Annotated in this window: 52 protein-coding genes and 1 tRNA gene (2 of these 53 running past the window's edge); 23 read left to right on the top strand and 30 right to left on the bottom strand. The window is 69.8% G+C overall.

Annotated elements, in window-relative coordinates:
- From AB0O44_RS08450 to AB0O44_RS08485, 8 genes are all read right to left on the bottom strand, one after another.
- Window positions 1-14 carry the beginning of a TetR family transcriptional regulator gene (locus tag AB0O44_RS08450; RefSeq protein WP_364136466.1) on the bottom strand. The gene continues 646 nt to the left of window position 1, outside the view, so the window shows 14 of its 660 coding nt (coding positions 1-14); its start codon is at window positions 12-14; its stop codon lies off the left edge, out of view.
- A 115-nt stretch (window positions 15-129) separates the two neighbouring features.
- On the bottom strand, window positions 130-1,092 hold the full coding sequence (locus tag AB0O44_RS08455; protein WP_364136468.1) for a type IV toxin-antitoxin system AbiEi family antitoxin domain-containing protein: 963 nt from the start codon (window positions 1,090-1,092) through the stop codon (window positions 130-132).
- Window positions 1,093-1,308: 216 nt separating this feature from the next.
- The gene (locus tag AB0O44_RS08460; protein ID WP_364136470.1) at window positions 1,309-2,058 is read right to left on the bottom strand and encodes a dienelactone hydrolase family protein; all 750 of its coding nucleotides are present in this window, start codon (window positions 2,056-2,058) and stop codon (window positions 1,309-1,311) included.
- Between the two features lie 22 nt (window positions 2,059-2,080).
- Window positions 2,081-3,379: a tRNA guanosine(34) transglycosylase Tgt gene (gene tgt / locus AB0O44_RS08465; protein ID WP_364136472.1), complete on the bottom strand. Its 1,299-nt coding sequence runs from the start codon at window positions 3,377-3,379 to the stop codon at window positions 2,081-2,083.
- Between the two features lie 117 nt (window positions 3,380-3,496).
- A complete protein-coding gene (locus tag AB0O44_RS08470; RefSeq protein ID WP_364136474.1) occupies window positions 3,497-4,222 on the bottom strand; it encodes an SRPBCC domain-containing protein in 726 nt (241 codons plus the stop codon).
- A gap of 63 nt (window positions 4,223-4,285) precedes the next feature.
- Window positions 4,286-5,317, bottom strand: coding sequence for a DUF6707 family protein (locus tag AB0O44_RS08475; RefSeq protein ID WP_364136476.1), 1,032 nt, complete (start codon window positions 5,315-5,317; stop codon window positions 4,286-4,288).
- Between the two features lie 98 nt (window positions 5,318-5,415).
- Window positions 5,416-5,955, bottom strand: coding sequence for an NUDIX hydrolase family protein (locus tag AB0O44_RS08480; RefSeq protein ID WP_290256702.1), 540 nt, complete (start codon window positions 5,953-5,955; stop codon window positions 5,416-5,418).
- A 46-nt stretch (window positions 5,956-6,001) separates the two neighbouring features.
- Entirely contained in the window at window positions 6,002-6,799 is a 798-nt protein-coding gene (locus AB0O44_RS08485) for a VOC family protein (RefSeq protein ID WP_364136478.1), read from the bottom strand.
- A gap of 43 nt (window positions 6,800-6,842) precedes the next feature.
- Here AB0O44_RS08485 and AB0O44_RS08490 point away from each other — a divergent pair, with 43 nt between their 5' ends.
- Complete coding sequence (locus AB0O44_RS08490; RefSeq protein ID WP_364136480.1) at window positions 6,843-7,499, top strand: YdeI/OmpD-associated family protein; 657 nt, start codon at window positions 6,843-6,845, stop codon at window positions 7,497-7,499.
- Between the two features lie 41 nt (window positions 7,500-7,540).
- Window positions 7,541-8,260 carry a phosphatase PAP2 family protein gene (locus AB0O44_RS08495; protein WP_364136482.1) on the top strand — a complete coding sequence of 240 codons (720 nt, stop codon included), beginning with the start codon at window positions 7,541-7,543 and terminating at the stop codon, window positions 8,258-8,260.
- Here the strand turns inward: AB0O44_RS08495 and AB0O44_RS08500 are convergent.
- From AB0O44_RS08500 to AB0O44_RS08520, 5 genes are all read right to left on the bottom strand, one after another.
- Window positions 8,257-10,131, bottom strand: coding sequence for a glycogen debranching N-terminal domain-containing protein (locus AB0O44_RS08500; protein ID WP_364136484.1), 1,875 nt, complete (start codon window positions 10,129-10,131; stop codon window positions 8,257-8,259). The two genes, AB0O44_RS08495 and AB0O44_RS08500, sit on opposite strands and share 4 nt — an antisense overlap.
- Window positions 10,132-10,167: 36 nt before the next feature.
- Window positions 10,168-11,343 (bottom strand): ABC transporter ATP-binding protein, encoded by a 1,176-nt coding sequence (locus tag AB0O44_RS08505; RefSeq protein ID WP_290256697.1) that lies wholly within the window; start codon window positions 11,341-11,343, stop codon window positions 10,168-10,170.
- A complete protein-coding gene (locus tag AB0O44_RS08510; RefSeq protein WP_364136486.1) occupies window positions 11,340-12,932 on the bottom strand; it encodes an iron ABC transporter permease in 1,593 nt (530 codons plus the stop codon). Before AB0O44_RS08510 ends, AB0O44_RS08505 begins: the two co-directional genes overlap by 4 nt.
- A gap of 4 nt (window positions 12,933-12,936) precedes the next feature.
- Window positions 12,937-13,989 (bottom strand): iron ABC transporter substrate-binding protein, encoded by a 1,053-nt coding sequence (locus tag AB0O44_RS08515; protein ID WP_364136488.1) that lies wholly within the window; start codon window positions 13,987-13,989, stop codon window positions 12,937-12,939.
- Window positions 13,990-14,152: 163 nt separating this feature from the next.
- Window positions 14,153-15,493 carry a glycoside hydrolase family 76 protein gene (locus AB0O44_RS08520; protein WP_364136490.1) on the bottom strand — a complete coding sequence of 447 codons (1,341 nt, stop codon included), beginning with the start codon at window positions 15,491-15,493 and terminating at the stop codon, window positions 14,153-14,155.
- Window positions 15,494-15,653: 160 nt separating this feature from the next.
- Between AB0O44_RS08520 and AB0O44_RS08525 the strand changes: the two genes are divergently transcribed.
- On the top strand, window positions 15,654-16,451 hold the full coding sequence (locus tag AB0O44_RS08525; protein WP_364136492.1) for an SDR family NAD(P)-dependent oxidoreductase: 798 nt from the start codon (window positions 15,654-15,656) through the stop codon (window positions 16,449-16,451).
- Window positions 16,448-17,710, top strand: a complete 1,263-nt coding sequence (locus tag AB0O44_RS08530; protein WP_364136494.1) for an acyl-CoA dehydrogenase family protein — start codon at window positions 16,448-16,450, stop codon at window positions 17,708-17,710. Before AB0O44_RS08525 ends, AB0O44_RS08530 begins: the two co-directional genes overlap by 4 nt.
- Window positions 17,711-17,749: 39 nt before the next feature.
- Here the strand turns inward: AB0O44_RS08530 and AB0O44_RS08535 are convergent, their stop codons facing one another.
- Both AB0O44_RS08535 and AB0O44_RS08540 read right to left on the bottom strand, forming a co-directional pair.
- The gene (locus AB0O44_RS08535; RefSeq protein ID WP_364136496.1) at window positions 17,750-18,634 is read right to left on the bottom strand and encodes a DUF1684 domain-containing protein; all 885 of its coding nucleotides are present in this window, start codon (window positions 18,632-18,634) and stop codon (window positions 17,750-17,752) included.
- 130 nt (window positions 18,635-18,764) lie between these two features.
- On the bottom strand, window positions 18,765-19,385 hold the full coding sequence (locus AB0O44_RS08540; protein WP_364136498.1) for a TetR/AcrR family transcriptional regulator: 621 nt from the start codon (window positions 19,383-19,385) through the stop codon (window positions 18,765-18,767).
- A gap of 123 nt (window positions 19,386-19,508) precedes the next feature.
- On the opposite strand from AB0O44_RS08540, the gene AB0O44_RS08545 reads away from it, so the two are divergent.
- The 4 genes from AB0O44_RS08545 to AB0O44_RS08560 all read left to right on the top strand — a co-directional run bounded on the left by AB0O44_RS08545 (window position 19,509) and on the right by AB0O44_RS08560 (window position 24,795).
- Window positions 19,509-20,189, top strand: a complete 681-nt coding sequence (locus AB0O44_RS08545; RefSeq protein WP_364136500.1) for an NAD(P)-binding domain-containing protein — start codon at window positions 19,509-19,511, stop codon at window positions 20,187-20,189.
- Between the two features lie 180 nt (window positions 20,190-20,369).
- Window positions 20,370-21,224: a Rieske (2Fe-2S) protein gene (locus AB0O44_RS08550; RefSeq protein ID WP_364136502.1), complete on the top strand. Its 855-nt coding sequence runs from the start codon at window positions 20,370-20,372 to the stop codon at window positions 21,222-21,224.
- Window positions 21,225-21,352: 128 nt separating this feature from the next.
- A complete protein-coding gene (gene ppc, locus AB0O44_RS08555) occupies window positions 21,353-24,190 on the top strand; it encodes a phosphoenolpyruvate carboxylase (protein WP_290256687.1) in 2,838 nt (945 codons plus the stop codon).
- Between the two features lie 299 nt (window positions 24,191-24,489).
- Window positions 24,490-24,795, top strand: coding sequence for a hypothetical protein (locus tag AB0O44_RS08560; protein WP_290256686.1), 306 nt, complete (start codon window positions 24,490-24,492; stop codon window positions 24,793-24,795).
- 2 nt (window positions 24,796-24,797) lie between these two features.
- Here the strand turns inward: AB0O44_RS08560 and AB0O44_RS08565 are convergent, their stop codons facing one another.
- A complete protein-coding gene (locus tag AB0O44_RS08565; protein WP_364136504.1) occupies window positions 24,798-25,481 on the bottom strand; it encodes a VTT domain-containing protein in 684 nt (227 codons plus the stop codon).
- Window positions 25,482-25,490: 9 nt separating this feature from the next.
- Complete coding sequence (locus AB0O44_RS08570; protein WP_364136691.1) at window positions 25,491-26,480, bottom strand: RluA family pseudouridine synthase; 990 nt, start codon at window positions 26,478-26,480, stop codon at window positions 25,491-25,493.
- A gap of 192 nt (window positions 26,481-26,672) precedes the next feature.
- On the opposite strand from AB0O44_RS08570, the gene AB0O44_RS08575 reads away from it, so the two are divergent.
- Window positions 26,673-27,302, top strand: coding sequence for a helix-turn-helix domain-containing protein (locus AB0O44_RS08575; RefSeq protein ID WP_364136506.1), 630 nt, complete (start codon window positions 26,673-26,675; stop codon window positions 27,300-27,302).
- 4 nt (window positions 27,303-27,306) lie between these two features.
- Entirely contained in the window at window positions 27,307-27,999 is a 693-nt protein-coding gene (locus AB0O44_RS08580; protein ID WP_364136508.1) for an SRPBCC domain-containing protein, read from the top strand.
- A gap of 128 nt (window positions 28,000-28,127) precedes the next feature.
- On the opposite strand, the gene AB0O44_RS08585 is transcribed toward AB0O44_RS08580, so the two are convergent.
- A complete protein-coding gene (locus AB0O44_RS08585; protein ID WP_364136510.1) occupies window positions 28,128-29,678 on the bottom strand; it encodes a PLP-dependent aminotransferase family protein in 1,551 nt (516 codons plus the stop codon).
- Window positions 29,679-29,738: 60 nt separating this feature from the next.
- On the opposite strand from AB0O44_RS08585, the gene AB0O44_RS08590 reads away from it, so the two are divergent.
- A complete protein-coding gene (locus tag AB0O44_RS08590; protein ID WP_364136512.1) occupies window positions 29,739-30,404 on the top strand; it encodes a hypothetical protein in 666 nt (221 codons plus the stop codon).
- A gap of 25 nt (window positions 30,405-30,429) precedes the next feature.
- Here AB0O44_RS08590 and AB0O44_RS08595 read toward each other — a convergent pair whose 3' ends face one another.
- The 6 genes from AB0O44_RS08595 to AB0O44_RS08620 all read right to left on the bottom strand — a co-directional run bounded on the left by AB0O44_RS08595 (window position 30,430) and on the right by AB0O44_RS08620 (window position 39,136).
- Window positions 30,430-31,269, bottom strand: a complete 840-nt coding sequence (locus tag AB0O44_RS08595) for a DNA-formamidopyrimidine glycosylase family protein (RefSeq protein WP_364136514.1) — start codon at window positions 31,267-31,269, stop codon at window positions 30,430-30,432.
- On the bottom strand, window positions 31,262-36,376 hold the full coding sequence (locus tag AB0O44_RS08600) for a DEAD/DEAH box helicase (RefSeq protein WP_364136518.1): 5,115 nt from the start codon (window positions 36,374-36,376) through the stop codon (window positions 31,262-31,264). The genes AB0O44_RS08595 and AB0O44_RS08600 overlap by 8 nt, the downstream gene beginning before the upstream one ends.
- 54 nt (window positions 36,377-36,430) lie before the next feature.
- Complete coding sequence (locus AB0O44_RS08605) at window positions 36,431-37,084, bottom strand: DUF4232 domain-containing protein (RefSeq protein WP_364136520.1); 654 nt, start codon at window positions 37,082-37,084, stop codon at window positions 36,431-36,433.
- Window positions 37,085-37,202: 118 nt separating this feature from the next.
- Window positions 37,203-37,973, bottom strand: coding sequence for a YcnI family protein (locus AB0O44_RS08610; protein WP_364136522.1), 771 nt, complete (start codon window positions 37,971-37,973; stop codon window positions 37,203-37,205).
- Between the two features lie 130 nt (window positions 37,974-38,103).
- Window positions 38,104-38,724, bottom strand: coding sequence for a hypothetical protein (locus AB0O44_RS08615; protein WP_364136524.1), 621 nt, complete (start codon window positions 38,722-38,724; stop codon window positions 38,104-38,106).
- Window positions 38,725-38,815: 91 nt separating this feature from the next.
- Window positions 38,816-39,136, bottom strand: a complete 321-nt coding sequence (locus tag AB0O44_RS08620; RefSeq protein ID WP_364136693.1) for a DUF1905 domain-containing protein — start codon at window positions 39,134-39,136, stop codon at window positions 38,816-38,818.
- A 272-nt stretch (window positions 39,137-39,408) separates the two neighbouring features.
- Between AB0O44_RS08620 and AB0O44_RS08625 the strand changes: the two genes are divergently transcribed.
- Entirely contained in the window at window positions 39,409-39,753 is a 345-nt protein-coding gene (locus AB0O44_RS08625) for a hypothetical protein (protein ID WP_364136526.1), read from the top strand.
- Window positions 39,754-39,770: 17 nt separating this feature from the next.
- Here the strand turns inward: AB0O44_RS08625 and AB0O44_RS08630 are convergent, their stop codons facing one another.
- A complete protein-coding gene (locus AB0O44_RS08630) occupies window positions 39,771-40,526 on the bottom strand; it encodes a GAF and ANTAR domain-containing protein (RefSeq protein WP_364136528.1) in 756 nt (251 codons plus the stop codon).
- A gap of 885 nt (window positions 40,527-41,411) precedes the next feature.
- On the opposite strand from AB0O44_RS08630, the gene AB0O44_RS08635 reads away from it, so the two are divergent.
- Window positions 41,412-42,071 (top strand): PAS and ANTAR domain-containing protein, encoded by a 660-nt coding sequence (locus AB0O44_RS08635; RefSeq protein WP_364136530.1) that lies wholly within the window; start codon window positions 41,412-41,414, stop codon window positions 42,069-42,071.
- Between the two features lie 17 nt (window positions 42,072-42,088).
- On the opposite strand, the gene AB0O44_RS08640 is transcribed toward AB0O44_RS08635, so the two are convergent.
- Together AB0O44_RS08640 and AB0O44_RS08645 are read right to left on the bottom strand one after the other, a co-directional pair.
- On the bottom strand, window positions 42,089-42,514 hold the full coding sequence (locus AB0O44_RS08640; protein WP_290256671.1) for a low affinity iron permease family protein: 426 nt from the start codon (window positions 42,512-42,514) through the stop codon (window positions 42,089-42,091).
- A gap of 154 nt (window positions 42,515-42,668) precedes the next feature.
- Window positions 42,669-44,018, bottom strand: coding sequence for a sugar ABC transporter substrate-binding protein (locus tag AB0O44_RS08645; protein WP_364136532.1), 1,350 nt, complete (start codon window positions 44,016-44,018; stop codon window positions 42,669-42,671).
- A gap of 218 nt (window positions 44,019-44,236) precedes the next feature.
- Here AB0O44_RS08645 and AB0O44_RS08650 point away from each other — a divergent pair, with 218 nt between their 5' ends.
- The 3 genes from AB0O44_RS08650 to AB0O44_RS08660 all read left to right on the top strand — a co-directional run bounded on the left by AB0O44_RS08650 (window position 44,237) and on the right by AB0O44_RS08660 (window position 46,937).
- Complete coding sequence (locus AB0O44_RS08650) at window positions 44,237-45,205, top strand: sugar ABC transporter permease (protein WP_364136534.1); 969 nt, start codon at window positions 44,237-44,239, stop codon at window positions 45,203-45,205.
- A complete protein-coding gene (locus AB0O44_RS08655) occupies window positions 45,205-46,164 on the top strand; it encodes a carbohydrate ABC transporter permease (RefSeq protein ID WP_364136536.1) in 960 nt (319 codons plus the stop codon). Before AB0O44_RS08650 ends, AB0O44_RS08655 begins: the two co-directional genes overlap by 1 nt.
- 512 nt (window positions 46,165-46,676) lie before the next feature.
- Entirely contained in the window at window positions 46,677-46,937 is a 261-nt protein-coding gene (locus AB0O44_RS08660; RefSeq protein ID WP_364136695.1) for a rhodanese-like domain-containing protein, read from the top strand.
- Between the two features lie 106 nt (window positions 46,938-47,043).
- Here the strand turns inward: AB0O44_RS08660 and AB0O44_RS08665 are convergent, their stop codons facing one another.
- Window positions 47,044-47,271, bottom strand: coding sequence for a DUF2188 domain-containing protein (locus AB0O44_RS08665; RefSeq protein WP_364136538.1), 228 nt, complete (start codon window positions 47,269-47,271; stop codon window positions 47,044-47,046).
- A gap of 213 nt (window positions 47,272-47,484) precedes the next feature.
- The gene (locus AB0O44_RS08670) at window positions 47,485-48,426 is read right to left on the bottom strand and encodes an SRPBCC family protein (RefSeq protein ID WP_364136540.1); all 942 of its coding nucleotides are present in this window, start codon (window positions 48,424-48,426) and stop codon (window positions 47,485-47,487) included.
- Between the two features lie 211 nt (window positions 48,427-48,637).
- Between AB0O44_RS08670 and AB0O44_RS08675 the strand changes: the two genes are divergently transcribed.
- From AB0O44_RS08675 to AB0O44_RS08690, 4 genes are all read left to right on the top strand, one after another.
- Window positions 48,638-49,402, top strand: a complete 765-nt coding sequence (locus AB0O44_RS08675) for a histidine phosphatase family protein (RefSeq protein ID WP_364136542.1) — start codon at window positions 48,638-48,640, stop codon at window positions 49,400-49,402.
- Window positions 49,386-50,273: an NAD(P)H-hydrate dehydratase gene (locus tag AB0O44_RS08680; protein ID WP_364136544.1), complete on the top strand. Its 888-nt coding sequence runs from the start codon at window positions 49,386-49,388 to the stop codon at window positions 50,271-50,273. Before AB0O44_RS08675 ends, AB0O44_RS08680 begins: the two co-directional genes overlap by 17 nt.
- A 120-nt stretch (window positions 50,274-50,393) precedes the next feature.
- Complete coding sequence (locus AB0O44_RS08685; RefSeq protein ID WP_364136546.1) at window positions 50,394-52,898, top strand: molybdopterin-dependent oxidoreductase; 2,505 nt, start codon at window positions 50,394-50,396, stop codon at window positions 52,896-52,898.
- Window positions 52,895-53,356 (top strand): hypothetical protein, encoded by a 462-nt coding sequence (locus AB0O44_RS08690; RefSeq protein WP_290256657.1) that lies wholly within the window; start codon window positions 52,895-52,897, stop codon window positions 53,354-53,356. The genes AB0O44_RS08685 and AB0O44_RS08690 overlap by 4 nt, the downstream gene beginning before the upstream one ends.
- A 175-nt stretch (window positions 53,357-53,531) precedes the next feature.
- Here the strand turns inward: AB0O44_RS08690 and AB0O44_RS08695 are convergent.
- Window positions 53,532-53,621, bottom strand: a tRNA-Ser gene (locus tag AB0O44_RS08695).
- Window positions 53,622-53,748: 127 nt separating this feature from the next.
- On the opposite strand from AB0O44_RS08695, the gene AB0O44_RS08700 reads away from it, so the two are divergent.
- The 3 genes in view from AB0O44_RS08700 to AB0O44_RS08710 are tightly spaced (at most 7 nt apart) and all read left to right on the top strand, a layout consistent with a single transcriptional unit that may run on beyond the window.
- Window positions 53,749-54,774, top strand: coding sequence for a dehydrogenase (locus AB0O44_RS08700; RefSeq protein ID WP_364136548.1), 1,026 nt, complete (start codon window positions 53,749-53,751; stop codon window positions 54,772-54,774).
- Window positions 54,775-54,777: 3 nt separating this feature from the next.
- The gene (locus tag AB0O44_RS08705) at window positions 54,778-55,176 is read left to right on the top strand and encodes a 6-carboxytetrahydropterin synthase (RefSeq protein WP_290256553.1); all 399 of its coding nucleotides are present in this window, start codon (window positions 54,778-54,780) and stop codon (window positions 55,174-55,176) included.
- A gap of 7 nt (window positions 55,177-55,183) precedes the next feature.
- Window positions 55,184-55,778: the 5' portion of a glycosyltransferase gene (locus AB0O44_RS08710; protein WP_364136550.1), read on the top strand. Its footprint extends 527 nt past the window's final position; the window shows 595 of its 1,122 coding nt (coding positions 1-595); the start codon lies at window positions 55,184-55,186; the stop codon falls past the right edge of the window.

The raw sequence follows: 55,778 nt of genomic DNA on the forward strand, positions 1-55,778 counted from the left end.
CTCTTCGCCGCCATGATTCCCCATTTCTGAACGTGTTCAAAAAGTATCGCAGGTTATTTGAACATGTTCAATAAGCGCCGGCTGGTCCCCGTTTCGACGGTTAGCCGCCGGACCGATGGGCGGAAGCGTCTATCCGGCGCGGAACCGTCGAAGCGGGTTCGCGTCACCCTCCCTGGCCTTGCCGAGAGCGCGCAGGACCCGGTACTTGAATTCCACCTCGTTAAACAGGTCTTTCCACTCGATCCTTCGGAAGGTCCAGCCCTGCTCCATCAGGGCCTTCTCGCGCCGCCGCTCGGCAAAGACGGCGTCCGCCACCGGACCGTAGTCGAAGTACTTTGCCCGCCCGTCGAACTCCAGAGCCACCCGGAGCTCCGGCCAGGCAAAGTCCATCCGGTGCTCGCCCAGCGGCGTGCGCACTACATATTGCAGCTCGGGCGGCTCGATCCCTAACCGGTCCAGCAACTCCCGGGTCAGGCTTTCGCCGGCCGACTCGGCCCTCGGGTCAGCCAATTGCAGGGCGCGGCGCAGTGCCAGCACGCCGTTTCGCCCGGCGAGCCCTGCACATATGGATCGCAGAAGGTCCATGTCGGCGCCAAGCCGGGCGGCGTGGTCGACCAGGATGACGGACTGCTGCACGGAGAACATCCGGCAACAGTCCACCACCGTGCGTTCCAGCGACGTGCAGGGCAACCCCGCCACGAAACACAGATCACCGCTCGACAGGGCGCCGGTATGGGCGGCCACGTCCCGTCCATGGGAGACCGGGGACGGTGTGCCCGCCTGGGTGAGATGGACGCGCTGCTCGGCCTTCCACAGGTTCAGGCCGTGAAGGGCGGCAGCGGACAGGTGGCTGTAGGCGAAGGCGCCCGCCGACGTCGTCAGTGTCCCCAACGCGTGGGCGAAGACCAGTTGACGACGCCGGTCGGTGCCGGTGAGGCCCCGCCACCACTCGCCACGGGCATAGCAGCCGCGGCGCACCCGGACGAGCCTGCCATCCTGCACCAGCCGGGCGATGGTGCGGGACGTGAATCCGGCGGCAAGGAGTTGGTCCGTGCGCCACAGGTCCGGTGTCGGCGGAAGTGTTGGGGCCATGCCCCCAGCTTCGGGAAGGCATCCCGTGTCAGCTAGGGCTCACCGTGGCTATGTGGATACCCGCCGCTTCGACGGTTCCCCGCCGGGTAGACGTTCAGGAGCGTCTAGGTGGCAGGGAACCATCGAAATGGGCGGGCAGGGGAGGCCGGGGAAGGGAAGGGCAGGGAACGACGCCGGAGGGACCCGGGTTCCTAGCCGTGGACCCGGTCCTGCGGGCTAACCCTTGAGCGTGGAGTCCAGCAACTCGCGGAGTTCGCGGAAGTGCCGCTCGGTGGCCTCGGGGTGGAAGGCGGAGGTGTCCGCCATCGAGTAGCCGTGCGGGGCGCCCTCGTAGATTTTGTTGCTGGCGGTCAGGCCGGCGGCGTTCAGCGCCTCACCCAGCCGGGCGACGGCGTCGGTGTCCATGCTCCGGTCCTTGTCCGCGTGGCCGAAGACGAAGGTGGCCCGCGCGTGCTCCAGGCCCAGGTGCGGGCTGTCCGGCTCGTCCGTGGCGAGGCCGCCGCCGTGGAAACCGCCGCAGGCCGCGACCTGGTCCGGGTGGGCGGTGGCGGTGCGGACCGCGAGGCGTGCACCCATGCAGTAGCCGGTGACGCCAATCGGTCCCTCGGAGACGCCGTCGAGCTCGCGCAGATCCCGGACCCACGCGTCGATGTCCGGGACGGCCTTGTCGCTGGTGAGGCGGCCGACGCGCGGGAACGCGGCGGCGCCGGCGGCTTCCCGGCCCTCCGGGGTGCTCATGTCGCCGGCCGGTGCCAGCTCGGTGGCCGTGCCCTCGCGGTAGAAGACGTTCGGGGCCAGCACCACGTAGCCCCAGTCCGCGATCCGCTGCGCCATCTCCTGGATGCGCGGGCGGAGGCCGAAGGCGTCCATGTAGAAGATGACGCCGGGGAACGGGCCCTCACCGGTGGTGGGGCGGGCGACGATGGCCTCGGCGGTGCCGTCTGCGGCAGGAATCTCGATAAACATCGGGCCAGCCTACCCGACGGGCCTAGGAGTAATACCGGCGCAGGGTCTCGGCCTTGAACTCGAAGAAGCTGCCGGCCTCGATGGCGAGCCGGGCGTCGTCCACCATCTTCACCACGAAGCGCTCGTTGTGGATGGAGATCAGCGTGGCGGAGACCATCTCCTTGGCCTTGAACAGGTGGTGGATGTAGGCGCGGGAGTAGTTCAGGCAGGCGTAGCAGTCGCAGCCTTCCTGCAGCGGGCCAAAGTCGCGCTTGTACTTGGCGCCGGAGAGGTTGTAGCGGCCGGTGGGGTGGTAGAACGCCGAGTTGCGGGCCACCCGGGTGGGGGAGACGCAGTCGAAGGTGTCCGCGCCGTTCTCGATGGCGGTGAAGATGTCGTCCGGTTCGGAGATGCCCAGCAGGTGCCGCGGCTTGTTCTCCGGCAGCTCCTCGTTGCACCAGCGCACGATCGTGCCCAGGTTCTCCTTCTCCAGCGCGCCGCCGATGCCGAAGCCGTCAAAGTTCATCGCGCCGAGGTCGCGGCAGGCCTTGCGGCGCAGGTCCTCGTACTGGGCGCCCTGGATCACGCCGAACAGCGCCTGGTAGGGCTTGCCGGCGCGCTGTTCCGTGAGCCGGAAGTGCTCGGTGATGCAGCGTTCGGCCCAGCGGCGGGTGCGTTCCAGGGACTCCTCCTGGTAGCCGCGGGAGTTCTGCAGCGTGGTGAGCTCGTCGAAGGCGAACATGATGTCCGCGCCGATCTGGTGCTGGACGTTCATCGAAATCTCTGGGCTGAAGCGGTGCCGGTCGCCGTTGAGGTGGCTCTTGAACCACACGCCTTCCTCGTCCACGTGGGCCAGGCGTTCCTTGCCGGGGGCGACGGCGTCGTCGGGCCCCGAATGGTCCACCGACTTCATGTCGATGACCTTCTTGAACCCCGAGCCCAGGCTCATCACCTGGAATCCGCCGGAGTCGGTGAAAGTGGGCCCGCGCCAGTTCATGAACGCCCCGAGGCCGCCGGCCTCGTCCAGGATGTCCGCGCCCGGCTGCAGGTACAGGTGGTAGGCGTTGGCCAGCACGGCCTGGGCGCCGAGCTCGGCGATGGACTCCGGCAGCACCGATTTGACCGTGGCCTTGGTGCCGACGGCGATGAACGCCGGGGTCTGGATCTCGCCGTGCGGGGTGCTGATGGTGCCGGTCCGGCCCAGGAAGGCCCCGCCGTTCTCCGCCACCTGCTCCGGCGTCGGCGAGCAGGTCTCGCTCAGGCGCTTGCCCACCCGGAAGGAGAAGTCGGACTGCTTGGCGGGCAGGGCGGAGGAGCGGGTGGTTTCAGGATTCGCAGGCACCGTTCAAGTGTGCCAGTTGCCGCGCCGAAGCCCCACCTCAGGGAGGGTGGCCCCGGATGCGCTGGGTGCGCCGCCCCGGGTGCTCCGCCGCATGTGCTCCGCCGCAGGTGCTCCGCCTCAGGCGACGGGGTCGGTGGAGGGGTAGTTCGCCGCGCGCCAGGAATCCCATCCTGCGCGGATCTCCTCAAGCCGGTGCGCGCCGAGCCCGTAGGTGGACACGATCACCAGGGATCCGCCGTCAGGGCGGAGCTCGGGGATGGCGGGCTGGTCTGCGATGATCACGAGGCCCTCGCCGTGCTCGGCGTAGCTCTGGACCGTCAGCCCAACCTGGTGGTTGCTGCGGAACCAGACCTTGCCGGAAACCGCTTCCCCGGTAGCCAGGGTCAGGGAGTAGGGGCCGCCGGCGGCCGGGACATCGCCCACGCCGAGCTTGTCGATCACCGAGCCCGCGGTGCCCGGGACGGCGAAGAAGAGCGTCCTCCGGAGGCCGTTTGGATGGCGTTCGAGGGCGAAACGGAGCTGGTGCAGGAAGGTCAACCAGCCCTGGGTGATGTCCTCGTCCCAGGCGGCCCACTCGGAGTTGTGGTCCACGGCGGCGCGGGTGATGCTGACCTCGGTGCCGCCGGGGACGGGCTTGAGAGTGAAGATGTCAGCGCCGTCGACCACCAGGGAGGTGTGGTCCGCGCTTTCGATGACCTTGGGACCGAAGTAGATGGCGTTGATCTCCGCCGCCTGGTCCTCGGCCTCCCAGCCGTGCCACTGGGCCACCTTCGCGGGTTCCCGCAGCATGGTCCAGACCTGCTGCGCGTCGGCGTTGATCACCACGGACAGATTGTTCGTCATGGGCCCGAATGTACTCCGACCCCATCCCCACGGGTAGGGCCGGGCCGGACGGAGTGCCGGTGATCAGCCGCGGACGAAATCCAGTTCGTTGGTGATCCGGCGTTCCAGTTCGGCGCCCCCGATGGTCTGGGATCCGCCGTGGGCGCGCAGGAACAGCAGGGCCTCAAGCCGCAGCAGCCGCCATTCCCGCTCGGCGTCCCGGTTGGAGTTGTCGATCGCGCGGAAGATTTCCTTGTCGTACAGGTTCGGCTCGTTCAGCGACCGCTGCCGGACCTTGGCGTTGATCCGGGCCTTGAACGGGTCCGTTTCCATGGCGTCGGGGGCACGGAGGAACTTCTCGTACACGGCGGCGCGTTCGTCGTCGCCGCGCTGCCGGCAGATGTAGCTGGCCAGCGCCAGGGCGGCCTCCACGGAGGCCCAGCGGCCCGGGTTGCCGTCGAACGGCAGCACGGTGAGCAGGTCCGCGACGGCCAGGGCGTGCTCCGCGTCGCCGAGGACCACGAAGAGCTCGTGGGCCAGGTCGCTGAGGTCCTTGAGGCAGCTGCCGGACTTGGTGTTGATGCCCTTGGCCAGCCGGTCGCTGAGCAGAAGCACCCCGGCATCCTTGGGGTGCGCGTCGGCGGCGGCCTCCACGACGGATTCGGGCGTGCCCTCGGCGGTGGGGATGAGGGCCAGGTCCGCTTCGCTGGGGCCGACGACGGCCGGCGGCGAGGCAGGCGGCGGGGGTACGACGACGGCGGGCAGGGACGCGTCGGCGTCGGCCTGCGCGGGGGTGCCGTCGTCGGCCGCGGAGACGGACTCCGCCGCACCGGGAGCTGAAGGAATGTCGGCGGGGGAATCGCCGGCCGACGCGGTTGATCCTCCCGAGGATTCCGGTTCCTGGATCAGCACCGTGGACCCGGCCGCGATGCTGAGCACGCCGCCGCCGGTCAGGGTGGCCCGCACCAGGGCGGGGGTGCCGAAGTCGTCGTTATCGACGGCGACGCTGGCGATTTCGGCGGTGCGCGTCGCGTCGGGCAGGAGCAGCAGATCCCCGGTCCGCAGAGATCCCGCCTGCCGTTCTCCATAGTTCACGGAAGCTGTGGGGTGGGTCATCTGGAGTCCTCAAATTCTTTTCGGTCCGCCCACCAGTCTACAAAGACCGGCGCGCCGGATCGGGGACGCGGGACGACTGGGCCCCGGCGCCGCGGAAGCTAGTGGCCGACGCCGGCGAACGCCAGGGCCTGGCGGATCAGGGCGCCGCGGCCGCCGCTGAACTCTAGCTGGACGTCGGAGCGGAGCACCTCATCCGGGGTCATCCAGGTCAGTTCGAGCGCGTCCTGGCGCGGGGAGCACTCGCCGGTGACCGGGATGACGTAAGCCAGGGCGACGGCGTGCTGCCGGTCGTCCGTGTAGCCGGTGTGGGAGGGGGAGGGGAAGTATTCGGCCACGGTGAACGGCACGGGGCTGACCGGCAGCTGCGGGAACGCCAGCGGGCCGAGGTCCTTTTCCATGTGCCGCAGCAGTGCGGCGCGGATGGTTTCGCGGTACAGGACGCGGCCGGAGACCAGGGAGCGGACCATGGTGCCGTCCTCGTCGGCCTGCAACAGCGTGCCCACCTCGTTCACGAACCCGAGCGGGTCCAGCCGGACCGGGACGGCCTCGACGTAGACCATCGGCAACCGGCCCCTGGCCTCGAAGAGGTCGTCGTCGGAGAGCCAGCCGGGATTCGGGTCGGGGGTGCGCACGTTCATGCTTAAGTTCTACCCCATCCGGGCTGGACGGACGTGGTGGACGGGGTCAGTCCGCCGCCGGGGCCCGGGAGATCCAGAGCGGGTGGGCGTGCGCGGCGGCGGCCTCCGCGTCGGGGTTGGCCAGGTGCAGCAGCGGCACAGGGGACTCCTCCACCAGGGCCACATCCTCCCCGGCATCCTCGAGCCGGCGGCGCAGTTCGCCGAGGTCGCCGGCGTACTCGAACGCGAGCCTCGCCGCAGCCTGTCCCGCACCCGGTGCGCCCGTCCCGATCATCAAGATCCCGCCGTTCTTGGCGGTAAAGGACTCGGCTTCCTCCGCGCTGCCGGTGGCGGCCCCGGTGCCGGGGACAGGGCGCGGGCGGGCGCCGATGTCCCGCAGCGTGCGGGCGGCGATGGCGGGATCCGCGGCGAACCAGAGGCCGACGACGGCGAGGTCCGGGTCCGCGTCCGGCGCGCCGCCCCAGCCGCCGTCGGCCGCGCGGACCGCGGGATCGGCCAGGAAGCTGAACCCGTCGGCGGCGGTGATCTTGCAGGTGGAGCCGTGCTCGGCGTCGAGGACCTCCGCCCGGGTGCCCTGGCCGGAACGGTCGGAAGCCCCGGCGGTGCCGGCGGATTCCGCGGTGCGGCGGGCGAATTCGGCCAGGTCCCCGACCTCGACGCCGAAATCGGTGCTGCCGTCCTCCGCGGAGCCGGCCTCGGCGAAATGCAGCGCCAGGCGGCCGGACCCGGCGTCGAACTCGCGCCAGGTGGCGTCGTCCACCGTCTTGACCAGGCCAAGCGCGGTCAGCAGCCGCTCCCACTCGTCCATGCGGGAGGTGTAGTGGATGGGACGGACGCGCAGCATGGGGGTCTCCCTCGTGGGTGTGGGCCGGGAGCACAATAGTGCCATGGCTGTTGAGCTGATGGAACTGCTGGTGAAGGACGCCGCCGCATGGCGGGCATGGCTGCAGGACCACCACGGGACCAGCCCCGGCGTGTGGCTGGTGCTGCACAAGAAGGGCGGCTCGGTCACCGAGCTGGACTACGAGGCCGCCCTGCAGGAGGCACTCTGCTTCGGCTGGATCGACGGGCAGGGCCGGCGCCGGGACGAGGAGAGCTCGTTCCAGCGGATGACCCGCCGGGGTCCGAAGAGTGTGTGGTCGGCCCGGAACGTGGACCGGATCGCGCGGCTCGAGGCGGAGGGGCGGATGGCCCCCGCGGGACGCGCCGCCGTCGAGAGCGCCAAGGCGGACGGCCGCTGGGAGGCCGCCTACGAGAGTCAGGCAACCGCCGAGATGCCGGCGGACCTTGCCGCGGCGATCGCGGCGGACCCGCGGGCGCAGGCCATGTTCGAGGTCCTCACCTCCGTCAACCGGTACGCGCTGATCTACCGGACCAACGCCGTGAAGCAGGCCGCCACGCGGGAGCGGAAGATCGCCGGGTTCGTCGAGATGCTGGCCCGTCACGAGACCCCGCACCCGCAGGCGCGCAAACCCCGCGGCCCGGAGAATCAGCGCCCTGCGAGCCAAGACCCGGAGGATTCGGGCCCGGGGAGTTCCCGGTAACCGCACGGAGGGCGGACAGCCGGATGTGGCAAGGTGGACCAGTGCCTATTACCGAACGCCAGCGGCAGCGCGGAGCCCTCCGGACCCCGCCCTCGCAGCGAATGGTGTTCTTCTCCGCCGCGGCCCTGCTGGTGGCCGGGGAGGCCGTCTTCTGGCTGATGGTAGCCAGCATTCAGACCAACTCCGGGCTGGCCGTATTCGACGGCGGGATCCACGACGCCCTGGTGGACCACCGGTCCCCGCTTGCCACCGCCGTCCTCAGTGCGGTGAGCACCGTCACCGCGCCGGCCGTGCTCACGGTAGTCGGCGGCCTGCTGGCCCTCGGCTGGGCGCTGCTCCGGCGCGAACTCTGGCGCCCCGGACTGCTCCTGGCGGCGGTGCTGGCCGCGGCCGGTGCCACCACCCTGGTCAAGCAGATGGTCTCCCGCGCCCGGCCGTCCGCCTCTGACTTCCTGATGGGCCCGGACGACGCGCTGTCCTTCCCCTCCGGCCACACGCTCGGCGCTGGGGTGTTCCTGCTGGTCCTCGGGTACCTGCTGCTCGGCAGCGCGGCCGCCCGCCCGGCACGGCGTTCGACGGCGGCCCTGGCCTTGGCCGGTGCCGTGCTGGGAACGCTGGTGGTCGGCTTCAGCCGGCTCTACCTGGGCTACCACTGGCTGACCGACGTGGTGGCCTCGCTGGGCCTGGCGGTGGCGCTCGCCGGCGTCGCGGTCCTGGTCGACGGGCTCCGCAGCGCCCGGCGCACGTCGCCGGACGCCTAGAAGGCCACCCCGAGGGCCTGCGCCAGGACCACTGCCGAGGCCGAGGACCACGCCTGCGGGTGGCACGAGGCCGGATACGGCACCGCCGTGCGCGACTCCGCCGCACTCACGCCGGCGAAGAGCTCCGGGAGGCGGTGGCCGAAGGCCGCGGACGCCGCCAGCAGCCCCTCGGCCAGCACCCGCGCCTCCTCGGTGAATCCCTCGGCCAGGAGTCCGCGCACCGCAATGGCCGTGTCGTGGCTCCAGACCGATCCGCAGTGGTAGCTGAACGGCCAGAACCCGGTGGCCCGGCGGGAGAGGGTGTGCAGGCCGTAACCGGAGAACAGCTCCGGGCTCAGCAGCCGGTCCGCCACCAGCCGGGACTCGGCGGGGTCGAGGATCCCGGTGCCGAGCAGGTGGCCCATGTTCGAGCCGGGAACATCCAGCGGGGTGCCGTGGCCGTCCAGTGCCATGGCGGGGAACCGGCCGCCGTCGTCCTCCACCCAGAAGCGCTCGCGGAAGGCATCCCTGAGCCCCGCGGCGAAGTCCCGCAGCTCCGCGGCGCCCGGTTCGCCGTAGGCGTCGAAGAGGTCCGCGGCCTCCAGGGCGGCCTGGTAGGCGTACCCCTGGACCTCGGCGAGGGCGATCGGCCCGTCCGCCTGAAGCCCGTCGCGGAACTGCATGGCGTCGCGGGAGTCCTTCCAGCCCTGGTTGCTCAGCCCGTGGCCGGAGGTGTCCTGGTAGCTGAGGAACCCGCCGTTGCCGGCGTTGCGCCCCGCCGCCCCCGCCGCCAGCAGCCAGTCCGCGGCGCGCGCGGCGTTGGGCAGGAGGGAGCGGACCGCTGCGTCGTCGGTGCCGGCGCGGCCGAGCTCGCCCAGCAGGCACAGCCACAGCGGCGTGGAGTCCACGGCGCCGAAGTACACCGGCGGCAGCCGCAGCGCCTGGCTCTCGAGAATCAGTTCCTTGGCCCGCAACTCGTGCAGGATCTTGCCGGGCTCCTCCGCCGCGGCGGGGTCCGTCTTCGTGCCCTGGTAGGCGGCGAGGGCACGCAGGGTCCCCGCGGCGAGGGCCGCGTCCAAGGGCAGCAGCAGCCGCGCGGCCCAGAGCGAGTCCCGGCCGAACAGGGTGAAGTACCAGGGGGCGCCGGCGGCGAGGAACGGGGCGTCAGGGGCCGTGCGGGTGGCCAGCCGCAGCCCGTCCAGCTCGTCGAGGGAGTTATCCAGCAGGGCGCCCAGCGGCCCGGCCGGGCGGTCGCGGACGGACCGGGCCGCCGGGACGTGTGCGGGGACGACGGCGTCGCCGGTGTCGGTCAGGGTGGCCTGCCACTCGGCCTCCATCGGGCGCCCGGCGGACGCTGTGCCGCGCCAGACCAGGCAACCGTCCTCCACCCGGTCCGGCGCGGCGACGGTCAGGGTTTTGCCCTCCTCGGCCCACCGCAGCGAGGACCCATCCGCGGACACGGGCTCCAGCGGCTCGCGGAAGCGGCCCAGCCGGATGGCGGCCATGTCCGTGAAGTCGGCCGCCAGCCGGACCCGGACCTCGGCGTCCAGCTGCGGCAGCGAGGTGGCCAGCCGGAGCGAGACGCGGACGGCGCCGGGGGTCACGGTCCAGGTCTGGACGAGTTCGACGGCGGGATCCTCGGTGGGGCCCTCGATGCCGCGGACCAGGCCGCGCACGGTGAGCACCCCGCCGGGCGCCGGCTCCACCGTGGCCGGTTCGGGGGCGAAGCCGTTGACCGTGGTCTCGGCCCGGCTCAGCATCCGGGTGTCCCCGTGGAGCAGGCCGGTGAACCAGCCGCCACCGTCGGCCAGCCGGCCCTCGGCGTCCAGCCAGAGCTGGGTGGGGGCGGCCACGGAACAGTGCTGGCGGTGCAGGGCTGGTTGTACGCTCATCCGACCAGCCTAGGACCCGGAGGTCCCGGGAGGGTCCTAGGCCTGCGGGGTGTCCTCGACCGGGAAGGCCACGGCCTCGCCCACCACGCGCAGGCACAGCTCGGTACCGGGGCGGGCGATCGAGGCGTTCCAGTGCCGGATGGTGATGATTTCGCCGCCGCCGGGGTAGCGGTGGTCCGCCACGTCGCCCTCGGCCAGCTTCGCCGGGACGGGGAGCTGGAGCCGGACCGTGGTTTCGGGGCCGAAGTAGTCGGTGTCCACGACGGTGCCGCGGATGGGTCCGTCCTCGGCGATCCGGATCTGTTCGGGCCGCAGCATCAGCTGGACCCGTCCCTGCGCCGGCGGGCGGCGGACCGGGATGCCGCCGAGCGAGCAGGTGGCCAGGGACCCTTCCATCCAGGCGTCCAGGATCACGGCGTCGCCCAGGAACTCCGCCGTCGCCCGGTCCGCGGGGCGGGTGTAGACCACGAACGGGTTGCCGATCTGGGCGAGCTTGCCGCCGCGCATCACGGCCACCTGGTCTGCGAAGGAGAGCGCCTCGGCCTGGTCGTGGGTGACCAGGATGGTGGTGACCCCGGCGTCCTGGAGGACCTTGCCCACGGTGCGGCGGGTGGCCACCCGCAGGCCGGCGTCGAGGGCGGAGAACGGCTCGTCCAGGAGCATCAGCTCCGGTTCGCGGGCCAGGGCGCGGGCCAGCGCCACGCGCTGCTGCTGGCCGCCGGAGAGCTGGTGCGGCCGGCGCCTGGCCATGGCCGGGTCCAGCGCCACCATCTCCAGCAGCTCGGCCACCCGCGCCTTGACGCCGCGGTGCCCGCCCGGGAGCTTGCCGGCGTCGAGCCCGAACGCGACGTTCTGGCCCACGGTCAGGTGCGGGAAGAGCGCGCCGTCCTGCGCCACGTAGCCCACCTGCCGCTTGTGCGCGGGTACCCAGACGCCGTCGCCGGCCACTTTCTGCCCGCCCAGGGAGATGCTGCCGGTGTCCGGGTGCTCGAACCCGGCGATCAGCCGCAGCAGCGTGGTCTTGCCCGACCCCGACGGGCCCACGATCGCCGTCGTGCCGCCGCGGGCCACGGAGAGGTTGACGCCCTTCAGCACGGCCTGCGAACCGAAGTTCTTGGTCACGGCCGCGACCTCCAGGTGGCTGTTGGTGCTGGGGGCCACGGAGGCGGCGATCCGGGGCTCCGGAAGCCGGGAGGGGTGTTGTTCGGTCACTGTCCCGCTGCTTTCTTGGACTGCTGGAAGAGGAGGTAGGTCATCGGGGCGGAGAGCAGGATCATCAGCAGCGCATACGGTGCGGCGCCGGCGTAGTCGATCTCGCTGCTCTTGCTCCAGAATTCGGTGGCCAGGGTGCGCGTGCCATTCGGGGAGAGCAGCAGCGTGGCCGTCAATTCGTTCACGATCGCCAGGAACACCAGCGCGGCACCGCCGGCCGCCGCCGGGGCGGTCAGCCGCAGGGTGACGCGCAGGAACGCCAGCAGCGGCGGCTTGCCCAGGGCCTGGGCGGCCTCGTCCAGTTCCTTGGGTGCCTGGGCCAGCCCGGAGCGGAGGTTCACCAGCGCCCGGGGCAGGAACAACAGCACGTAGGCGGCGATCAGCAGCGTGGTGGTCTGGTACAGGTCCGGCGCCACCCGGATGCTGACGGTTACGAAGGCCAGGCCGACGACGATCCCGGGCATCGAGCTGGTGACGTAGTTCGAGAGCTCCAGGGCCTTGCTGAACCAGCTGGGCCGGCGCACCGCGAGGTAGGCCATCGGGAACGCGACGACGGTGGTGGCGGCGGCCCCGGCCAGCCCGTAGCCCAGGGTCTGTAGCAGCGCGGGCAGGAACTCATCGGCGGACCAGATGTCCGCGCCGCCGGCGACGATCCAGCGCACCACGAAGGTCAGCGGCAGGCCGAACGCCAGCGCGGTGACGGCCAGCAGGAACAGCTGGGCGGGTGCCTGGTAGAAGCGCAGCGGCAGCCGCAGGGCCCTCGCCTGGGCCCCGGAGCCCACCCGGGCGTAGCGGGCGGTGCCGCGGCCGCGGACCTCCACCAGCAGCAGGATCAGGCAGAAGAACACCAACACGCTGGCCAGCATGTTGCCGGCGGCCCCGTTGAAGGTGGACTGGTACTGGACCATGATCGCGGTGGTGAAGGTGTCGAAGCGGATCATCGCGAAGGCCCCGTATTCAGCCAGCAGGTGCAGCGCCACCAGCAGCGCCCCGCCGGTCATCGCGATCCGCAGTTGCGGCAGCACCACCCGGAAGAACGCCCGCCACGCGCCCAGCCCCAGGGACGCGGCGGACTGTTCGATCGCCGGGTCCAGCCGGCTGAGGGTGGCCGCGGCCGGAATGTAGACCAGCGGGAAGTAGGACAGCGTGGCGATCAGGACCCCGGACCACAGGCCGCCCAGTGACGGGACGGCGGAGACCCACGCGTAGCTGTTGACGAACGCCGGGATGGCCAGGGGAGCGGCCAGCAGCACGGCCCACCCCCGGCGGCCCTTGAGCGTGGTCCGTTCCACCAGCCACGCCCCGCCGACGCCGATCACCAGGCAGAGCGGGACGGTGAAGACCATCAGCAGCACGGTGTTCAGCAGCAGCTCACCCACCCGCGCCCGGAAGATCAGGCTGACGGCGGTGTCCCAGCCGGTGGCGACGGTCATCACCGCCACGTAGCCCAGGGGGAGGAGGGAGAACAGGGCGATCAGGACCGCCAGGATGGCCACCACGGACACGCCGAACGGCGGGCGGGGGCTCTTGCCCCGGCCCGCCGTCGTCGTGCTTCCGGTGGTCCCGGGAGCCGCCAGCGTCTTGGTCACTGGTTTAGAGCAGTCCTGCCTTGGTCATCAGATCGGTGACCTTGGCGGAGTTGAGCTTGGCCGGATCGACCTTGGGTGCCTGCAGGTCCTTGATCGGGACCAGCTTGTCATTCGACGGCACATCGGAGGCGATTGCATACTCGAAGGAGGTGCCCTTCTGCAGGATCTCCTGGCCCTTCTTCCCGGTGATGAACTTCAGGAAGGCCTGGGCCGCGCCGGCATTCTTCGAGGACTTCAGCACGCCGCCGCCGGAGACGGAGAGGAACGCGCCCGGGTCCTGGTTCTTGAAGAAGTACGGCGTGACCTTGTTCGAGTTCTCGCCGGTCTTCGCCTGGTCGCCGTAGTAGTAGTAGTGGTAGATCAGGGCGGCGTCCACCTCGCCGGCGTTGACGGCCTTCATGGCCGTGCTGTTGCCCTTGTAGGACTTGAAATTGTCCTTCATGCCCTTGAGCCAGGCCTCCGTGGCGGCCTCACCCTTGAGTTCGAGCAGCGCGGAGACGATCGCCTGGAAGTCGGCGCCCGACGGCGACGCGGCCCACTTGCCCTTCCACTCCGGGTTGGCCAGGTCCAGCATGGACTTGGGCAGCTTGTCTTCGCTGATCTTGGTCTTGTCGTAGACCAGGACGGTGGAGCGGGCGGCGATGCCGGTCCACTTGTTGGTGGACGGGCGGAACTCGGCGGGGACCTGGCCGACGGTGGCCGGGTCCACATCGGCGAAGAGGCCGGCGTTCTCCACCTGGGCCATGGCCGGGGAGTTCTCGGTCAGGAAGACGTCGGCGCGGGTGGCCTGGCCCTCCTGGATGATCTGGTTGGACATCTCGGTGTCCGAACCCTGGCGGAGCGTCACCTTCACGCCGGTCTCGGCGGTGAACTCGTCCACCCACTCCTTGGTGAGGGATTCGTGCTGGGCGTTGTAGACCGTGATCTCACCGGAGGGCTTGCCGTCGGCGCCGGCGCTGCTGCCGGAGGAGGACGAACCGGAGCCACAGGCTGCGAGGCCGAGCGCGGCGGTGGCGGCGAGGGCGACGCCTGCCAGCGCGTTCTTGCGGATCTTCATGGGGCTGCTTTCTGCAAGGAAAAGGTCGTAGGAACCCGCCTCCGTGAGCGGGAGGTTAGGGCATGCTCACTACAAAAAACTGTAGGTTAGCCAAACCTAAGCAACCAAGCCGAGAGCGCCTTAAGTGAGGGAGATCACACGAATTACGAAACTATTGCGTGACTTAATTGGTTTCGTGTTCCCGCGGGGCCGTGGCGTCGACGGCGGCCGACGCGGGATCGGCGGGCGTTTCCGGCTGCGCCGCTGCGCCCGTTTGTCCCTCGTCCGGCTGTCCTTCCGCCGGCTGCTCCGCGTCGGCGGCGTCGACGATCGCGGGCAGGCGGGGCGCGATCGAGGCCGCGGCTTCAAGGACCATCCAGGCCTGCAGCTGGGTGGAGAGTTCGACGTCGGCGCCTGCCGGGTAGGTGCGGCGCGCGGGGAGCTCGGGCCGGGCGGAGAAGACCAGCCGGGCGCCGTTGCGGGCCAGCGGCTCGTTCGCGCCGACCACGCGCCGGCCCTCCCAGAAGGCCTCCGCCGTGTCCGTGACCAGCCGCGCCGCCGTCGCCCGGGTCTCCTCCGGGAGCCGCTCGTCCACCGCGGCGAGTGCCAGGTAGCGCACCAGAATCCCGCTGAAGAGGCCGCCGTCGCCCGTTCCCTCGCCGCGGACCACTTCGCCGCGGCGGCCCAGCAGGGGTGCGTCCACGGTCAGGTGCTCGCGGACCGCGGTGATCAGTTCCTGCGCCCGTGCCAGGTTCCCCTCGCCGCCGAGCTCCAGCAGGGCCCCCAGCACCGGGCCCTGGTTGTAGGTGTAGACGGCCTCTTCGAGCCGGGGTTCCCCCTCCGGCACAATTCGCAGGCCGTCCCGGTAGAGGCCCTGCTCCGGATCCAGCAGCTTGGCGTCCAGCCAGTCCAGCAGCGACTGGGCCCGCGCCGCCTGGCCGGTCCGGGCGTAGTGCAGCGCCACCGGCCCGGTCGCCGGGGTGTTCTTGAAGTCCCGCTTCTTGCTCCAGAAGGTGCCCCCGCCCAGGTCGTCGGTGGAGGCGGCGTCGAACTGTGCCCCCAGCCGGGTGAGGACCCGGGCGTTGCGGCGGCGGCCGGCGCTCTTGCGGCCGTCCTGGGCCAGGAGTTCCAGCCGCCGGGTGGCCAGGGCCAGCCAGGCCATGTCGTCGTAGTAGCTGTTGACCACGGTGAAGAGGTTCCGCACCCGTATGCCGTTGAGCAGGCGGGAGGCCAGCTTGCCGGCGCTGGGCAGGTTCTTGCCGTCGAAGTGCGCCGGGGTGTGGCCCGCGACGCCGAGTTCCCGCCGCCCGGCGTCGACCAGGCAGTCCACGTAATGCGCCTGCCGCCAGTAGTGCCAAGGCCGGGAGAGGTTCTTCAGCCGGCTTGAGGGGCGGACGATGGCGCCGATGTGGGTGCCGGGGAGGAAGAAGAGGCGCTGGCCGAACAGCCGGGTCACCGAACGCGCGGCTTCGTCGGCGCGGAAGGACCAGTTCGGGGCAGGGGTATGGGCGGCGGCTGCGGTCATGGTCCCAGAGTAGTGGCGGGGGTGCCCGCGGCGCGGAATCTCCACGAATGGGTGCGCTCTGTGTCAATTCCAGTTAACGTGTACTAACTAACGTTTCCGGACGCCGCGGCCCGGCCGGCCTTGTGCGGCCGGGCAGGGGTTTCCACATCAAGGAGGATGTATGGACGTCTTGGGTACCGTCGCACTGATCACGGGCGGCGCGTCCGGGCTGGGCGCCGCCACCGCACGCAGGCTCTTCGACGCCGGGGCCTCGGTGGTCCTGGTGGACCTGCCCGGCGCCGCGGGGGAGAGCCTCGCCGCCGAACTGAACGGGATGGAGGGTGCCGCCGGGAACCGGGCCGTGTTCGTGCCCGCGGACGTCACCAACGAGGAGCAGGTGCAGGCCGCCGTCGACGCCGCCGCGGAGCTGGGCCCGCTGCGCATCGTGGTGAACTGCGCCGGGATCGGCACCCCGGGCAAGGTCCTGGGCCGCGACGGCGTCCTGCCGCTGGAGGCCTTCAACCGCGTCATCCAGGTCAATCTGGTGGGCACCTTCAACGTCATCCGGCTGGCCGCCGCCGCGATGGCCGCCACCGAGCCGGTGGCCACGGTGCTCGGCGGCCCCGAACGCGGCGTCATCATCAACACCGCCTCCGTCGCGGCCTTCGACGGCCAGATCGGCCAGCCCGCCTATGCGGCCTCCAAGGGCGCCGTCGCCGCCATGACGCTGCCGATCGCCCGCGAACTGGCGCGCTCGCTGATCCGCGTGGTGACCATCGCGCCGGGCATCTTTGAGACTCCCATGATGGCCGGGCTGCCGCAGGAGGCGCAGGATTCCCTGGGCCACCAGGTGCCGCACCCGTCCCGGCTGGGTCGGCCCGCGGAGTACGCCAACCTCGCCGCGCACATCGTGGACAACGCCATGCTCAACGGCGAGACCATCCGGCTGGACGGCGCCATCCGGATGGGCCCGAAGTGACGCTCGCGATGGACCGGGTGCAAGGAGAGCAGGCGCAGGCGGGCCGGGCGCAGGAGGCTGCTGTTTCCGAGGCCGCCGGCGGGCTTCCGGACCTGCCCGGCGCGGATTTCTTCGGCTACGAGGCGCTGCTCAGCGACGTCGAACGCGCCAAGCTGGCCGAACTGCGCGGCTTCCTGGCCCGCGAGGTGGCGCCCTACGCGGAGGACTGGTGGAACCGCGCCGAATTCCCCGCGCACATCCTGCCCAAGCTCGCCGCCCTGGAGCTCAGCACGCCGGTCCAGCGCGGCTACAGCAACCTCTTCGCCGGGATCGTCATCGCCGAGATCACCCGGGTGGACACCTCCCTGGCCACCTTCTTCCTGGTGCACCACGACCTGTTCGTCGAGTCGCTCTACGAGTTCGGTTCCGAGGACCAGCGTTCCCGGCTGCTGGCGGACGCGGCCAGCCTGCGCACCACCGGCGCCTTCGCCCTGACCGAGCCGAACCACGGCTCCGACGTCGCCGGCGGCATGGAAACCAGCGCCCGGCGCGTCTCCGGCGGGGACAAGGGCGATTACTGGGTGCTCAACGGCGCCAAGCGCTGGATCGGCAACGGCACCTTCTGCGACTACATGCTGGTCTGGGCCCGCGACGAGGCCGACGGCGCCATCCGCGGCTTCATCGTCGACGCCACCCTCCCCGGGGTGAGCCGCAGCCGGATCGAGAACAAGATCGCGCTGCGGACCGTGCAGAACGCGGACATCGTCTTCACCGACGTGCGGGTGGCCGAAGCGGACCGCTTCGCCGGCATCAGCAGCTTCGAGGACACCAACGAGCTGCTGCGCGGCTCCCGGATCATGGTGGCGTGGCAGGCGGTGGGCCAGCAGCTGGCCGCGTTCGACGTCGCCCGGCAGTACGCCGTCGAACGCCGCCAGTTCGGCCGGCCGCTGGCGAAATTCCAACTGGTGCAGCAGCAGCTGGTGACCATGCTGGGCAATGCGGTGGCGAGCACCGGGATGATGGTGCGGATCGCCCAGCTGGAGGACGCCGGCGCCGCGGACATGCCGCAGGTGGCCCTTGCGAAGTCCTACGCCAGCGCCCGGATGCGGGAGACCGTGGCGATGGGGCGGTCACTGCTGGGCGGCAACGGAATAGTCACCGACTACCGGATGGCCAAGATCTTCGCCGACGCCGAGGCGATCTACACCTACGAGGGCTCCTTCGAGATCAACACCCTGATCGCCGGCCGGGCCGTCACCGGGGTCTCGGCGATCGTCTAAGGCACTCGACCTTGGGCGGGCCGCATCGCGCTGCGGCTGTCAGTTGCCGACGGCGTCCTCCGGGGCGCCGTCAGGCACCCGTTCCCCGGCCTCGATCCGGTAGTCCAGGCTATTGTTCTTCACCGGCATGGGGCAGGTGCCGTACGGGGTGAAAGCGCTGGGGTAGTTGATGGCCCGGTTGAAGTCCAGGACCACGGTTCCGTCCGGCCGCGGGCGGGCGGTGGAGACCTTGCGCCACTCATCGGTCGAGTCGCCGTTTGTCTCGTCGTGGAACGTCACCGTCAGGGCCCCGAGCTTATCCTCCTCGGCCTGCAGCCGGTACTCATGGTTGCTGCCGGGCAGTCGGAAGACGAGTTCGCCGACGCTGCGGTGCACCCCGTCCACCAGCGGGTTCGCGGTGCCGATCGGGACGTCCACCGGCTCCGGGTACGGCTCAAACCGCGCCTCAACCACCAGGTCCGGCCGATAGCCGAAGGTGGGGACGCCGCCGAAGTCCGTGAACACCGGAGACCGGGAGTCACGTGTCCGAATGGCGTACTTCCCGCCACGCATGGCCAGCTCCACCCGCACCTGGGTCCCGTCCGTGCCGCCGAACTGCACCCAGATCAGGGATTCCTCGTCGGCCAAACCCGCGCTGATGGTCCCGTCCACCGGCTCTCCGGTCTCCACCAGGGTCAGGCCGTCCACGGCCGCGGCGGTGAGGAACGCCGTCGTGCCGTCCGTCCACCAGAGGCCCGGAACCAGCTCAAGGGTGGACGCCTCATCCGCGAGCCACTGGAACGACGTCAGGGTCAGCCAGCCGAATTCGGTGGCCAGGGCGGCGTCGCGGTTGGTGCGGAACCGCCGCCAGCGGGCCAGCTGCGGGTCGGCTGGTTGTGCGTCGACGTGCTGGGATCCGGCGTCCTGTGCGTCAGCGGGGGTCATGGTCATCTCCGGGGGTTTCAGCCCAACTGACTGGCAGTAGAGGCCGTTATGAGGGCCCAAAACGGCTTCTGCTGCGAGCTAGTTGGGTGGGGCGGGCAGGGGGAGGGGCGGTTGCGTTGTGCGAGGCGGGTCAGCGGGGGACGGCGACGGCGGCTGCCACCAACTGCTCCGCGGTGGCCTTGGCGGCGGCCGCGGCGGCGGGGTCGGCGTCGAGCACCCCGCTGGCCAGGCCGCCGTCGAGGATCAGGGTCAGGCTGCGGGCGAGGGCCTCCGGATTCCCGGCGCCGGCCCGTTCGGCCAGCTGGGTGATCCAGGCAAGGATGGACTGCTTGTGTGCGACTGTCCGCTCGTGCACGCGGGTGCCGGAGGGGGACTCGGCGGCGGCGTTGATGAAGGCGCAGCCGCGGTAGCCATCGCGGCGGCAGGCCGTGGTGAGCGCGTCGAACAGTCCCACCAGCTCGCGGGCCGGCTCCGGTCCGGCGGCCTCGGCGGCGGCGTGCAGCTGCCCGGACCAGACCCCGTCCACGTGCTCCAGGTAGGCCAGGATCAGGTCGTCCTTGGCAGGAAAGTACTTGTAGAACGTGGCCTTGGCGACGCCGGATTCGGCGATGATCGTATCGATCCCCGCGGCCCGCAGGCCGTGGGCGTAGAACAACCGGAAGGCCGTGGCCAGGATCTTCTCCCGCGCCTGGCCGGCGGGCGTGCGGACCGCCTGCGGGGCGGCCGGTGCGGGTGCTGCTGCTGGACTCATACCTCCATGCTACAGACCGGTCTGTCTGCGCGCCCTTGTGCATAGACAGATCTGTCTGATAGCGTCCCGGAAAGAGGTAGACAAACCTGTCTGCCAAGAATTCCCGTCTCCAGTGAGGTCACCATGAATATCGCAGTCTTCGGCACCGGAACCGTCGGCCCCGCCGTCGCCGCCGCCCTCGTCGCGCTCGGCCACGACGTCGTCATCGGCACCCGCGACCCGGAAGCCACCCTGGCCCGTACCGAGGCCGGCCCCATGGGCGGCGTCCCCTTCGCCCAGTGGCACGCCGAGCACCCCGGCATCCGGCTGACCACCTTCGCCGACGCCGCCGCCGGGGCGGACCTGATCGTCAACGCCACCAACGGCTCCGGTTCCCTTCCCGCCCTCACCGCGGCCGGCGAGGAGAATCTGGCCGGCAAGGTCATCATGGACATCGCCAACCCGCTGGACTTCTCCCAGGGGTTCCCGCCGTCGCTGAACCCGGTGAACACGGACAGCCTCGGCGAGCAGCTGCAGCGCGCCTTCCCGGCGGCCCGGGTGGTCAAGACGCTGAACACCATGAACGCCTCCGTGATGGTGAACCCCGCCAGCGTGGCAGGCGGCGACCACTCCGTGTTCGTCTCAGGCAACGACGCCGAGGCCAAGGCCCAGGTGTCCGGCCTGCTCGCCGAGCTGGGCCACCGCGACATCATCGACCTCGGCGACATCACCACCGCCCGCGGCACCGAGATGCTGCTGCCGGTCTGGCTGCGGCTCTGGGGAGCGCTGGGCAACGCGGACTTCAACTTCAAGATCGCGCGCTAGGGTTCGGCCGGGGACCAGGGAGGTCCCCGCAGCGAGGCCCGGGGCCAAAGGTCCCGGGCCTTGAAGCGGCCCGGGTGGAACACTGGGTCCATCCGGCGGCCCGGCAGCGCCGGGCCGCCTCAGGCGACCGGCAGCCTCCCGTGCTGTGCGGTCGTTCCGCCCGCCACCCGAGGAGCCGTTATGAACCCGATGGATTCCGTCGTCGCCGCCATCGAACGCCTCGACGGGCTGGACGGTCCGGCGTCCGCCCTCGCCGGCCTGGTCGGCAAGGCTGTGCAGCCCCGCGCCGTCCGCAACCTGCTCAGCGGCACCGTCCTGGGCCACCCGCTGCACCCCCTGCTCACGGATATCCCGATCGGCGCGTGGACCATGGCCTCCCTCCTGGACGCCGTGGGTGGCAGGGAGATGGAACCGGCTGCGGACCTGCTGGTGACCGTGGGGATCGCCGCAGCCGTTCCGACGGCGGCGGCCGGCCTCAACGACTGGTCGGACACGGCCGGAAAACCGCGACGGGTTGGGCTGGTCCATGCCGCGGTGAACACCGTGGCCCTGGGTCTCTACGCCTGCTCCAGCGCCGCCCGCTTCCGGGGCAACCGCGGCGCGGGGACGGCCCTGGGCCTGGCGGGACTGGGCGTCCTGACCTTTGGCGGGTTCCTCGGCGGCCACCTGAGCTTCGCCAACGCGGTCAACGTCAACAGGACCGCGGACCGGAACGGCCCCTCGAAGTGGACGCCGGTGCTCGACGACGCCGAACTCCCCGAGGGCGGGTCGCGCAAGGTCGAGGCGGGCAAGGTCACCGTCCTCCTGTACCGGACCGGCATGGCGATACTCGCCGTCGACAGTGTGTGCAGCCACGCCGGCGGGCCGCTGGAGAAGGGCACGGTCGACAACGGTTGCGTGGTCTGCCCCTGGCACGGCAGCACATTCCGGCTGGCCGATGGAGAAGTGGTCCGGGGCCCGGCCACCCGGCCCCAGCCGGCCTATGACACCAGGATCACCGAGGGGCGGATCGAAATCAGGCGCCGGACGGCCTGATACCCCCGGCCCAATAGACGGAACCGATTCCCCACGCGGCGCGTGAGGCGGGTAACATCCCAGAGGTAACCCGGCTCACAGTATCCAGCGCAGTGTACGAGCCACCTCGAACCTCGAAAGATGCTTCCATGGCTGACACTGCACTGACCTCCGGCCTCGAGCTGGCCGACGACCTCGCCGCCGAACTGCGCGCCGACGTCCGCCGGGTGTCCACGCTCCTGGGCGAATCCCTGGTCCGCCAGCACGGCCCCGAGCTCCTCGACCTCGTGGAGCAGGTGCGGCTGCTGACCAAGGAATCGAAGGAAGCCGCCCGGGGCGGCGCGGACGCCACCGGCCCCTGGAGCTCGTACGACGTCGTCGCCCAGGTCCGCGAACTCCTCGGCTCCCTGCCGCTGGACCAGGCCACCGACCTGGTGCGCGCCTTCGCCTTCTATTTCCACCTGGTCAACGCCGCCGAGCAGGTCCACCGGGTCCGCGGGCTGCGCAACCGCCAGGAAAAGGACGGCTGGCTGGCCAAGACGATCGCCGAGATCGCCGAGAAGGCCGGCACCGGCGTGCTGCAGGACGTGGTCAACGCCCTCGACCTCCGGCCGATCTTCACCGCCCACCCCACCGAGGCCTCCCGCCGCTCGGTGCTGGACAAGGTCCGGCGGCTCTCGGACATCCTGGCCCAGCCCACCGCCGAGGGAACCCCCGCCCGCCGCCGCCAGGACCGGCAGCTGGCCGAGGTGATCGACCAGATGTGGCAGACCGACGAGCTCCGCCAGGTCCGGCCCACCCCGGTGGACGAGGCACGGAACGCGATCTACTACCTGACCGGGATCCTGACGGATGCGATGCCGGAACTGATGTCCGACTTCGCGGACCTGCTGGCCGAGCACGGCGTGACCCTGCCGGTGGGCACGGCGCCGGTCCGCTTCGGCTCCTGGATCGGCGGGGACCGGGACGGCAACCCCAATGTCACCGCCGCCGTCACCCGCGAGATCCTGCAGATCCAGAACCAGCACGCCGTCCGGATCTGCATCGAGCTGATCGACGGGCTGATCTCGATGCTCTCGAACTCCACCGCCCTGGCCGGCGCCGACCAGGCGCTGCTGGACTCGATCGACGTCGACCTCAAGAACCTGCCCGGCCTGGACCGCCGCGTGCTGGAGCTGAACGCCCAGGAGCCCTACCGGCTCAAGCTCACCTGCATCAAGGCCAAGCTGCTGAACACCCGCCGCCGCGTGGCCGCCGGGTCCACGCACGAACCCGGCCGCGACTACGCCGCCACCGCCGAACTGCTGGCCGAGCTCGAGCTGCTGGACACCTCGCTGCGCAACCACCAGGGCGCGCTGGCCGCCGACGGCGCCCTGGCCCGGGTCCGGCGCGCCGCGGCCTCCTTCGGCCTGCACCTGGCCACCCTCGACATCCGCGAACACGCCGACCACCACCACGACGCCGTCGGCCAGCTGATGGACCGGCTGGGTGGACCGGGCGTGCGCTACGCCGAGCTGAGCCGGGCCCAGCGGCTGGAGGTGCTCGGCGCCGAGCTGGCCTCCCGCCGGCCGCTCTCCGGCCACCCGATCAAGCTCGACGGCGCCGCGGACGGCACCTATGACGTCTTCCGCGAAATCCGCCGCGGGCTGCGCACCTTCGGCCCCGACGTCGTCGAAACCTACATCATCTCCATGACCCGCGGCGCCGACGACGTCCTCGCCGCGGCCGTCCTGGCCCGCGAGGCCGGCCTGGTGAGCCTCTTCGGCGAGGCGCCGTACGCCAAGCTGGGCTTCGCGCCGCTGTTGGAAACCGTCGAGGAACTCCGCGCCTCCGCCGAGATCGTGGACGCGCTGCTCTCCAACTCCTCCTACCGCGAGCTGGTCCGGCTCCGCGGCGACGTGCAGGAAATCATGCTCGGCTACTCGGACTCCAACAAGGAATCCGGCGTCATCACCAGCCAGTGGGAAATCCACAAGACCCAGAGCAAACTGCGCGACGTCGCCGCCAAGCACGGTGTCCGGGTGCGGCTCTTCCACGGCCGCGGCGGGTCCGTGGGCCGCGGCGGCGGTCCCACCTACGACGCGATCCTGGCGCAGCCGAACGGCGTGCTCGACGGCGAGATCAAGTTCACCGAGCAGGGTGAAGTCATCGCGGACAAGTACTCGCTGCCCGAGCTGGCCCGGGAGAACCTCGAACTCTCCCTCGCCGCCGTCCTGCAGGGGTCCGCGCTGCACCGGGCGCCGCGCACCACCAAGGACCAGCGCGAGCGCTACGGCCACGTCATGGACACCGTCTCCGACGCCGCGTTCGCCCGCTACCGCAGCCTGATCGACGACCCGGACCTGCCGGCCTACTTCGTGGCCTCCACCCCGGTGGAGCAGCTCGGCTCGCTGAACATCGGCTCGCGGCCGTCCAAGCGCCCCGATTCCGGCGCCGGGCTGGAGGGGCTTCGGGCCATCCCGTGGGTCTTCGGCTGGACCCAGTCGCGGCAGATCGTGCCCGGCTGGTTCGGCGTCGGCTCCGGTCTGAAGGCCGCCCGCGAGGCCGGCCACACCGAGCAGCTGGCCGTGATGATGGAACACTGGCATTTCTTCCGCTCCGTGCTCTCCAACGTGGAGATGACGCTGGCCAAGACGGACATGGACATCGCCGGCTACTACGTCTCCACCCTGGTCCCGGAGAAACTGCACCGGATCTTCCACGCCATCCGCGCCGAGTTCGACCTCACCGTGGCCGAGGTCCGGGCCCTCACCGGGGAGAACCTGCTGCTGGACGCCCAGCCAGGGCTCAAGCGCTCCCTGGAAATCCGGGACCAGTACCTGGACCCGATCAGCTACCTGCAGGTGGAGCTGCTGCGCCGCATCCGGGCGGCGGGCACCGGGTCCTCCGACGCCGAGATGACCGGCGGGGAGATCGACGAGCGGCTGCAGCGGGCCATGCTGATCACCGTCAACGGCGTCGCGGCGGGCCTGCGCAACACGGGATAGTCAAGGGCCTCTGCGGTGACGCTCCCTCAGGGGTGGCGGGTTTTTTGGGTGATGCTCCCTCAGGGGTGGCGGGTTTTTGGTGACGCTCCCTCAGGTGTGGCGGGTTTTTTGGTGACGCTCCCTCAGGTGTGGCGGGTTTTTTGGTGACGCTCCCTCAGGTGTGGCGGAAATTCACCGTCGGAAGTGCTGGATGTGATGGAGCGTCGTCCTGAGGGCGGCTGGATGTGAGGGAGCGTCGCCGCGGCGGCCGCTGGATGTGAGGGAGCGTCGGGGGCCGGTGGGGTGGTTAGGCTGGATCCATGCCCTCCTTCCAGACCAGACTGAAGATCACCGGACTTCGGCCGGGGAATCCGCCGGAGGCCGTCATGGACGCGGCGGTGGAGGCGTTGGGCACGCGCCACCACGTGGAGGCCCACCAGTTGGAGCTGGCCGGCGGCGTCCCGCAGCTGAACCTGCGTTTCCTGGTGGAGGCCACCGCCTACGCGGCGGAGAACAGCCAGGCGCTGGAGGCTGCCGCCATGATGCGCGACGCCGTCGAACGCGTGGCGCTCACCGGAAACCTCACGGTTTTGCGGCGCAACCGCGGCCGCTGGGCGCCGGTGTAGGCCTAGAAGTCCAGTTCGGCGTCGGGGTCCGTCTGCGCGTCCCCGTTGTTGCCCGAGCCGGCGCCGCGTTCCACCACGGGGGAGCGGCTGCCGCGGCGGCGCGTCACCACCAGCCCGACGACGGCGCCGATCACGATCCCCAGCGCCACGCCGATCAGTGAACTCGCCCAGAACGGCAGCCTGGTGGCCGAGCCGGTGGCGTAACCCAGGCCCACCGACCAGACCGCCCACAGCGTCCCGCCCAGGGCCGCGCAGAGGCTGAACCCGCGGGTAGAGACGTTCGCGATTCCCGCCGCGGCTGTGGTGGCGAGCCGGCCACCGGGGATGAAACGGAGGCCGATGATCCCGCCGTAGGTGGATGAGCGGCCAGCCTTGGCGATTGCCTGGTGGATGCCGCTGTGGAACGTCCGGCCCCAGCTCCAGCGGTCCAGGACGTGGCTGAGCCGGCGCTTGAAGAGCTGGAACACCAGCAGGTCGCCCAGCCAGGAGGCGGCCGCGGCCAGCAGGATGATCAAGAAAATGTTGGCCCGGCCGTCGGCGCAGAGGGCGCCGCCGGTGATGATCAGCATCTCGGAGGGGACCGGCGGGAAGATGGCGTCGCCGACCACCATGGGGACGATCCAGAAGTAGATCGCCGAACCCCAGGTATCAGCATTGGCCAGGTCCATGGCCACAACGTACCGCATCCGTGGCGGTTAGTTGGTGCGGGCCTCGGAGAGAGTCAGCCGGCTGCGGTATTCGACGGGTTTTCCGGAGACGGGGTCCACGAAGCGGATGCCGCGGGCCAGCAGCTGCAGCGGCTTGGAGTAGTCGTCCGGGGCCTTGTCCAGCAGGTCGGGGTAGAAGGCGTCGTTGACGATCCCGAGTCCCAGGGAGGCCATGTGCACGCGCAACTGATGGGTCTTGCCGGAGTGTGGCTCGAGCCGGTAGAGGGCACGGCGGGGGCTCGCGTCCCTCCCTGCACCAACGTCGTCGGTGCCCCCGTTGGAGTCGCCGACGTCGTGCGCCGCCGCGAAGGTGCGGATCCGCTCGATGCGGGTCTCCGTGTTCGGCTCACCCTCGATCACCTCGGCCAGCAGGTAGCTGCGCGACTTGGTCATCCGGTTGCGCACCACCACGGGGAAGTCGACGGCGGGGTGGCCGGGGGCGGGCTCCGCGGCGGAGACGCACTCGTATTCCTTCTGGACCTGGCGCTTCTCGAACAGGACCTGGTACTTCCCTCGGGTTTCCGGGTTGGTCGAGAGCAGCAGGATTCCGGCGGTCATCCGGTCCAGCCGGTGCATCGGGATCAGGTCCGGCAGCCGCAGCTGGTTCCGCAGCCGGACCAGGGCAGACTCCTGGATGTAGGTCCCGCCGGGGGTGGTGGGCAGGAAGTGCGGCTTATCCACCACCAGCAGGTGCTCGTCCTGGTGCAGGATGTTCAGCTCCACCGGCATCCGGGTCTCCGGCGGCAGGGTGCGGTAGTACCAGATGAACGTGTGGTGCCGCAGCGGGGTGGTGCGGTCCAGCGGGATCCCGCCCTCGCCGACGATCTCGCCGGCGTCGAACCGGTCCGCGATGCCCTGCGGGTCGATGTGGCCCCAGCGGTGCATCATGTAGTCCATCGCGGTTTCCCACGGACCTTCCTCCGGCAGTCGCAGGCGGGTCGCATTCACGCCGTCGCGCACGGGGAGGGGGGATTGCATCACCGGTCCATTCTACGCGGCGGGGTTTCGCGGGCCTCCGGCGTCGCCCGCCCCTCCCCGGCGTCTCGGCCACTTCGACGGTTCCCTGCCGGTTAGACGTTCTTGAGCGTCTTTTTGACAGGGAACTGTCGAGGCGGACCGACGGAAAAATATTCCTTGACAAATAAATCTGTCGGTGATGAGACTTGGAGCATGCAAGCCATTGAGGTGATCGAGGATCCGGCGGCCGCGGAAGCCACCCTGGATCCGATCCGTACCCGGATCCTGCGCGAGCTGACGGACCCGGGCTCCGCGACCCAGCTCGCCGCCCGGTTGGGGCTGCCCCGCCAGAAGGTGAACTACCACCTGCGGACCTTGGAGCAGCACGGCCTGGTGGAACTGGTGGAGGAGCGGCGGCGCGGTAACGTCACCGAGCGCATCCTGCGGGCGACGGCGTCGTCGTACCTGATCTCACCGGCCGCCCTGGCCTCCGTGGCCCCGGACCCGCGCCTGTTCTCGGACCGGTTTTCGGCCTTCTGGCTGCTGGCACTGGCCGGCCGTATGGTCCAGGAAGTGGGCCGGCTGATCGCCGGGGCAGCCGCCGCCCGGCAGGAACTGGCCACCTTCGCGATCGACGGCGAGATCACCTTTCGTTCCGCGGCGGACCGGGCAGCCTTCGCCGGGGAACTCGGCGAGGCGGTGACCCGGCTGGTCGACAAGTACCACGACGGCGGCACCGGGCACCCGGCGGGCTCCCGGCCCGCGGGGCGGAAGCACCGGCTCGTCGTCGCGCTCCACCCTGCACTGAAGAACCCATCCCCAACCCCCACAGCCAAGGACTAGGACCATGACCGACAACCGCGAATTCGAGATCGTCTACGACACCGACCTGCCGGGCACGCCCGAACGCGTCTGGGAGGCCGTCACCGCCGGCACGCCCGCCTGGATGTTCCCCACGGACCAGTGGCCGGCCGTGAAGACGGTGGAGGAGTATCCCTCGCATTTGGTGTCCCGCATGGAGGGCCCGGACGGCTGGTTCAACCAGCTGGAGCACGTGCTGGAGCCGCTCGAGGGCGGCCGCGCCCGGCTGCACTACGTCCACAGCGGGATCTTCGCGGACAACTGGGACCAGCAGTACGACGGAGCGAGCAAGCACACGGCGTTCTACCTCCACACCCTCGGCCAGTACCTGAAGCACTTCGACGGCAGGCCCGTCGTCTTCACGGACATCCAGGCGCCGGCAACCTCGCAGGCCCCGGACGGCTTCGACCGGCTCAAGGAAGCGCTCGGTGTCGCCGGCTCAACCGCGGGCGAACCGGTGGAGCGTGAGCTTGACGGCGTGGGGCGCCTCGCGGGCGAGGTGGACTTTGTGAACGAGAACTTCCTCGGGCTGCGCACCGCGGACGCGATGTACCGGTTCTTCGGCCGCAACGCCTTCGGCGCACCGGTCGGCATGACCGTGCACGACTTCAGCGGCCACGGCAATTCCGAGGAAACGGCCCGGGTCTGGGGCAGCTTCTTCGCGAAGGTCTACGCCTAGGAATCACCACGGGCCGCCACATCGAAGGTTCCCCGCCGGATAGACGTTGCTGAGCGTCGAATCCGCAGGGAACCGTCGAAACGGGCGGGGCGGACCTCGAAACGGGCGCGGACGTCGGAACGCGCGCGTCAGGCGATGGCGGCGGAGGGCCCGGGGGCCAGCGGCCGGCGCAGCTGCGGGGACCGGTCCAGCCGGTCCTGGGCTTCGCGCAGGGAGAGGACCGCGGTCTCCAGCTGCTCCGGCGGCAGGGTGAAGGGCAGGCGGAGGAACTGGTCGAAGGCCCCGCCGACGCCGAAGCGCGGCCCGGCGGCCAGGCGGAGGCCGACGTCGGGCGCCACGACGGCGAGGCCCGTGCTGACCGGGGCCGGCAACCGGCACCAGACGGACAGTCCACCGTCGGGCCGTTCCGCCCGCCAGCCGGGGAGGTGCCGGGCGATGAGGTCCAGCAGGATGTCCCGGTTGGTGCGCAACGAGGCCAGGCGCGCGGGGAGCGGCTCGTTCAGGTTGCGGACCAGGTGCGCGGCGGCGAGCTGCTCCACCACCGGGCCGCCCAGGTCCAGCGTGGTCCGGGCCGCGGCGAACCGCTGGATCAGCGGCTCCGAGGCGCGGATCCAGCCCACCCGGAGGCCCGCCCAGTGCGACTTGCTGAGCGAGCCGATAGTCACCACGGAGGGGCCGAACGCCGCCATTGGGGTTGAGGGCAGGCCGTCGAGGTTCAGTTCCCGGAGCGTCTCGTCGGCCACCAGCACCGTCCCGGCGGCTGCGGCGGCCGCGGCGAGCCGGCGCCGTTGCGCATCCGGCATCAGGCGGCCGGTCGGGTTGTGGAAATCGGGAACGACGTACGCCATCGCGGGGCGCTGCTGGAGTAACGCCGCCTCCATCGCCTCCAGGTCCCAGCCTGCGTTGCCCGGTGTGGCATCAGGTCCGCTGGCACCCCGGGAATTGCCCTGGCCGCCCGATTTTCCAGACCCGGCCGCGTCACCGACGGCGAGGGGCATCGCCACCGGAACCGCCCGGCACCCGGCGGCGCGGATGGCATCGAGGGCATTCGGGTAACTGGGGTGCTCCACCAGCACCTTCCCGGACCGGCCGGCGAGGGTGCGCAGCACAATGGTCAGCGCATGCTGCGCGCCCGACGTCACCAGTACCTGGTCCGCCGTCGTCGGCACCCCGGCCGCTGTGTAGCGGTCCGCGATAGCCTCGCGCAGCGGCGTCACGCCTAGCGCGTCGTAGCCGAAGCCGGGCAGCAGGGCCGGCAGTTCGGTGAGCGCGGCGGCGAAGGCGCGGTGCACCACCTCGCCGCTGGCCGGAAGCGAGGCGTATGCGAGGTCCAGGACACCCTCCGGCGCGGCGAGTCCGGGCGCGCCGCTGAGCCTCCGGCCGGTCTCCACCGGGTGCGCGCCCCGGGCGGGAATCCGGCTCCGGCTGCGGCTGCCCTGGCCCCCGCTGAGGTAGCCCTGCTCGCGGAGCAGCGCATACGCGGCGGTCACGGTGGTGCGGCTGATGCCGAGGTTCCCGGCCAGGGACCGCTCGCTGGGCAGTGCGACGTCCAGGCCGATGCGCCCGTCGAGGATGAGCAAACGGACGACGTCGGCCAGCTCGCGGTAGGCGGGGGAGGCCCCGGGGTTCCAGCTTCCGAGAAGCCGGCCGAGGGATGCGGGCGTCAGCGATCCTGTCATAGGGCCAGTATTTCAAACTGGATATGGAATTCAATGCCAGTTCTGAGACAGGATGGGTGCATGATGACGCGCAGACTCGCCCAGCTCCTGATTGGCCTCGTTCTCTATGGCATCTCCCTCGCCATGGTGATCCGCGCCAGCCTGGGTACTGCGCCGTGGGACGTGCTCCATCAGGGCCTGGCCGGGAAGACGGGGCTGGGCCTGGGAACGACGGTCATTATCGTCAGTTTCCTGGTGCTCCTGATCTGGATTCCCTTGCGGCAGTGGCCCGGGATCGGCACGCTGGGAAACGCCGTGCTGGTGGGTGTCTTCGCCGACATCGGCCTGGCCGTCATCCCGAAGTTCTCGCACCTGGGTGGCCAGGCGGCTCTCCTGGTCGCGGCCGTGCTGCTGAACGGGCTGGCCTCGGCCTTGTACATTGGGGCCGGGCTGGGCCCGGGCGCGCGGGACGGCCTGATGACCGGGCTCGCAAGGCGCACCGGCTGGCCCGTCCGCAGGACCCGTACCGGCATCGAGGTGGTGGTCCTCGGCGCGGGCTGGCTGCTGGGCGGTTCGGTGGGTCTGGGAACGGTGCTCTACGCGCTGGCCATCGGCCCGCTGGTGCAGCTGATGCTGCCCCGCTTCACCATCGCCGACCCTCAGAAGGGCACGGCCGAGGGCGCAGCGGACCTCGCCCGGACCGACCCGGAGGAAGCCGTCGCCGGCACCACCGCGCCGGCGTCCTAACCGGCCTAAGCTCTGTCCGCCCGGTTCAGGTGCCCTCGGGTGGCGGCTGGCAGGTCGGGCAGAAGTAGATGTCCCGCTCCTCGGTCCCGGTGGCCTTGGCCAGTACGCCCCGGCGGATCGGGGTCCGGCATTTCAGGCAGGGCTGCCGTTCGCGGCCGTAGACCCAGTAGGGTGGCCGGCCTTCGCTGCGGCCCACGGGCACGCCGCGGGCGTTCAGGATGGTGACCCGCCGGCCGGGGCCGAGGTTGGCGCCCAGCATGAGCTTCGCGTCCATGATCATGGCCGCCAGGTCCGGGACTGCGGAGACCGGGGCGGCGGGGTGCACCTTGGACAGGAAGCACGCCTCGCACCGGTAGATGTTGCCGATCCCCGCCAGGTTGCGCTGGTCCAGGAGGGCGACGCCGATCGGCACGTCGGGGGCCGCGAGAAGCCGTTTCTCGGCCTCCGCCAGGTCCCAGTCGGGGCCGAGCAGGTCCGGGCCGAGGTGCCCGACGACGCTGGCTTCCTCCGCGGTGGGCACCACCTCCAGAACGCCGAGGGAGAATCCGACCGCATCGGCGGTGGCGGTGCGGAGCACGCAGCGGGCGGTGAATCCGGGTTTCCGCCAGCGTCCGCCCGGCGGGTAGACCTGCCAGGTGCCCTCCATCTTCAGATGCGAATGGATGGTCAGCCGGTCCTGGGGGCGCGGCCCGGCCACCCGCATCAACAGGTGCTTGCCGCGCGGGACCACCTCCTCCACGGTCCAGCCGCCGAGCTTGAGGGTGGCGAAGCGGGGCACACGGAAGTCGGTGGCCAGCAGTTCCTTGCCGGCCAGGGCGGCGTGCAGCTGCGCGGCGGCACGGAAAACGGAGTCTCCCTCAGGCACGGATTCTCAGTCCCTTCGGGGTGGAATAGGCGCCGGCCTGCGCCAGGGCGGCCGCCACCGGGGTGTCCAGGATGCCGTGGCCGTTGACCTTTTCCATGATGAGTTTGTCGACGGCGCCGCGCTTCACCACTCCCACCAGGGCAGCGCCGGCGGCGGCCAGCACCGCGGGGTCGGCGCTGAAGGCCAGCAGCGTCTTGCCGCCGCGTTCGACGTAGAGCACCAGGGCGCCGTCGACCAGGACTACCAGCGCGCCGGCCTTCCGTCCGGGCCGGTGCCCGGTGCCGGCTTCGAGGTCCTGCGCCGGCCACGCCAGGGCGGCGCCGTAGGGGTTGGCCGGGTCCGTCGCGGCGAGGGCCAGGGCCACCGGCTCGGCCTTGTGCACCTCGGCGTCCTCGACGTAGGAACGCAGCCGGTCTACGGTGGCCGGGACGGCGAACTGGGCGGCGCCGAGCTGTTCGATGAAGTAGCCGCGGCGGCAGCGGCCCGCTTCCTCGAGCCGGGCCAGCACCTTGTACATCAGGCCGAAGCCGCCCAGGATGTTCTCGGCCATGACCGAGCCGCGGGTGACCACGCCGTAGCGGTCCAGCAGGAGCTCTGCGGTGGCCCGGGCATGGATCGTGGCGTCCAGTTCGGGTTCCGGCAGCGCCGACCAGCGGCCGGCGGCCAGCGGCGGCGTCGGGGTCGCCGCCGAGGCGGACCCGTACCTGCCGCCCGTCAGGCCCGGGGAGCCGAGCAGACCGGAGCCGTGCGAGCGGCCCAGCCGGTTGAGCCGCGGGGCGCGGGCCCGGGGCGCACGGCTGACCTGCCGGTGCGCGGTATGGCCGCCGGCGATCAGGGCCCGGACCGGGGCGAAGGTGTCGCCGGTGATCCTGCCCGCCCAGGCCAGGTCCCAGAGGGCGGAGACCACGTCCTTGTCGCTGAGGACGCTGTCCATCCCGCCGGCGATCTCGGTCAGCTGCCGGAAGAAGTAGCCGCCGCCGTTGGTCCGCAGATGGTCCAGCAGCCGCTGCTGGGCGTCCCCGGGTTCGAAATCGGGTGCCGGGTTGAGGGTCAGCTCGGCGGAGTCGGCCAGGTGCAGGCTGACCCAGCCGTCGTTGCCGGGCAGCGACCCGGCGCCGGACCAGAGCACCTCGCCGGCGGCCATGAGCTCGTCCAGCATGGCGGGCTGGTAGTTCGAGACCCGGCTGGCCAGGACCAGAGGCTCCCAGGCTGAGGCGGGAATCGGCACACCGGAGAGTTGGTCGATGGCGGTGATGATGCCGTCCAGGCCGCGCAGCGCCGACTGGCCGCGGCTGCCGGGGACGCGGACGTTCTGCCAGGCGGGGAGGAACCGGCCGTAGGCGGACGGGTCCACGGGTTCCACCTCGGCGCGCAGCGCGGCGAGCGACCGCCGGCGGAGTTTCCGCAGCACCTCGGCGTCGCACCATTCACTGGTTCCCGCCAGGGACACTGTCTCCGCCGTCTGGCCGGCGTCGTCGGAGGAGGCAGCGGGCGGGGCGTCGGGGGCGGTGACGTGCGGCCGGAATTCGCCCTCGACCACGCGGCCGTCGGCTCCCAGCCGTTTCAGCGCGGTGCCGACGACGGCGACGCCGAGCCCCAGCCGGGCGGCGGCCTCCGCTGCGGTGAAGGGACCGTGGGTGCGGGCGTAGCGGGAGACCAGGTCACCCAGCGGGTCCGCGACGGGTTCGATGAAGGCCAGCGGCACGCCCATGGGCAGCGGCACCCCGAGGGCGTCGCGGAGCCGGGCGGCGTCTTCGACGGCGGCGAACTTCTCCGTGCCGCCGATATTGACCTTGATGGCGCGGTTAGCCCGCTGCAGCGCGGCGAGGTGCGTCGTAGCCTCGGCGGTGGTGGCACTGGCGGCCTCCGCGGATGCCGCCGCCTCCCCGGCCTCGGCCCCGCCGTCGTCCGGAGTCCCGCTCACCCCGGACCCGGCCCCGCCGCCGTCCGCGGGAGCTGCCGCGGCCGCGGAAACGTCGGTAGAGGCTTGGCCTGCCTCGGCAGTCTCCAGCCGGGCGGCCACCTCCTGCGGAGTGAGCGGGCCCAGCAGCCGGAGCAGGTCGGCCACGCCCTCAACGCCGCGCATCCGCCGACCGGGAGCGAGGCGCTGCAGTTCGCGTTCAGTTTCGTCGATAACCTTGGCGTCGAGGAGTTCGCGCAGCTCCACCCGGCCCAGCAGCTCGTTGAGCAGTGTCGAATCGAGGGCCAGGGCGGCCGCGCGGCGCTCGGCCAGCGGCGAATCGCCCTCGTAGAGGAACTGGGCGACGTAGCCGAAGAGCAGGGACTTCGCGAACGGCGAGGGCTGCTGCGTGGTGGTTTGCAGGATCCGGAGCTCGCGCCGCTCGATCGCGGTGGCGATGTCCTTGAGGGCGGGCAGGTCGTAGACATCCTGCAGGCATTCGCGGACCGTTTCCAGCACAATCGGGAAGGTCGCGTACTTGCGGGCCACGTCCAGGAGCTGGGCCGAGCGCTGCCGCTGCTGCCAGAGCGGCTGCCTCTTTCCGGGCGTCTGCCGCGGCAACAGCAGGGCGCGGGCCGCGCACTCGCGGAACCGGGAGGCGAACAGGGCGCTCCCGCCCACCTCCGCGGTGACGATCTGTTCCAGTTCCTCCGGGTCGAAGAGGAACAGGTCCGCGCCGGGCGGCTCGTCGTCCATCATCGGCACGCGCAGCACGATGCCGTCGTCGGCGGCCATCGCGGAGCCGTCCATGCCGTAGCGCTGGTGCAGCCGCTGCCCGACGGCGAGGGCCCACGGCGCGTGTACCGGCATACCGAACGGGCTGTGCAGCACCACCCGCCAGTCGCCGAGTTCGTCGTGGAAGCGTTCCACCACCAGCGTGGTGTCGCTGGGGACCACCTCGGTGGCGGCCTTCTGCTCGGCCAGGTACTGGATCAGGTTGTTCGCGGCGAAGTCGTCCAGGCCGCTGGCCTTGCAGCGTTCAGTGGCGGGGCCGACGTCGGACGCGGAGAGCTCCCGGATGAACGCGCCCAGGGCGCGGCCCAGGTCCACCGGCCGGCCAAGGGAGTCGCCGCGCCAAAACGGCAGTTTTCCGGGCTGGCCGAACGCGGGGGAGACCAGGACCCGGTCGTGGGTGATGTCCTCGATCTTCCAGCTGGTGGCGCCGAGGGCGAAGACGTCGCCGACCCGGGATTCGTAGACCATCTCCTCATCCAGCTCACCCACCCGGCGGCCGCCCTTGGCCGTGGACTTGGCACCGGATGCGCCCTCGCCGGAACCGCCGGAGGAGCCGGTGCCTTCGACCTCGGTGCCGATGATGTAGACGCCGAACATGCCGCGGTCCGGGATGGTGCCGCCGGAGGTGACGGCCAGCCGCTGAGCCCCGGGCCGGCCCTCGATGGTGCCGTTGTTGCGGTCCCAGACGATCCTGGGCCGGAGTTCGGCGAACTCGTCCGAGGGGTAGCGCCCGGCGAGCAGGTCCAGGGTCGCCTCGTACGCGGAGCGGGGGAGGGACGCGAACGGCGCGGACCGGCGTACCGTGGCGAACCATTCCTCCACGTCAATCGCGCCCAGGGCAGTCGCCGCGACGGTCTGCTGGGCGAGGATGTCCAGCGGGTTGGCCGGCACGTACAGTCGTTCGATCTTGCCGTCCAGCATGCGTTCGACCGTGATGGCGGTGTGCACCAGGTCAGCTCGGTGCTTGGGGAAGAGGACGCCCTGGGAGATCTCGCCCACCTGGTGCCCGGCGCGGCCCACGCGCTGCAGGCCGCTGGCCACCGACGGCGGTGATTCCACCTGGACCACCAGGTCCACGGCGCCCATGTCGATGCCCAGCTCCAGCGAGGAGGTGGCCACCACGCAGCGCAGCCGGCCGGACTTCAGGTCGTCCTCGATCATGGCCCGCTGGTCCTTGGACACGGACCCGTGGTGCGCCCGGGCCAGAACCGGATCCGCCCCGGCGGTGCTGCCGGCCTGGGCCATCATCTGCGCCGGGGTGCCGCCAGGTCCGGACGGCGCCTGGGTGCCCCGGCCGCCCGCAGCGGCGCCTCCACCCGCGCCACCGCCAGCGGCGCCCGAAGAATCGGAGCCAGCTCCGCCGTCGTCCCAGCCGCCACCCTCGGCCATCAGTTGCCGCTCCGCGTAGATCTCGTTCAGCCGGGCGGTGAGGCGTTCGGCGAGCCGGCGGGAGTTGGCGAAGACGATGGTGGACTGGTTGGCCAGTACCAGGTCCACGATCTTTTCCTCCACGTGGGGCCAGATCGAGGCGTGCGGCTGCAGCCCGGACGCCGGACCGGAGTCGAACGCCCCGGCCGCGCCCTGCAGGTCCGACATGTCCTCCACCGGGACGGAGACGGTCAGGTCCCAGGTCTTCTTCGACGGCGGCGCCACGATCTCCACCGGCGCGGACCCGGCGAGGAACTGGGCCACCAGCTCCTTCGGCTCCACGGTGGCGGAGAGGCCGATCCGCTGCGCCGGCTTGGGCAGCAGGGCGTCCAGCCGCTCCAGCGAGACGGCCAGGTGTGCGCCGCGCTTGGTTCCGGCGACGGCGTGCACCTCATCCACGATGATGGTGTCCACCTCGTCCAGGGTTTCGCGCGCCTTGGACGTCAGCATGAGGAAGAGCGATTCCGGGGTGGTGATCAGGATGTCCGGCGGGGTGCTGAGCAGCGCCCGCCGGTCGGCCGCGGGGGTGTCGCCGGAGCGGACGCCAACGGTGGTCAGCGGCGCGGGCAGGCCGAGCCGCTTGGCCGTCTGGGTGATGCCGATCAGCGGTGCGCGGAGGTTCCGTTCGACGTCGACACCCAGGGCCTTGAGCGGGGAGATGTAGAGGACGCGGGTCTTGCGTTTGGGCGTCTTGCGGCGGCCCTTCTTCGCGGGTTCGACGGCGTCGGCAGGCTCTGCATCGGTAGCGCCGGCCGGTGCGGCAACGAGCAGCCGGTCCAGCGCCCAGAGGAAGGCGGCCAGGGTCTTGCCCGACCCGGTGGGGGCCACCACCAGGGCGTGCGAGCCGGAGGAAATGGCGGTCCAGGCGCCGTTCTGCGCCGGGGTGGGCGCGGAAAAGGCCCCGAGGAACCACTCCCGGGTCGGCCGGCTGAACCGGTCCATTGCGTCGGCCGCGAGTGTGGTCGCGAGCTCCTGCCCCTTCATTCCTCCATCATGCCTTACGGCACCGACAGTATTGGGCGGGCCCCTAAGCCGCGGTTACATCGCGGTGAAGGCGCCGATGGTCAGCAGGTTGATGCCGGCGTTGCTGCAGGCATCCTTGGGCGCGGCGAGGAACAGGGAGGCCGTGTCCTCGGGCGGGTAGACGCGGAAACCGGCGGCGGGGGTGCGGGTGCAGTCGGGGTAGTTGCCGGCCTGGGTGTACCGGAGGGTGGCGCTGCCGGCCTGGCCCGGGGCGAGGAGCACGTCGGCGGCCGGGGTGGAGTCGTCGCGGGTGGCCGCGGCGCCGATGGGGTCGCCGTCGGCGCCGGCGGTGAGCGAGACGCCGGCGTAGCCCTTGAGGACGCACGGTTCGGCGCCGGTGTTGGTGAGGATGAGCTTGCTGTAGACGCTGCCGGCGGCCCCGCCGCCGGTGGAGTCGAGGGTGCCCTTGAGGTTGGCGGCCTTGCAGAGGCCGGGGCCCGCGGCGGCACCCGAGGCGGCCGGGGACGAGGAGGCAGGCGCGGACGACGCCGATGCGCTGGGCGCTGCCGAGGAGGTGGCCGGTGCCGCCGTCGTGGACTGAGCGGACGACGGCGGTGCGCTGGCGCTCTGGGTCTGGGCCTGTCCGCAGCCGCTGAGCAGCAGGACCGCCGCAGCGGCCGCCGTTACGGAAGTGATTGCTGCTTTGCGATTCATCTGCTGAGGCCTCATGGGACCACTGTTATGCGGTGTGGTTCCCCTCGTCAACGGTGCCACGACGCGGAAACCCGATTGATGCCCGGATTGTGATTTCCGGGCATCAACCGGGGGTCAGATCACGGGACGGGTGCTACTTGGCGGCGGGACGCCGGCCGCGCAGTAGCGCCACCCCGCCCAGCACCAGGCCGCCGATCCCGGCGGCGAGGCCGGCCCAGCTGCGGGCCTGCGCGCCGCCGTCGTCGTTGCTGTGAGTATCCGCCGACGTCGTTTCCGCCGTCTGTGCCATGCCGTTCCCGGACGCGGCCGCGCCGTGGCCCGCGTGCCCGTCACCGGACTTCGCCGCGGTGATGGTCACGGATGGGGCGGGGGTCTTGACGGAGTCCTCGTCCTGGCCGGCCTGCGGGATCTGCGACCAATCGGTCTGGCCCGTCTCGCAGCTCTGCAGGGTGGGGAAGTACAGGGTCTTCCCGGCCATGTCCGGCAGCTTTACAGAGAGCACCAGGGTGTCGCGGAGCTCGTGGCTCAGCGGCGCCTTGGCCGTGTAGACGATCTGGCTGGTCCGCTTGGTGATGGAGGTGCCGTCCGCCAGTTTCTTGGGCTGGGGGAGTTCCTCCGTGACCTTGGAGGCGGTCCAGTTGGGGTTGACCGTGGGCTGGGCGTCGTTGAGTTCCTGGGGCAGCGTGATGGTCATTTTGGTGGTGCCGGCCTGGTCGCAGCCGTGCGGGATGGCGAACGTGAGCAGCGAGTAGGAGTTGGCTGCGGTGTTGTTTGGCGTGGCCTCGACGTGGGCGGAGGCGGCGCTTACCCCGGTCAGCAGCAGCGCGGCGGTGCCGCCGGCCACGGCGGTGGCGGTGAACGTGCGGCGCAGGGCGGAGGGGGTGGAAAGGGTGCGGGTCATCATCGTGTGGGTGCCTTTCGGGCGTGCGCGCATGAGGGCGCGCGGACGTGGGTGGCGCGGCACGGGTGCGGGGTTGGGGCCCGGATGGCCCGGGGCAGGCCGGCAAATTTGGCCGCGGCCGAAGAAGGGTGGGTTAGACGACGACGGCGAGCGGCGGCCCGCGGCGGCAGTCCCGCCGGAGGTTGCGCCACGGCAGCGGCAGCGCGGGCTCGTCCCGGAAGGGCTGGACGGGGACGGCGGCGCGGGGTGCGGGTAGGGCTTCGGGCAGCCGGATCAGCGGACGCAACCAGGCGGCCAGCGCCCAGAGCGCGGCCTCACCGCGGGCCAGCAGCAGGGCGCAGATGAGGGTGGCCAAGGCGTGGCCAGCGATCATCCAGAGCGCCAGGCCGGAGTCCAGGTCGTGGTGCTCGAGCGTGCCCGCGGGGTGCGGGAGGAGCGTCGGGACCTGGTGGTGCGAGCGAACGGGAGCGCCGCCGTAGGCCGCTGCGGCGGGGCCGCTGAGCGCGGAAAACGCCTCGTGCAGCACCACCTGACCGGTTCCCAGCAGCCCGGTCATGGCGGCGGCGTTCAGCTTGAGCCGGGTGGCGGCGGTGGCCGCGAGGCCGGTTAGGGCAAGGACGGCGCCGAAGATCCCCGGGATGGGGAGGTCCCCGCCGGCGATCACGTGTGCCGCGGCAGCGAGACCCACCATGGTGATGGACATCAGGGCCGCGCGGAGCGCGTGGAAGGGCGCCCGGGCACGGGTGTGGCGCACGGTGACCTCCCTGGCGGCATCTGGCGGGCTGCGGACGGGGCCAATTCTACCGTTCGTCGAACTTGCTGCCGTGCAGCGGCGGCAAAGTCGGTCACATGGTGGGGCCGGTGCCGTTCGCCGCCCGGCCGTTGCGCGGAGCCACGGACAGGGACACCTCGACGTCGTCGCCTACTTCGAGCCGTTCGCCGAGCCGGACGTGCTTCCGCACGGGCAGCACGTAGCCGCCGTTGCGGGGCAGGAGCGAGGTCTCCCACTCGGTCCCGCCGATGCTGACAGCCACGGGGATGGCACCCCAGCCGTAGCTTGCCTCAGCGGCCTCGGCATGGATCTCGTCGGACGCGTCCGGCGGCAGGGCGAGCCAGTAGAAGGGCGCCGGCCCGCGCCACTCGAAAAGCTCCGCCCGGAAGGTCATGTCCACGGCTCAGCACCGTAGTGGCAAGGGCGGGAGCTGGCAATGGGTTCCTTCCCGCTCTCCGCGTATGCCGAGCCGCCGGATCACCGCTGGACATTCAAATAAAGCTAGATAGACTAGTGAAAATTGCAAGCAGGCTTACTAAAGGGGTGATTCGAATGACGGCAGTAGCCAACCGGAGAATGGCGGGACCCGCGCGCGGAACGCACGCGGAGTCGTTGCGGAGCTTCGACGAACCGGTCCGTCCGGCCGTCCCCTCGAGTCAGCCTGCGGTGGCTCCCTTCGATGCGGACGGGACGCCCGTGCACTGCGGTACCAAGATGACGTCCACGCCCAGCCCGACGACGGCGCTGCCGTGGGCGCAGTTCCACACCGGCGAGGGCGAGTGGGTTTGCACCTGTGGATTCCGCCGGCCGGCAGATTCCTCATCCGACCCTTTGGCCGCGGTTCGCGCAGCGGGGGCCCGGTTGGAGAGCCTGCAGTGGGAGATCGACGCCGCGGAGGCTTCCTTGGCTGCCGCTGTCCGGAGCGCCACAGAGGCCGGCGTCGAGGCGAAGGCGCTGATGTTGGAGACCGGGCTCACGTCGATCGAACTGCTGGAGCTGCAGCTGCGCTGAGGACGGCGCGGCGGGGCTCAGGCGAAATGGGTCGTGACCTTACCTCCCCCGGCAGACTCAACAATGGAGGCGGCGACGTCCCGAAGCTTGATGTTTCGGTGGTTCGAAGCTGCTTTGATCATGGCGAAGGCCTCGTCCTGCGTGCAGCGGTTTTGAGCGATAACGATGCCCACCGCCGTATCGATGACCGTCCGGGACGTCATGGCCAGCTTTAGATTTTCGGCAGTCCGGCTATGTTCGCTGAGGAGAAGTGCGAGCCTGAGGCCCTTGGCGGCCTGGGCGACGAAAGTCTGGGCCCGCTCCACGGCTCCGCCGTCCAGAGCGTGGGCGGTTTCGGAGTAAAGGTTAAGGCCGGCACGGGCGGAGTTCTCGGGGAGATGAAAAGGTACGGCGAGAACGGAGCGGACGCCGTGGGCCATCGCAATGTAGTTGTAGTCGGGGAACGTGGTGTCACTGGCGAGGTCCGGTATGTGAACCACCAGCTGCCTCCTGCTGGCCATCAGGCAGGGGCCCTCGTCCAGCTGATATTGAAGCTCATCCAGCATCAGCGCCTTCTCACCGCTGCTGGCCACGGTCCCCGCCTCCCCGTGGCGGAGCAGAGTGATGCCACAGAAGACTTCGCTTTTCCGCGAGGAAAGGGTGGCCGCGGCATAACAGGCGAGTTCGTCCAGGAAATCGGCGACGTCCTGGGTTTCCAGCAGCAGGTCCTGAAGATCAAGCGCTTTGGGCTCGGTGCTGCCGGTGCCCGGCTCGGAATCTCGAACGGAGGTCATATCTCATCGTTGCGCCGATACCCCGCCGGCGCTAGGGGCAGCCGGCAGGGAGTCGCTTCCAGGCCGGCGTTCCAAGCGGTCCGTCCGGCGGATCTCCATCGAGCGGGCTCGAACATCTCCGGGATAGGGCCGCCCCCCAATGAAGCGGCCCTATCCGGAGGTCGCGCCGATGGCGCAGGATCGCGGCTAGGGGCCCCGTCCGTTCGGTCGGGGAGCGCGCCGGGCCAGTTCCTCGTCGATATGGTCGAGAAGGTCCAGCCACAGGGCGGGTGCTTCGCTGCCACCGCCGTTCAGTGCCGCGCGGCGTAGTGCCCTGAGATCGGAGGAAGGCACATCGGACCAGCTTGGATGCCGAAAAAACATCCGTGCCGGCGGCCCGGGGTGGCCGCTCACGCCGCCTGCGCCTGTGTTCGCCGGCCTGCCGTCCGAGAGGCGTGCCGCGGTCCGCTCATCGTCGAGGTCCTAATCCCGATGTCTTTCAGCACGGCCGGGGCTTCGTCCCATGCATAGGCGAGGAAGCTGTCGTCCAGGAACAGATCGCATTGTGGGAGGGCCCTCTGTGCCCTGTTGCATACCGCTTGAAGTGCCCGAACGTTATGCCGAGTGAGTACGCCTACGGGGCGAATCATGACCGACGAGGCGTCAAGGTCAACCGAAACCGTGACGCCGATTTTTCCGGTGGTCATAGAAATAGATCTCTCTATGGAACACGAAGGGCCGCGTCTTGACCCACAAGCAGGGTACGGTGCTCCGCTATGAACGCGGAAGTAACTTAGCTCACTTTTTCGGAAGAAGGTCCCTGCGCCTACATCAAGCCTTTCGATCCTTGCCGGAGCGGGAAGGAGCCGCTACCGTCAACCCGCGAAGGGGGTTCTCATGGATTGGTTGACACGCCCGCTATTCGCGAGCCGGCCGGGTCCCGACGATCTGATCGCGGGCTCATTCCTCACCGACGGTAAGACCCACGACATGGAGTGGTCGGATGAGATGTACGCCATCCACGGCTACGCGCGCGGGGAAATTGTTCCGACCCGTGCGCTCACGCTTGCCCACAAGCATCCCGAGGATCTGCCCCGCATTTTGGAAGTCAACGAGGACCTCGTGCGGCGTGGAGGACATGTGGCCATTTATCACCGGGTCATCGACGCCGGCGGCCGGGAACACAAGGTTCTCACCGCGGGAGAGGCCTTCCCCGACGGGGCAGGTGGGCTGCGGACCATCGCGGGCGTCATGCTGGACCTCACGACGACCGTCCACGACGAAACGGCGACGGCGGCGCGCGACGCCATCCAGGGGGCGCTCGGGACCCGGTGCGTCATCACCAAGGCCCAGGGCATCCTCATGGGCCGCGCTTCCATGACATCGTCCGAGGCGTTCACCGTGCTGCGCGCCTACAGCAACCACGCCAACGTCAAGCTGGCGGAGGTCGCAGCGACGCTGGTGGGGCTGGCCGACCGCGACGGGGACAGGATGCCCTTCGAGTGCTTTCTGGACGCGCTCCTCCGCGGCTCCCCAGACCCCGCGAAAGGGTCCCTCCTGCAATAGGAGCGGCCGGAATGACCCTAGGCCAGGCCCGCGGCCGCAGGGGGACCCGACCGTTCGTCCCGGGCCGCCTGTCCGGCGGCGCCAGCGATCCGCTTCCGCTGGGCCTCGATCTCCTTCTCGCCCTCATGCTCGGCGTCGTAGAGCTTGGCATTGCCGACCTGGAGCTCGAGCATCAGGGCGTCAAGCTTCACGTGCAGGGCGGCCGTGTCACGGTTCTGGGTGTTCTGGATGATGAAGACCATGAGGAACGTGACAATCGTGGTGCCTGTATTGATCACCAGCTGCCAGGTGTCGGAGAAACCGAGGAGCGGACCGGTGAAGGCCCAGATGATCAGAACGACCACCGCACCGACGAAAACCCAGGCATGGCCGAGGACCGCCGCCGTCCGGGTTGTAAACCGGGTAAAGATATCCGGGCGTTCCCGCCCCGCCTGCTGAACCATTCCGTCACGCTTTCCCTTGCGGAGTGCCGGCCCGGCAGGAGTTGGACGGCCGGTTTTCCGGTTACTTTCAGTGTGGCACCAACGCCGGCGGATAGACCCCCACAGCCATTCCGCGCCGCAGTCCGGGTGACCCGCAGCGCGGAATGACAGCGGCTTAGGAACCTGACTGGTCGTAGGCGCGCTTGGCAGCGGCCTGGGCGTCAGCGAGCGCCTTTCCCGGGTCCTTGGTCCCCAGCAGGGCCGAGGCGATGGCGTTGTTCAGTTCCGTTTTGATGGTCTGACCCGCAGGGGAGGCGCCCAGCGTCTTACCGGCCGGGAGGACGTCGTAGTACGTCTTGATCGTTTCGTCGAAGCCGGCGTTGCCACTTGGCTTGACGAAGGTGTCCCTGATCAGCTTGTCGGCCGACGGGGAACCGGTGAACAGCCCGGTGTTGATGCCGCCCGGCGTCGATGCGATCTTCTGTGCCCGAGCCTCCCCGGCGGCCTTCCATGCGTCGTCGGTGACCAGGGAGGTCATCCACGCGCAGGCAGCGTTGGGATTCTTGGCGTTTGCGGGAATGACAAAGGACGTCCCCCCTGCCACGGTGAACGGCTTGCCGTCTTTGTCCTTGAAAGGAACGGCGGACAAGTCCAGGGATTGCGAGTAGGGGGCCAGGACGTTGACGTACCACTGGGCGTCAACCTGGGACCCCACCTGGTTTTTGACGAACTGGTTCTGCTTACCGAACGTGTCGAAGGAATCGGAGAAGCTCTTGGCCTTGGCATAGCCGCCCTGCGCGTCATAGATCTGCTTCAGGAAACTGATCGCGGCTGCGTTGGCCGGGTCGTCCAGGACGGGGGCTCCCTTGTCGTCCACCAACCGTCCGCCCTGGCCGAGGATCCACAGTTCGGCCTGCCCGGCGGCCACCGGGTCGAATCCGAGCGTTGAGGGGTTACCGCCGTCGGCCTTCGACGCTTTTCCGACGGCGTCCAGCAGCTTCGTCTTGTCTGAGGTGTCAATGTCCGCGGCCGCCACGCCGGCGCCCTGGAGAACCTTCTGGTTCAGGATGATGGCTGCCGGCTGATAGAACTGCGGCACTGCCCAGACCTTGTCCTGATAGGTCACCTGTTGGGTGACGGCAGGGTAGAACTGCTTTGCCGGGTCCATGCCGTGGGCCTTGAAGCAGCCGTCCAGTGGCTTGATCAGCCCCTGGGCGGCGTAGGTCGCGACGAACGCGCGGTCCATCTGGACGACGTCGGGTACCTCACCGCTGGCCGCGCGGGTCGTGAATTTCTGCGCATCGAACGGCGTCTGATCCATCGTGATCTTCACGTTCGAGAGCTGGGACGATGCGTAGCCCATGCGTGCCTTGCCGACGTCGTCGGCGTTATCGAAGGCCCATGCCGTGATCGTCCCCGAGGCGTCCTTGGAAAAGTCCGCGCTCGCCGCCGGGGCACTGGTGCCCCCGCCGCCGCAGGCAGTCAAAGCGGTCACCGCCAGGGCCAGCACTGCGGTGTTCGTCATCTTTCGAAAATGCATCTTTGCATCCTCCCCAATCGTCGATGGTGGTGGTCGCTGCCGCGAGACCCTCGGCTAAAAGCGATTCGGGTGCAACACTGTAAGCAAGCTTCCTATTTCGAAAGCTAGCCCACGCCGCGGTGTGACGCAAGGGACCGGCCCCGATGCCGGTGCGCGGCGGGGCAGAGACCGCCGTGGAACCACGGGAGAAAGGGTGATGCCACATGACAGCCGAATCAGCCGCGCGAATCCGGCGCCCCGGGGGCAATCCCCGGAAGGCCCGGGCACACCGGGTGAAGTACAACCGCAGGGAGGCCCTGGCTGGCTATCTGTTCATCTCCCCGTGGATCGTGGGCTTCCTCGTTTTCATGCTCGGTGCGATGGTCTACAGCCTGGTCATCTCCTTCAGCCGCTACAACCTGGCGACTAACGTGGCCAAGCCCGCTGGCGTGACCAACTACCAGCTCCTGTTTCAGGATCCGAAGGTCGCCTCCTCACTGGCCAACACGCTCTTCTACGCGGTCATGGCCGTTCCCCTGGAGATCTGTGTCGCCCTGGGGCTGGCCCTGCTCCTGAACCGCGTGGGCCGAGGCGCCGGGATTTTTCGGACCATCTACTACCTGCCCAAGATGACGCCGTCGGTGGCGACCGCGGCGGTTTTTCTGCTGCTGCTCAACGGCAACACGGGGGCCATCAACCAGGCGTTGGCGTTCTTCGGCATCTCGGGACCGCAATGGTTGATCGACCCGGCGTGGGTCAAACCCTCGATCGTGCTGATGACGCTGTGGGGGGTCAGCGGCACCATGGTGATCTTCCTGGCCGCACTCAAGAACGTGCCGCGGGAACTCTACGAGGTCGCGGCCCTGGACGGTGCCGGGCCGGTGCGGAAATTCTTCTCCATCACCGTCCCGATGATCTCGGGGGCCATCTTCTTCAACGTGATCGTCCTGACGATCGCCGCACTGCAGGTTTTCGATCAGGCGTACCTGCTCTTCTGGCGGGACCAAACCAGCGCGTCGCCGGAGGCCTCGCTGTTCTACGGCATCTACCTGTTCCAGCAGGCCTTCCGGGAATTCAATTTCGGGTTCGCCTCTGCCATGGCCTGGGTGCTGTTCGTGCTGATCCTGTTGATCAGCCTGATCCAGGTCCGGTTGGGAAACCGGTTCGTCTACTACGAGGGGGAGAAACGCTGATGGCCACCACCAATACCGAAACCGGCGCGACGCCGGAGGCCGGCCCGCTGCTGGCGGAAGCTGGCCGTTCCGCCACTGCCACGCCTGCCCCGGCCCCGCGCCGTCGTGTCCGGCGTCCCCGCACCACGGCCGGCAAGGTGGTGCTTGGCGTCGTCCTGACGGTGATCAGTGCCGTGTTCCTGTATCCCCTCGTGTGGCTCATTGCCGCCAGCCTCAAGCCCCGCGGGGAGGTTTTCGACAACGCACTGATCCCCGCGACGTTTTCCCCGCAGAACTACGTCGAAGTCTGGGATCAGCTCCCGCTGGTGAACTGGGTGACCAACAGCTTCCTCATTGCGGTGCTGGCCGCCACCCTAGTGACGCTCTCCAGTTCCCTGGTCGCCTTCGGGTTTGCCTACTTCCGTTTCCCGGGCCGGAACATCCTCTTCGGTCTTGTGCTGGCGACGATGATGTTGCCGGGCGCCGTGACCATGGTGCCGCAGTACCTCATCTGGAAAAACCTGGGCGTGCTGGGCACTTGGATACCGCTCTTCGGGATGAATCTCTTTGGCTCGGCGTTCTATATCTTCCTGCAGAGGCAATTCTTCCTGGGACTGCCACGGGAGCTCTTCGAGGCCGCGCGAATCGACGGAGCCAGCTACTTCGGCTTGTTCCGCAGGATAGCCCTGCCGCTATCCGTACCGTCGCTCGTGGTGATCTTCATCTTCGAGTTCCAGGCAAGCTGGAACAACCTGCAGTCGGCGCTCATATACCTCAACGCCGGGTCCGTCGAGGGATTTACGGCACCGCTGGGAATCGCCTACGCCATGACCAAATACAGCCCCACCAACGGCGGCCAGGGCGACTATCAGTACGTCATGGTCGCAACACTCCTGATCACGCTCCCCATGCTCATCCTCTTCGCTTTCGGGCAGCGTCACTTCATCGAGGGCGTCGCCACAGAAGGCAGGAAGGGGTAACCGGACCGGCCGTAAAAGTCCGGGGGACCAACCGCCTACATATTGACCTCCACATAACGGGGGAACACGATGGAGCGATCGGGCCGGCGCCCGGTCACCTCACCGTCTCGCGCCGTCCCAGCAACCAAACCGGGAAGCCTTAGAAGCCTTAGGAAAGGACGCATCGTGAGTGAAACTCCGGAGTCCGGCGGCCGCCTCCACAGCGAAGACCCGGCCGAGGGTGTGGACCGAGACGGCGCGGGGACACCCGCAGGTGGGCCGGACCAGGGAAGCCGGCGCCACGCCGAAGAGCCATCAGAAGGGCCCGATGGCGGGGACGACGACGTCCGGCCCATAGCGCCTGACGAGGGCCGCGGGGAAGGCTAGTATCTCAGGGCGGAGAAACCGTGGGGGTGTGTGCCCTGACGATAGACGAGCTGCTGCTCGCGAGTCGCGCCAACCTGAAGCGCGTGTCTGCGTCAGAGCTCGACGGGGAAGTCGCGGCAGGTGCCCTCGTCGTCGACACGCGGCCGGTGGACCAGCGGGAGAGGGACGGCGCCCTTCCGGGTGCGGTCGTCATCGACCGAAATGTCCTTGAGTGGCGGCTCGATCCTTCCAGCGCCCACCGGCTCCCGATGGCACGCGATTACGATCGGCGGATTGTGGTCGTTTGCAATGAGGGCTACAGCTCCAGCCTGGCAGCAGACACCCTGCAGCGACTGGGCCTTTTACGGGCGACCGACCTTATTGGAGGTTTCCAGGCCTGGGCTGCGTGGCGACAGGAAGCCGGCTAGCCCGCTGCGCTGTTTTCCGAGGCTCGCCAGCGCACTACGTTCGGCGCGGTTGGCTCCGGCCGGAGCGCCACTTCGCTCACCAGACTTCCCTCACCTCGTGCATGCCTTAGCCCGGGACGTTTCGTGGATCGTTGCCGTAGCTGTTCTTTTCGGAGATCACACCGTCCTGGTTCTTGATGATGTGCTCGACCTTGTCGCCCCGGGCGGCCTCCCGTCCTGCAACGACCGCGTCCTGTTTGGAGCTGTAGCCGGCGCCGAAAGCCCGCTGGGCACCATCGCGCTTGTTCTTCCACTGTCCGTCTTCGTAGTACGTCTCAATATCTCCCTGAGGCATTACACGCTCCTTCTGCCGTTCGGTTCAGCTGCCTGACGTTGGGTAGCGAAAAGCCCCGCGGCACTGGGGGACCACGGGGCATTTCCAAGGCATCCTCCGCCGCATGGGGGGGCGGGCGGAGAAGCTGACACCAACCTAATAGAAAGTAGGCTTATGGTTCAAGCCTCAGCGCCTTTCCGGCGCGGCGGAGGGTCGGGCGAATGGCGGTCGCTTTCAGTGCTGGCCCAGGCTGCCGGCGGCCGGGGGTAGAGTCCCCTCGACGCCATTGCGTCGCTCGTCACGTTCGGCCTGGCTGGCGGTGTCGGCGGCGGCCGTGCCGTCCGAGTCGCCGTCGTCGTCGATCAGTCCGTTGGTCTGGTCGAAGGGCTTGGCGACAGACCGTTCCGCAGGCCGCTCCATGGCTGAGGCGCTGCCGCTTCCGGCAGGATTCGTGTCGGTGCCTGCGGGGAAGACGCTCCCGGTGGTGCCCGTGGGTGGAACGGCGTCGGTTGCCCGTGCCGTCCCGGCATCCGCCGTAGTCGCAGGGCCGGCGCCGGGATTGTCGTGGTGTGGGGAGTCTCCGCGTCCCACGGCCGCGGCCACCCCTGCCGCAGCTGCGGCCAGCCCGACGCCGGCTATTACCTTTCCGGATACCCCCGCCGTGCCGCTGTCGCCCCGGGAGGCGGCGGCGTCTTCGATCCCCGGGGTGCCGGAGGAGCCGTGGCCTTGGACGGTACCGCGCCAAGCGCCCGTGGCGTAACCCTCGTCCTCGATGAAGGCCTTGAACCGGTCCAGGTCGTTTTCGGCCTGCCTGGCGACGACGTTGAGCTTGTCGCCCACCGTTTCAACCATGCCCTCTGGTTCGTATTCGAGGGAGAGCTCCACGGACGTCTGACCGCCGCCCAGGTCTTCAAAGGTCACCGCGCCGGCGTTGGTCGCTCCCTCCGTGGCAGCCCACGCTACTTTTTGATCAGGGATCTGCTCTAGGATTCTTGCCTGCCACTGGCGGCGCACCCCGGCAATCTCCGCCGTCCATTCCAGGCGGTCGTCGCTGAGCTGCTGCACGCTCTTCACCCCGGACATGAAGTGCGGAAATTCCTCGAACTGAGTCCATTGGTTGTAGGCCACGCTCACGGGAACGTTCACCAGGATGCGTTTCTCGACTTTCGTGCTCACGGTGTCTCCTTCGACTCTGTAGGAACAAACCAGTGATCAACTGATCATCAGTATGCTTACTTTATCGAGGATTCCGCCTTGCGGCCAGGGCAGAGGTGACTCTCTGCGGCTAACCCGGTCGCGGCGCGGGAGCCAAGCCCGGGTCGTTTTTCACGGGACATCGCTGGGCCGCTGCAGTATGGTGGGCACCTTCCGACGCAAGGAGGAGCACGTGAACAGTCATCGAAGCAACGTCGCCGGGGAGGCCGGTATCACCGCGCTGGTGCTGATCCGGCACGGAGAAAGCGAGGGGAATGTTGCGGCGACGCGGGCCAGGGAGGCGGGCGCGCAGGTGATAGAAGTCCCGGCCCGTGACGCCGACGTCGATCTTTCCGAGACCGGGAGGGAGCAGGCGCTGGCCCTGGGCCGCCTGCTGGCAGGCGTCTCCGAGCAGTTCCCGGTGTGGTCCTCCCCCTACGCCAGGGCCCGGGAGACTGCCGAACTGGCGCTGGACGTCGCAGGGTGGGACCGATTGCCCCGCCTGGACGAACGGCTCCGGGACCGCGAGTTGGGAATCCTGGATCGGCTGACCTCTGCCGGCGTGGAGGCCAGGTTCCCTGAGGAAGGAGAACGCCGGCGCTGGCTCGGGAAGTTTTACTACCGGCCACCAGGCGGCGAGTCCTGGGCCGATGTGGTGCTTCGGCTGCGGTCGCTGCTTGCAGACCTGGACAGGGAGCACCCCGGCCAGGAGGTGCTGCTGGTCTGCCATGACGCCCTCATCCTGCTCTTCCGGTACGTTTTGCTGGGGCTCACCGAGGCGGACCTGCTGGACCTGGCCGCACGCACCACCATTCTCAACGCATCCGTCAGCCGGTTCGTCCGGGAGGGCGGCACCGGCCCATGGGAACTGGCCGGGTTCAATGAGGCTGACCATCTGCGGTCCTATGGCGCCCCCGTCACTGAGCACGCGGGAGAGTCCAATGTCCACCCGCGCTAAGCCGCCGATCCCGCTGACGCCCACGTTGCTGCGCGGCTGGCCGCTGCCCGGCGGGGGCTCCGGGAAGGCGGACCGCGGCTCGGTGCTGGTCATCGGGGGCGCGCGCAAGACCCCGGGGGCCGCGCTCCTGGCCGGTGTCGCGGCACTTCGCTCCGGCGCCGGTCGGCTGACGCTGGCGGTGGCCGAATCGACCGCCGTCCACGTGGCGGTGGCGCTGCCAGAGAGCGGCGTCCTGGGCCTGCCGGAAAGCGCCAGGGGCTCAGTGAAGGGTTCGTCCGCTTCGCTGCTCGTCGACGAATTCGCCGCGGCCGACGCCGTTCTGATCGGCCCCGGCCTGGACGACAAAGACGAGGCCCTGGCGCTTCTTCGCGGACTGCTCGTGCCGGCGCGGACGCCCCAGGGTAGCGGCCCCGCCGTCGTTCTGGATGCGTTCGCCCTCGGCTGTTTGCCCGAACTGGGTGCCGACCTGGGCCCGTGGGCGGGTCGGCTGATCTTGACCCCTAACCCCACCGAGGCGGCCATCCTCTTGCAACGCGAGATCGGCGACCTTGGCCGCGATATCCGGACTATCGCGAGCCGGTTCCAGGCCGTGGTCAGCTGCCAGGGGTTGATTGCGGAACCCGACGGCGAGTCCTGGGAGGTCAGCACCGGGCACAGTGGGCTGGGGACCTCGGGCAGCGGCGACGTGTTGGCCGGTGCGATCACGGGGCTGCGGGCCCGCGGTACGACGGGACCCCAGGCCGCCTGTTGGGGCTCTCACCTGCATGCCACCGCAGGGGACAGGTTGGCCAGCAGACTGGGCGGGCTGGGTTACCTTGCCCGGGAACTCTGCGATGAGTTGCCGCCGCTGATGGTGGAACTCAGCAGCTGATCAGCCGCCCGGTTGGGCTGGCTGCCCAAGCGGCCGGAAAGATCGATTCCGTAGCGCGGGAAGAGCCACAGCGCCTAGTATCCGTGGGAGAACCGGCTGTGGACTAACGGAAGGAAGACCATGGTGGACCGCATTGGCAACATTTGGGGAAGCCGCACCCCCTATCCCCGGGACGGTCTCTGGCCGGTACGGGTGGATCAGGCGCTCGCGGAGGGCGTTGCTGAAGACGACGTCGATCGCTGGGTCCAGTCCGCCTGCGTGCTCTGCAGCAACGGCTGCGCCTGCGACATTGCGGTCAAGGACGGTGCCATGGTGGGGATCCGTGGCCGGGCCGGGGACCTGGTCAATCACGGCCGGCTTGGCCCCAAGGGCCTCTTCGCCAGCTGGCAGGGCGTTTCCCACCGGGACCGGCTCACCAGCCCGCTGATCCGTGAGAACGGGCGCCTGGTCGAATGCGACTGGGACACCGCCATGAACCGCATCGTCGAACGCAGCCAACAGCTTTTGCGGGAGCGCGGTCCGCTGAGTCACGGCTTCTACACCAGCGGACAGCTTTTTCTTGAGGAGTACTACGCCCTCGCCATCATCGGGAAGGCGGGGATCGGGACTCCGCATATGGACGGCAACACCCGGCTCTGCACGGCCACCGCGGCGGCGTCGCTGAAGGAGACGTTCGGGGCGGACGGTCAGCCCGGGTCCTACACCGACATCGACAGCTGTGATGCGATATTCCTCTACGGCCACAACATGGCCGAGACCCAGACCGTCCTGTGGTCCCGGGTGCTGGACCGCATCGCCGGCCCGAACCCGCCCAAAGTCGTCTGCATTGATCCCCGCGAGACAGAGGTGGCCCGCCACGCCGACGTGCACCTCGCTGTGCGGCCGGGTACCAACCTCGCGCTGATGAACGCCCTGGTCCACGAGGTGCTGGCCCACGGCTGGGTGGACGAGGACTACGTCAAGGCGCACACCGTGGACCTCGATGAGCTGAAGGCCACTGTGGCGCCCTGGACGCCCGAGGCTGCTGCCGCCGTCTGCGACGTCCCGGCGGCGGACATCCGGGAGGCTGCGCGGATTTTCGGTGCCTCGGAGCGGGTCCTGTCCACCGTGTTGCAGGGCTTCTACCAGTCGGCGCAGGCGACAGCCTCGTCCTGCCAGGTTAACAACCTGCACCTTCTGCGGGGACTGTTGGGGAAGCCCGGCTGCGGAATCCTGCAGATGAACGGCCAGCCGACCGCGCAGAACAACCGGGAATGCGGTGCCGACGGTGACCTGCCGGGTTTCCGCAACTGGGAAAACCCGGCCCACATCGCCGAGCTCGCCGATCTCTGGGACGTCGACCCGCTGACCATCCCGCACTGGGCGCCGCCGACGCATGCGATGCAGATCTTCCGCTACGCCGAGCAGGGGTCCATCGAGTTCCTGTGGATCTCCGCCACCAACCCCGCCGTCTCCATGCCCGACCTCGCCCGGATCCGGAAGATCCTGGCCAAACCTGACCTCTTTGTGGTGGTGCAGGACCTGTACCTGACCGAAACGGCGCAGGCTGCCGACGTCGTCCTGCCGGCGGCCGCCTGGGGCGAGAAGACCGGGACCTTCACCAACGTCAACCGCACGGTCCACCTCTCGGATAAGGCTGTGGACCCGCCTGGATCCGCCCGCAGCGACCTCGACATCTTCCTGGATTACGCGCGGCGGATGGATTTCCGCACGCTTCAGGGCGGGCCGTTGCTGCCATGGGACGGTCCCGAGGACGGCTTCAACGCCTGGCGGGAGTGTTCGCGGGGCCGTCCCTGCGACTACAGCGGGATGAGCTACGGCCGGCTCCGCGGCGGCAGCGGCATCCCTTGGCCCTGCAACGAGGAAAACCCCGATGGCCGCGACCGGCTCTACGCGGACGGGGTTTTCCCCACCGACGCGGACTACTGCGAAAGTTACGGCCATGACCTCTTAACCGGCGCCACCGTGGGGTCAGGGATGTTCCGTGCCACGGTACCCGGCGGCAAGGCGGTGCTGAAGACGGCCGACTACCTGCCCCCGCACGAAGAGCCCGACGGCCGGTTCCCTATGCGCTACACGACCGGACGCACTGCCTACCATTTCCACACCAGGACCAAGACCGGCAGGTCCCGGCCCCTGAACCGCGCCGCACCCTCCGCCTGGATCGAGCTTTCCCCGGAAGACGCCCAACGGTACGGCATCAGTGAGGGAGACCTCACCCGCGTCACGTCCCGCCGGGGCCGAATCGAGGTACCGGCCCGGATCAGCGACATCCGCCCGGGAACGGTTTTCGCCCCGTTCCACTACGGCTACTGGGACGACGGCGGCTCGCCCGGCGAGCACCCGAGCGCGGCCAACGAACTCACCATCACCGAGTGGGACCCGGTGTCCAAGCAGCCAGTGTTCAAGAACGCGGCGGTCAACGTCCAAAAGATCGCCGACGGCGCGGTGCCGGCCCCCGCCCCGACAACCACCGCGTCTCGGCCGGCCAGCGGCAGCCCGGCGGTTCCCGCGACCACCGGCGTGGGTGGCGAGGCGAGCGAGTCCGTGGGTGCGGCGCCGCCGCGGTTCCCCCAGGCGATCAAGGGAGCCCCGGCGCCAGCCGGAAAGGACGGCACGCGATGAACATGTCCCTGTACCTGGGCATGCTGCACCGGGCCGAGGCCACCCTGGCGGAGTCCTTTCGGCAAGTCGCCGACGGCCACGGCGCCGAACCGGACGTCCATTTCCTGTGCCACTCCCTGGCCAACCAGTGCGATGAGCACAGCCGGCTGTTGCATCCGCTGGTGGAGCGCTACGGTGAGGACCTCTCCGACACGGAGCCGGAGCGGTTGCACGCCGAGGGGCTCTCTGGCACCCGCAGTGGGCCGGTGGGCCTGCTCCGGGACCTTCAGGATCTCTATCTCCTGGCCAGCTTCGTCGATGTGACCTGGACCATGATCCAGCAGGCCGGGTCGGCGCTCCGGGACCGGGACATGCTGGAGGTGGTCTCACACTGTGAGGGAGAAACCGCGGTGCAGCTGCGCTGGCTGCAGACCAGGATGAAGCAGGCGGCGCCCCAGGCTCTCGTGGCCGCCAAATAGGGCGACGGCAGCTGCCGGAGCTTCCCCGCGTCGTCTATCTCGACCGTTGACGTGGAAAAGTCGCGGCGGTCAGGCTTGGGCGATCAGTTGCCAATGCGCTGCCGGGGGACAGTCCCGGGCAAAGCAAAGGCCCCTGCTTCCCTCGTAAACAAAGGGAAGCAGGGGCCTCGCTGTGTGGCGGTGACGGTGGGATTTGAACCCACGTTGGCTTTTACACCAAACAACATTTCGAGTGTTGCACCTTCGGCCGCTCGGACACGTCACCAACCTGACTAGGGTACCGGAGCGCGGGGCCGAACCCCAAAACGGGCCCGGTCAACCAGAGCCGCCGCGCCCGGGCCGGCCCGGGGAGCTTCCGGCGGCGCCCGCACGGCACTAGATTCGACAGCACAATGACTATTTCGAATGCGCCCTCCACCCGGGATACCGGCACCGCCACCGCTTACTGGACCGTCGGCCCGGAACAGGGTGAACTCCGCACCGAGGACCTGCCGGCGCCAGGCCCCGGCGAGGCCCTGGTCCGGTCCCTCTACTCTGGCATCAGCAAGGGCACCGAGATGGTGGTGCACCACGCCCGTGTCCCCGACTGTGTGGCCGACGCCATGGCCGCCCCGCACCAGGAGGGCAGCTTCCCGGGCCCGGTGAAGTTCGGCTACCTCTCCGTGGGCGTCGTCGAGGCCGGGCCGGACGGCTGGCAGGGCAAAACCGTCTTCTGCCTGCACCCGCACCAGGACCGCTACGTCGTCCCCGTCACCTCCCTCACCGAGGTTCCCGACGGCGTCCCGGCCCGCCGCGCCGTCCTCACCGGCACCGTGGAAACCGCCGTCAACGCCCTCTGGGAAGCGGGCCCGCGGCTGGGGGACCGGGTGGCCGTGATCGGCGCAGGACTGGTCGGCGGGATGGTGGCCAAACTCCTCGCCGGCTTCCCGCTGGAACGGCTGCAGCTGATTGACATCGACCCGGCCAAGCGCGCCTTCGCGGACGCCCTGGGCGTCGAGTTCAGCCACCCGGACGACGCCGCCGGCGACTGCGACATCGTCATCCACTGCTCCGCCTCCCAGGCCGGCCTGGAACGGGCCCTGCAGCTCGTGGGCGACGAGGGCGAGATCATCGAAATGTCCTGGTACGCGGACCGCAGCGTCAGCCTGCCCCTCGGCGAGGACTTCCACGCCCGGCGCCTCTCCATCCGGGCCAGCCAGGTGGGCGTCGTCGCGCGCGCCCGCCGTCACCGCCGCACCACCGCCGACCGGCTGAACCTCGCCGTGTCCCTGCTTCGCGACCCCGTTTTCGAGGCCTTCCTCACCGGCACCTCGCGCTTCGAGGAGCTGCCCGACGTCGTCCAGCGACTCTCCGACGGCACCCTCGACGCCCTCTGCCACGTCATCGAATACCCGCACACCACAGAAACCACGAGGTAATCCGTGTTCAGCCTGACCGTCCGCAGCAACTTCATGATCGCCCACAGCCTGCCCCGCCCGGCGTTCGGCCCCGCGCAGGGCATGCACGGTGCCACCTTCGTCACCGAGGTGACCTTCCGCCGCCGGAGCCTGAACCAGGATGCGATCGTCCTGGACATCGGCGAGGCGGGCGAGGTGCTGGGCGCCGTCCTGTCCGGCCTGAACTACAAGAACCTGGACGAGCACCCCGATTTCGCCGGCAAGCTGAGCACCACCGAGGCGCTGGCGCAGTACATCGCGGACGCCGTCGCCGCGCAGATCCGCGAGGGCGACGACGGGCGCGCGCTCGCGGGCATCGACGTCACCCTGCGCGAGACCCCGGACGCGTGGGCCAGCTACTCCCTCGAGTTCGACGCCGACTAGCCTCCCCGTGCAGCCCTCCGCCGTCCGCCTGGTCCTGCCCGGCAACGTCCGCCACAACTCCGGCGGCAACGCCTACAACGCGGCCCTGGTCCGCGCCCTCGACGCGCTCGGGGTGCCCGCCACGACCCGGACCGCCGACGGCGACTGGCCGGTGGGCGGCCCCGCGGACCGGTCGGCGCTGGGGAACCTGCTGGCGGAACCGGCCGGCCCCGGGACAGTCACCCTGGTGGACGGGCTCGTGGCCTGCGGTGCCCCGGAGCAGCTGGAGGCCGCCGCCCGCGCCGGGACGCCGGTGTGGATCCTGCTCCACATGCCGCTCGACGGGTATGCCGACCTGGAAGGACGCGCGGTTGCCGCCGCGGCCGGGGTGATCTGCAGCAGCAGTTCCGCCGCGGCGGAACTGCGCGCCCGGCACGGCCTCGACGGCGCTGCAACCGGCGCTGATACCACCGTCGCCGTCGCGCTGCCCGGCACCGACCGCGCCGGGACGGCGGCCGGGTCCACCCCGCCGCACCTGGCGATGGTGGCCGCGCTGCTGCCGAACAAGAGCCAGCTGCTGTTCCTCCAGGCGCTCACAGCCCTGACCGACCTGGACTGGACCG

It is taken from the genome of Arthrobacter sp. NPDC080082 (assembly GCF_040686595.1).
Classification (GTDB): Bacteria; Actinomycetota; Actinomycetes; order Actinomycetales; family Micrococcaceae; genus Arthrobacter.

What these genes read in the sequence shown, in the direction of transcription:
- AB0O44_RS08455 (WP_364136468.1), bottom strand. Translation starts at nt 1,092, where the DNA reads ATGGCCCCAACACTTCCGCCGACACCGGACCTGTGGCGCACGGACCAA.
- AB0O44_RS08460 (WP_364136470.1), bottom strand. Translation starts at nt 2,058, where the DNA reads ATGTTTATCGAGATTCCTGCCGCAGACGGCACCGCCGAGGCCATCGTC.
- AB0O44_RS08470 (WP_364136474.1), bottom strand. Translation starts at nt 4,222, where the DNA reads ATGACGAACAATCTGTCCGTGGTGATCAACGCCGACGCGCAGCAGGTC.
- AB0O44_RS08475 (WP_364136476.1), bottom strand. Translation starts at nt 5,317, where the DNA reads ATGACCCACCCCACAGCTTCCGTGAACTATGGAGAACGGCAGGCGGGA.
- AB0O44_RS08480 (WP_290256702.1), bottom strand. Translation starts at nt 5,955, where the DNA reads ATGAACGTGCGCACCCCCGACCCGAATCCCGGCTGGCTCTCCGACGAC.
- AB0O44_RS08485 (WP_364136478.1), bottom strand. Translation starts at nt 6,799, where the DNA reads ATGCTGCGCGTCCGTCCCATCCACTACACCTCCCGCATGGACGAGTGG.
- AB0O44_RS08490 (WP_364136480.1), top strand. Translation starts at nt 6,843, where the DNA reads ATGGCTGTTGAGCTGATGGAACTGCTGGTGAAGGACGCCGCCGCATGG.
- AB0O44_RS08500 (WP_364136484.1), bottom strand. Translation starts at nt 10,131, where the DNA reads ATGAGCGTACAACCAGCCCTGCACCGCCAGCACTGTTCCGTGGCCGCC.
- AB0O44_RS08515 (WP_364136488.1), bottom strand. Translation starts at nt 13,989, where the DNA reads ATGAAGATCCGCAAGAACGCGCTGGCAGGCGTCGCCCTCGCCGCCACC.
- AB0O44_RS08520 (WP_364136490.1), bottom strand. Translation starts at nt 15,493, where the DNA reads ATGACCGCAGCCGCCGCCCATACCCCTGCCCCGAACTGGTCCTTCCGC.
- AB0O44_RS08525 (WP_364136492.1), top strand. Translation starts at nt 15,654, where the DNA reads ATGGACGTCTTGGGTACCGTCGCACTGATCACGGGCGGCGCGTCCGGG.
- AB0O44_RS08535 (WP_364136496.1), bottom strand. Translation starts at nt 18,634, where the DNA reads ATGACCCCCGCTGACGCACAGGACGCCGGATCCCAGCACGTCGACGCA.
- AB0O44_RS08540 (WP_364136498.1), bottom strand. Translation starts at nt 19,385, where the DNA reads ATGAGTCCAGCAGCAGCACCCGCACCGGCCGCCCCGCAGGCGGTCCGC.
- AB0O44_RS08545 (WP_364136500.1), top strand. Translation starts at nt 19,509, where the DNA reads ATGAATATCGCAGTCTTCGGCACCGGAACCGTCGGCCCCGCCGTCGCC.
- AB0O44_RS08550 (WP_364136502.1), top strand. Translation starts at nt 20,370, where the DNA reads ATGAACCCGATGGATTCCGTCGTCGCCGCCATCGAACGCCTCGACGGG.
- ppc (WP_290256687.1), top strand. Translation starts at nt 21,353, where the DNA reads ATGGCTGACACTGCACTGACCTCCGGCCTCGAGCTGGCCGACGACCTC.
- AB0O44_RS08560 (WP_290256686.1), top strand. Translation starts at nt 24,490, where the DNA reads ATGCCCTCCTTCCAGACCAGACTGAAGATCACCGGACTTCGGCCGGGG.
- AB0O44_RS08565 (WP_364136504.1), bottom strand. Translation starts at nt 25,481, where the DNA reads ATGCGGTACGTTGTGGCCATGGACCTGGCCAATGCTGATACCTGGGGT.
- AB0O44_RS08570 (WP_364136691.1), bottom strand. Translation starts at nt 26,480, where the DNA reads ATGCAATCCCCCCTCCCCGTGCGCGACGGCGTGAATGCGACCCGCCTG.
- AB0O44_RS08575 (WP_364136506.1), top strand. Translation starts at nt 26,673, where the DNA reads ATGCAAGCCATTGAGGTGATCGAGGATCCGGCGGCCGCGGAAGCCACC.
- AB0O44_RS08580 (WP_364136508.1), top strand. Translation starts at nt 27,307, where the DNA reads ATGACCGACAACCGCGAATTCGAGATCGTCTACGACACCGACCTGCCG.
- AB0O44_RS08585 (WP_364136510.1), bottom strand. Translation starts at nt 29,678, where the DNA reads ATGACAGGATCGCTGACGCCCGCATCCCTCGGCCGGCTTCTCGGAAGC.
- AB0O44_RS08590 (WP_364136512.1), top strand. Translation starts at nt 29,739, where the DNA reads ATGATGACGCGCAGACTCGCCCAGCTCCTGATTGGCCTCGTTCTCTAT.
- AB0O44_RS08600 (WP_364136518.1), bottom strand. Translation starts at nt 36,376, where the DNA reads ATGAAGGGGCAGGAGCTCGCGACCACACTCGCGGCCGACGCAATGGAC.
- AB0O44_RS08605 (WP_364136520.1), bottom strand. Translation starts at nt 37,084, where the DNA reads ATGAGGCCTCAGCAGATGAATCGCAAAGCAGCAATCACTTCCGTAACG.
- AB0O44_RS08610 (WP_364136522.1), bottom strand. Translation starts at nt 37,973, where the DNA reads ATGATGACCCGCACCCTTTCCACCCCCTCCGCCCTGCGCCGCACGTTC.
- AB0O44_RS08620 (WP_364136693.1), bottom strand. Translation starts at nt 39,136, where the DNA reads ATGACCTTCCGGGCGGAGCTTTTCGAGTGGCGCGGGCCGGCGCCCTTC.
- AB0O44_RS08630 (WP_364136528.1), bottom strand. Translation starts at nt 40,526, where the DNA reads ATGACCTCCGTTCGAGATTCCGAGCCGGGCACCGGCAGCACCGAGCCC.
- AB0O44_RS08640 (WP_290256671.1), bottom strand. Translation starts at nt 42,514, where the DNA reads ATGGTTCAGCAGGCGGGGCGGGAACGCCCGGATATCTTTACCCGGTTT.
- AB0O44_RS08645 (WP_364136532.1), bottom strand. Translation starts at nt 44,018, where the DNA reads ATGACGAACACCGCAGTGCTGGCCCTGGCGGTGACCGCTTTGACTGCC.
- AB0O44_RS08650 (WP_364136534.1), top strand. Translation starts at nt 44,237, where the DNA reads ATGACAGCCGAATCAGCCGCGCGAATCCGGCGCCCCGGGGGCAATCCC.
- AB0O44_RS08655 (WP_364136536.1), top strand. Translation starts at nt 45,205, where the DNA reads ATGGCCACCACCAATACCGAAACCGGCGCGACGCCGGAGGCCGGCCCG.
- AB0O44_RS08665 (WP_364136538.1), bottom strand. Translation starts at nt 47,271, where the DNA reads ATGCCTCAGGGAGATATTGAGACGTACTACGAAGACGGACAGTGGAAG.
- AB0O44_RS08680 (WP_364136544.1), top strand. Translation starts at nt 49,386, where the DNA reads ATGTCCACCCGCGCTAAGCCGCCGATCCCGCTGACGCCCACGTTGCTG.
- AB0O44_RS08685 (WP_364136546.1), top strand. Translation starts at nt 50,394, where the DNA reads ATGGTGGACCGCATTGGCAACATTTGGGGAAGCCGCACCCCCTATCCC.
- AB0O44_RS08690 (WP_290256657.1), top strand. Translation starts at nt 52,895, where the DNA reads ATGAACATGTCCCTGTACCTGGGCATGCTGCACCGGGCCGAGGCCACC.
- AB0O44_RS08700 (WP_364136548.1), top strand. Translation starts at nt 53,749, where the DNA reads ATGACTATTTCGAATGCGCCCTCCACCCGGGATACCGGCACCGCCACC.